Here is a 56,617-nt window from a genome sequence, read left to right as displayed (position 1 = left end):
CGCGCCCGGGAGCGAGCTGGCATCGGTCACCCCCGAAGCTCACCTGGCGCGCGCCGCCAAGGCGAAGGAGTTCCTGGAGCGGCTGACGGCGCTCGACGAGAGCGCCCTCAGTCCGTCGTCGCGCACCGACGCCGCAGTGTTCCGCACGCTGCTCGAAGGCGACCTCGGCGACGCGCGCTTCCGCGAATGGGAGATGCCGTTCGACAGCGACAGCAGTTTCTGGAGCTACCTCGCCCCGCGTACCGGCTTCACCACCATGGCAGAATACGAACGCTACATCGGTCGCATGCGCGACATTCCTCGCTATTTCGACGAGCACATCGCCAACGCCCGCGCCGGTCTGGAACGCGGGTTCAGCGTGCCGCGCGTGACGCTCGAGGGGCGGGATGCGTCGATCGCATCGAGCGTGGTCGAGGGTGTCGAGGACAGCCCGTTCTGGACCGCTTTCGCCGAGATGCCCCAACGCATCCCCGCCGCCGAAGCCGAGCGGCTCAAGGCGGCAGGCCGCGCGGCGATCGCCGAGAGCGTTACGCCGGCCTTTTCCAAGCTGCTCGACTTCTTCCGCAACGAATACCTGCCGCAGACGCGCACCACGCTCGCTGCCGAGGAAATGCCGGAGGGTGCCGCCTACTACCAACAGCAGATCGAGCAGTACACGACGCTCGACCTGACGGCGGAGGAGATTCACGAGATCGGCCTGGCCGAAGTCGCGCGGATCACCGCAGAGATGGAGAAGGTGAAGGCCGATGCCGGATTCGAAGGCACCTTGCCGGAATTCGTGCAATTCCTGCGCACCGACTCCCAGTTCGTCGCGGATACGCCGGACGAGCTGATGGGCGTCTCAGCCTACACCGCCAAGCGGGTCGACGGAGTGATTGCCGACTACTTCGGTTTCCTCCCGCGCCACCGCTTCACCATTCGTCCTGTGCCCGACGCGATCGCGCCGTTCTACACGGCAGGACGGGGAGGACTCGATGCGTGCATGATGAATACCTACGATCTTCCGTCGCGGCCCCTCTACAACATCCCGGCCCTGACGCTGCACGAGTGTATCCCCGGGCACAGCTTCCAGGCCGGTGTGGCGCTCGAACAGGCAGAGGCGCCGCCTTTCCGCAGGCAGACCTACTTCTCCGGCTTCGGCGAAGGCTGGGGGCTCTACGTCGAATATCTCGGCAACGAGATGGGCATCTACCGCACCCCTTATGAACGCTTCGGACAGCTCAGCTACGAAATGTGGCGCGCTGCGCGGCTGGTGATCGACACTGGCGTTCATCACTACGGTTGGAGCCGCGAGCAGGCGATCGACTATCTCGCGACCCGCACGGCGCTGTCTCGGCACGAGGTCGAGACGGAGGTCGACCGCTACATCAGCTGGCCCGGCCAGGCGCTGGCCTACAAGCTCGGCGAGATGACGATCCGGCGCGTGCGCGCGAAGGCGGAAGAGGCGCTCGGCGAGCGGTTCGACATACGCAAGTTCCATGATGTCGTGCTCTCGCTGGGCTCGGTCCCGCTGCCCGTGCTGGAAAAGCGGATCGACACCTTCATTGCGGACGGCGGACAGGGGCTCCCCGGCGTCGAATACGACTGACTCCGCTCTCGATTCACCGCATCGGCCGCTCCCGGACGGAACCTTCGTCTACGCAGCCCGTAGCACGCAGCACAGGGATGCAACGGAGAATCGCTATGAAAGCCACAATGCTGCTCGCCCCGGCCCTGCTCGTTTCGTCGCTCGGGCTGTCCGCCTGTGCGGAAAACTATGCGGTCGAAGGTGCGGGCCTCGGCGCGGCGGCCGGTGCGGCCGCGGCTGCAATCACTGGAGAAGACCTTGAAACCTATGCGATCGCCGGCGCGGCGATCGGCGGCCTGGCCGGCTATTTCAAGGACAAGGACAGCGATTGCGACGGCTGGTATGATCGCAACGGCCGCTACCTAGACGACGACTGCCGCAACGACGATCGCTATCGCGATTACTTCTGATCCGCTGGATCGAGTGGAAAGGGGCCGTCCCGCGGGGGCGGCCCTTTCTTGTTGCACCTTTCCCGCTGCGGGATGGTCTCGCGTTCAAGAGACGCCGGGAAACCTCACCAGGAGGTCGTACGCCGCTGCGTCAGGTGTGCCTGCGACTCTCACACCGTTGCGCAGCCAAAAGGCATGTTTCACGATTTCCGCTTGCTGCTCGATACCGTACCGTTCGAGCGGCCATCCGGGTTTGAGGCTATAGTCGTAGCGCGCCCACGGCATTCGGTTGAACACGAGCCACCAGCTTCCCTTCGTCTGCGCCTGCCAGACGTGGACCATCTCGTGGATGAAGAGACCCTGGCGGATGACCGAGACTTGCGCGAAATCGTCGCAGTACGCCTCGCCCAGAGGGTGGAAGTGCAGATGTCCACGCGGCGCCATGGTGATCTTGCGCGGCTGAAGGGGAAAGAACTTGCGGCGGCGAATGGTGACCTTCGAATAGTCGATCGCTTCGCCGAAGACGGAACGGGCGAGCGCGATCTCGCCCGGCGTGAGCGGCCGTTCGCCGCCGGCCGGGCATACCGGCACGGCGGCAGGAACGACCGCTTCGCTCAGCGCTCTTCCCCGGGGCCGCGGATCTCGGCCTCGAACGTGGTCTTGTCACCGCCGGAGACGGTGAGAGTCACTTCGGTCTTCCCGCCCGGCTGCAGCTCGGGCGCCACGCCCATCGCCATTACATGCTTGCCGCCCGGTTCGAAGGCGACCTTGTCGCCTTTCTTGAGAACCAGCGGCAACATCTCCTGCATCTGCACCTGCCGGTTCCACTCGCCGTATTCATGGAGAGAGGCGCTCTGCGCCCCTTCGACATGTGCCCGCGTGAGCGCGACATTGCGGTCGCCGTCGTAAGCGAGATCGAAATAAACTGCTGCCGGATTGCCCTCTACCGGTGCGAGCACCATCCTCGCGTTCGTGACGGTGAGCCCCGGCACACCTTCGGGCGCTTCGACTGCCTGCTCGGTGGCGCCATCCCCACAGGAAGCGAGGCCGAACGCGGCGGCGGACAGAACCGCAGCGGCTAGGATGGATGATTTCATGATCGTTTCTCCCCTCTGAACACCGTGCGAGGCTAGCTCTCAGCGTCCCTTGTGCCAACAGAAACCGAACCTATATCCCGCACGTAATCGAGCCGCCGAGCAGTCCTGCCGGTTTCCGGGGGGCATAGTGAGCGGCGTCCAACTATCGGAAGTGGAATAGGGAAACCATGGCGAAAGTAATCGGTATCGACCTCGGCACGACGAATAGCTGCGTTGCCGTGATGGATGGGGGCAAGCCCAAGGTTATCGAGAATTCCGAAGGCGCGCGCACGACGCCTTCGATCGTTGCGTTCACCAAGGATGGCGAGCGCCTCATCGGCCAACCCGCGAAGCGTCAGGCGGTCACGAACCCCGACAACACGCTGTTCGCGATCAAGCGCCTGATCGGCCGCCGTTACGACGATCCGACCACCAAGAAGGATCAGGAGCTCGTCCCCTACGATATCGTCAAGGGCAAGAACGGCGACGCCTGGGTCGAAGCCGGCGGTACCGAGTATTCGCCCTCGCAGATTTCCGCCTTCATCCTGCAGAAGATGAAGGAAACCGCCGAAAGCTATCTCGGCGAGACCGTTACGCAGGCGGTCATCACCGTTCCCGCATACTTCAACGACGCGCAGCGCCAGGCGACCAAGGACGCCGGCCAGATCGCGGGCCTCGAAGTGCTGCGCATCATCAACGAGCCGACCGCGGCCGCACTCGCCTATGGGCTGGAGAAGAACGACGGCAAGACCATCGCCGTTTATGACCTCGGCGGCGGTACGTTCGATATCTCGATCCTCGAGATCGGCGACGGCGTGTTCGAAGTGAAGTCGACCAACGGCGACACCTTCCTGGGCGGCGAGGACTTCGACAGCGCGCTGGTCGAATACCTGGCTGACGAGTTCAAGAAGAAGGAGAACATGGATCTCCGTTCGGATAAGCTTGCTCTTCAGCGCCTCAAGGAAGCGGCCGAGAAGGCCAAGATCGAACTTTCCTCGAGCCAGCAGACCGAGGTCAACCTGCCCTTTATCACCGCGCGCATGGAAGGCGGCAGCTCCACCCCGCTGCACCTGGTCGAGACGCTGACCCGCTCGAAGCTGGAGCAGCTCGTGGGCGATCTGATCAAGCGTACGCTCGAGCCCTGCAAGAAGGCGCTTGCCGATGCTGGCGTGGACAAGAGCGGCGTCGACGAAGTGATCCTCGTCGGCGGTATGACCCGCATGCCCAAGGTGCATGCGGTGGTCGAAGAATTCTTCGGCAAGAAGCCGCACACCGGCGTCAACCCGGATGAAGTCGTCGCCATGGGTGCGGCGATCCAGGCGGGCGTGCTGCAGGGCGACGTCAAGGACGTCCTGCTGCTCGACGTGACCCCGCTGTCGCTCGGCATCGAGACGCTCGGCGGCGTGTTCACCCGCATGATCGACCGCAACACCACGATCCCGACGAAGAAGACGCAGACCTACTCGACCGCCGAGGACAACCAGAACGCGGTGACCATCCGCGTCTTCCAGGGCGAGCGCGAGATGGCCGCGGACAACAAGATGCTCGGCCAGTTCGACCTGGTCGGCATCCCGCCTGCGCCGCGCGGCGTGCCGCAGATCGAGGTCACCTTCGACATCGACGCGAACGGCATCGTCAACGTCAGTGCCAAGGACAAGGGCACGGGCAAGGAACAGCAGATCCGCATCCAGGCCTCCGGCGGCCTCAACGAAAGCGACATCGAGCAGATGGTGCAGGACGCGGAGAAGTTTGCCGAAGAGGACAAGAAGCGCCGCGCAAGCGCCGAGGCTCGCAATCAGGCGGACAGCCTGGTCCACGCGACGCAGAAGCAACTCGAAGAGCATGGCGACAAGATCAGCGCCGATCTCAAGGGCCAGGTCGAAGCCGCGCTGGCCGAGGCGAAGACCGCGCTCGAAGGCGACGACGTCGACGCGATCAACGCGAAGGCTCAGGCGCTGACCGATCTCGCCATGAAGATGGGTCAGGAAATCTATAGCCAGGAGCAGGCCGCCGCGGCCGATGCTCCGGCCGACGGCGCCGCCGCCGGAAGCGAGGGCGGCTCGGAGGAGGACGTGGTCGACGCGGAGTTCTCCGAAGTCGACGAAGACGGCAACAACAAGGGCTGAGACGCCCGATGAAGATCCAGACCGCCGCCGGTGCAGCCCGCTCCGGCGGCGGCTAGGTCTTTAAGGGGCGGGGACACCATGCCGGCAACCGAAACCGATTTCTACGAGCTTCTCGAGGTCAGCCGCGATGCGGACAGCGCGACGATCAAGTCCGCCTACCGCAAGCTGGCGATGAAGTATCACCCGGACCGCAACCAAGGGTGCAAGGAGAACGAGGCCAAGTTCAAGGCGATCAGCGTCGCCTACGACTGCCTGAAGGACCCACAGAAGCGCGCGGCCTACGACCGCTTCGGTCATGCCGCTTTCCAGCAGGGCATGGGCGGTGGCCATCCGGGTGCGGACTTCGCCGATATCGGCGACATCTTCGAGACGATCTTCGGCAGCGCTTTCGGCGGCGGTGGCGGCCGAACGCAGCCGCGCCGCGGTGCCGACCTCCGCTATGACATGGAGATCGGCCTCGAAGAGGCGTTCCACGGCAAAGAGACCCAGATCGAGATCGAAGTCTCGCAGGCCTGCGAAACCTGTCACGGCTCGGGCGCGACGCCGGGCACGAGCACGCGCGGCTGCAATCTCTGCAACGGCTACGGCAAGGTCCGCGCCAAGCAGGGCTTCTTCGTGGTCGAACGCCCTTGTCCCAACTGTCACGGACGCGGTGAAGTGCTGGTGAGCCCGTGCCGCGACTGCCGCGGGGAAGGGTGCGTCGACCGCCCCCAGACAATCGAGGTGGAAATCCCGCCGGGTGTCGATACCGGCACGCGCATCCGCCTTACCGGCAAGGGCGAGGCCGGCCCGCGCGGAGCACCGCCGGGCGATCTCTACATCTTCGTGCATGTCCGCCCGCATCCGGTGTTCCAGCGCGAGGGGACGACGCTCCTTTCCCGCGTTCCGATCAGCTTCACGGCCGCTGCACTGGGCGGCAAGGTCGAGATCCCCGATCTCGGCGGCGAGACCAACATCGTGGACATTCCGGCCGGCATCCAGTCGGGCAAGCAGCTGCGCGTGCGCGGCGCCGGGATGCCCGTGCTTCAGGGTCGCGGGCGGGGCGACCTGGTGGTCGAGATCGCGGTCGAGACGCCGACGAAGCTCAGCAAGGAGCAAAAGGCGTTGCTCGAGCAGTTCCGCGAGACCGAGACGGGCGAGGAATGCCCGGAGTGCCGCGGCTTCTTCGAGCGGCTGAAGGACGCATTCGGCGCCTAGCTAGCGAGCCGGTCGCTCAGATCCGTTCGGTCGCCAGCACTTCACTGCGGATTCGCTCAAGCAATCCCGGATCGGCGCGGAGCCGTTCGCGCTCCTCGTCCAGGATCGCGAGAAAGACTTTGCGCTTGAACGCCGACGCATCGACTTTCGGCTCTCCCCCCTCGATCGTCGAGCAGACCAGGTCGATCATCCGTTCCGCCCCGTGGAGGCGACCCCAGAGATAGTCGTTCTCGCGGTAGGCACGGCTGAAGAACGCGCCGAAGTTGTAGAACTCGATCCCCCGCAAAGTGGCGCGCGTGCCGCCTTCGCGGATCGAGCGGGCATCGTCCGGGCTGATCCGGTCGACCTTGATCGGATCGAACTCGGTCAGCGCCTCGTCGCGCACCAGCGGCAAGGTCGCGACATCATAGAACGGGAATCCGAGATAGGTCAGCAGCGTCGGACGCCTGAGATTTTTCGGCATCTTCTCGAGCGCTTCGGCGAGCATCTCTTCCGCCAGATCGTCGACCTCGGGCAGCAGCCGACGGGCCGCGAGTGCATCGATCACGGCGGAAGGATCGTCGAGCACTTTGGCTGCGAGCAGAGGGAAGTCCTCGCCCAGATCGGTCGCCCCTTCGCGTGCGAAGTAGAGCGCAAGAATCCTGTAGATCGCGTCGCGCGCTTCCTCCACCGCCGCGTCCGGGATCTCCGGGTCGGCATCCCATTCGCGCGACAGCCGGCGGGCGAGCAGGCGGAGGCGGCGTACGCGAAAGCCGACGTCGTGCGCCCGGAAGAAGGTAATCGCCTCCGCGCTCGCGCCGCCCGAAGGTGCGGAGAGCCGGTCGAGCCCCCGTTCCGCAAGGGCGTTGCGCAGCACGGCGATGATCGGGCGGGAATCCGGCAGCTTGAGCTCCGGAGCGGCATCGAACACCAGTTCGGCGAGGCTCTCGACGATCCCGGTGAACTTCGCCTGCGCGTAGGACTGGAAGGCGTAGCCGGCCTGCTCGGCAGCGGCCTGCTGTGCCTTTGCGCGCCATGCGTTGAGCCGTCTTGGCGTTGGCCGATCGAGGAACAGCGTCAGCCCGAACAGACGCTCCACCGCCGCTTCGACGTCGGGCCGCAGGGCGGCGATCATGTGCTGCCGCCGTTCCGCTTCGTGCGACTGACGTTCCAGGACTTCCAGATTGTCGCGGATCGGCTGCTCGCGCGGGATCGTCGACAGCGATCCGAAGATCGCACCGAAGAAGCCGACTGGATCGTCGTTCCGCTCGCGGATCGAATGCGTGCGGTCGGGTCGCGGGTCGATATAAACGAAGCGGCGGTCGACTTCCCGCTGAGCCGGGCGACCGCGCAGCGCGCGCATCGCACCTTCGAACGGCTTGTTGACCAGCACCGAACCGTCGATCAGCGAGATTCCCTCGGCCGAACCTTGTCGCAAGTTCACGGGCATCACCCGCGCCAGGAACTCGTGCCGTTCGGTCCACTCGACCTTACGCTCACTCGCGAGGCGGTCGATCTCCTGAAGCTGGAGCGGCGGGAACGCGCCGGGAAAGCTCGCGGTGGCACGCGCGGCGAACGTGAGCTCCAGGGGGTCGGCGAGATCGTGCCCGCCTTCCGCGGGAATGCGGGCAGTGAAGCCGATCGGAAGGCGGTGCTCGCTTTCCTCCACCACAGGCGGGCTGTTGAGCCGCAGCAGCTCCAAATGTCCGCGGAAATCGGTGGTCGTCACCAGGAGGTCGATCGGATGCCTCGGCGGCAGCAGCGGCTTGCCGCAGGGCACCTTCGCCATCGCGTTCAGCGCCTCGAACAGAAGGTGCGAGAACCCGATGCCCGAGAACGGCGGCTCGAACCAGCGGCCGCGGATGAAGCTCGAGACTTTGCGCCGCACTTCCGCCTGCGTCTCGGGCGCCACGCTCTCGGACACCGCGTTGCCGGGGCGCTGAAGCACCCACCAGGCGAGCGGCTGCGCCCAATACTTGGCGAAGCGCCAGACGGGCTCCGCCTCGGGATCGACGAGACGCTCGACGTCGGCCGCCGAGAGCCAGAGTTCGGTCAGCGGTTCGAGCGATTGGCCGGAGTGAATCGCCTGGGCGAGGAACACCGCGTTGATCCCACCGGCGCTCGCGCCGCTGAGGATATCCGGCAGCACGCGCAGCTTGAGCCCGTGCTCCGCTTCGATCGCCTCTAGAAGTTCGCGGTAGACGCCTTGTACCCCATCGGCGGCCGGATCGGACGCATGGAACGCGCGGCTCGCGCTGGCGAGCTTCCAGATCTCCTTGGTGACGCCATGCATGTAGACCGCCAGGCTGACCCCGCCATAGCAGACCAGTGCGATCCTCAGTTCCTTCTGCCGCATTGGGCGCCTTGTGACGGCCAATTGCCGCGAAGGCAATTGCGTTCCACAAATGTTCCGTCTATCGCGCTGCCATGGCGAAGTCGAAGAAGCGCTATGTCTGCCAGGCCTGTGGCTCGGTTTCCCACCGCTGGCAGGGCCAGTGTCCCGATTGCGCGGAATGGAACACGCTGGTCGAAGAGGCACCGGCCACCGTTTTCTCGCAAAAGCATGATCTGTCGAGCGGGGGCAGGGCGATTGCGTTCGAGCCGCTTGACGCGCCGGGGGAGACGCTAACCCGGCGTACCACCGGTCTCGCGGAATTCGACCGCGCGCTGGGCGGCGGGCTCGTGCCCGGCTCGGCAATCCTGATGGGCGGTGACCCCGGCATCGGCAAGTCGACGCTGTTGCTCCAGGCCGGGGCGAAGATCGCCAAGGCCGGTAGCGAGACAGTCTATGTCAGCGGGGAGGAGGCAGCCGGCCAAGTGCGCTTGCGGGCCTCGCGCCTGGGACTCGCGGACGCTCCGATCCGTCTCGCAGCAGCGACGTCGGTGCGGGATATTCTCACCACCCTGAACGGCATGCCGCCTCCTGCGCTGTTGGTGATCGATTCGATCCAGACCATGCATTCGGACACGATCGAGGGTGCGCCGGGCACCGTCAGCCAGGTGCGCGGGTGCGCGTTCGAGCTGATCCGCTATGCCAAGGAGAACGGCGTCGCTCTCGTGCTTGTCGGCCACGTGACCAAGGACGGCACGATCGCCGGCCCGCGCGTGCTGGAGCACATGGTCGACGTGGTGATGAGCTTCGAAGGGGAGCGCAACCATCAGTACCGCATTCTGCGCAGCCTCAAGAACCGCTTCGGCCCCGTCGACGAGATCGGCGTCTTCGCCATGGCGGGGCAGGGGCTCGACGAAGTCGCCAATCCCTCGATGCTGTTCCTTTCGAGCCGCGACGAGCCGATGGCGGGCAGCGCCGTCTTTCCCGCGCTGGAAGGCACGCGGCCGGTACTGATCGAAGTTCAGGCCCTGATCGTGCGGTTGCAGAGCGGAGCGACGCCGCGCCGCGCGGTCGTGGGCTGGGACAACGGGCGCCTGGCGATGCTGCTAGCCGTGCTGGAAGCACGCTGCGGACTCAATTTCAGCTCGGCGGAAGTCTACCTCAACGTTGCGGGCGGATATCGGCTTACCGATCCGGCGGCCGACCTCGCGGTTGGGGCGGCACTGGTTTCTGCACTTGCCGACCGGCCGCTTCCGGCCAAGAGCGTGTGGTTCGGCGAGGTCTCGCTCGCCGGCGAAGTGCGTCCCGTCGCCCATTCCGCGCTGCGCCTGCGCGAATCGGCCAAGCTTGGCTTCGATTGCGGATTTGGGCCGGTCGAGGACAAGTCAGCCCCCGCGGGCTCGTCCGCCTTCCGCTATAGCGGTATTCGGCAACTCGCCAATCTCGTTGACCAGGTTATGGCCACCACCTAATTCAGCGGTGCTTATGGCGATCTTCGACATCATCGTGCTGATCATCGTTGCGGTGGCCGCGATCGGCGGCTTCATGCGCGGCTTCGTGCAGGAGGTGCTCTCGTTGGCGGCATGGATTCTCGCGCTGTTCGCAATCCGGGCGCTCCACACGCCGCTTTACACCTGGATCGAGCCTTACGTCGGCACGGAGACGGGCGCGGCCGTGCTGGCCTTCGCCCTGCTACTGCTGATTCCCTATGCGGCGATGAAACTGATCGCCGGTCGCGCCGGGAAAGCATCGCGCAATTCGATCCTTGGCCCGATCGACCGTGTGCTCGGCTTCGGCTTCGGCATGATCAAGGGTGCCGTGATCGTCGTGCTGGCGTTCTCGCTGCTCGTGCTTGGCTACGACACGATATGGGGCGTGGCCGGACGGCCCGACTGGATCACGACCGCACGTACCTATCCGGTGGTCAATGCCAGCGCCAACGAGCTGGTCGAGATCGTTCGTGAGCGCCGCGCGCAACTGCGCCGCGAAGCCGAGGCAGAAGCCGAAGCGACGACATGACCGCCGCCCCTGGGCCTCTCTACACGCCCGAGTTGCTCGCCCTCGCGGTCTCGCTCGCAGACATGCCGCTCAGCGACGATCTGCATTGGCGTGGTGAAGCGATCTCCCGCACATGCGGCAGCACGCTGACCGTCGGGCTGCGGTGCGACGATGCAGGGCGGATCGAGGGGGTCGGCATGCAAGTCTCCGCCTGCGCCGTCGGCCAGGCGTCCGCCGCGATCTTTGCCGATGGCGCCTACGGCGCGGCTGCCGACGATATTGCCGCCGCGGAAGACGCGATCGCGAGCTGGCTCGCCGGCGGCGACACGCCCGCATGGCCGGGGATCGAGAAGATCGCCGCCGCGCGCGCGCATCCGGGGCGGCATGGTGCCATCCTCCTTCCGTGGAGAGCTGCGCGCGCTGCGCTTTCCAAGGCGGTGGCGAAGGGCTAAATCGCCTCCAAAGGGAGAGGGGATAGCCGGATGAGTGAAAGCGCAGCGATGGCGCACCGGGAGCCGACCGACAAGGAAATCCGCCTGGTGATCGCAGCCTCATCGGCAGGCACGATCTTCGAGTGGTACGATTTCTTCATCTACGGAACGCTCGCCGGATTGATCGGTGCGGCGTTCTTCCCGAGCGGCAACGAGACGCTGCAACTGCTGCTCGTCTGGGCCGGGTTCGCAGTGGGGTTCGGGTTCCGGCCGCTGGGCGCAATTCTGTTCGGCTTCCTCGGCGACCGGCTCGGGCGCAAATACACCTTCCTCATCACGGTCACCCTGATGGGCATCGCGACGGCAGGCGTCGGCATGATCCCGAGCGCGGCCAGCATCGGGATCGCCGCGCCGATCATCGTGATCGGCTTCCGCATTCTCCAGGGGCTCGCTCTCGGGGGCGAATACGGGGGTGCTGCGATCTATGTCGCCGAGCATGCACCGCCCGAGAAACGCGGCTTCTACACCAGTTTCATCCAGGCAAGCGTGGTCGGCGGCTTCGTGCTGTCGATCGCGGTCGTGCTCACATGCCGGCTGCTCATTCCCGAGGATGATTTCGCCGCCTGGGGCTGGCGCATGCCGTTCCTGCTCTCGATCGTGCTGCTTGCAATCTCGCTGTGGATGCGTCTGAAGCTCAACGAAAGCCCCGTGTTCCAGGCGATGAAGGCGGAAGGGAAAACCGCCGCCAATCCCTTCGCCGAGAGCTTCCGCTATCCCGGCAACGGGAAGCGGATCTTCGTAGCGTTGTTCGGCATCACCGGGGTGCTGACGACGATCTGGTACACTGCGTTCTTCTCCAGCCTCTCATTCCTGCGCGGTCCCATGGGGATGGACGAGCAACTGGTCGAAATCGTGCTGTTCGTCGCGGGCCTGATCGCGATGTCGTTCTACCTCGTTGTCGGGCGCTGGTCCGACCGGATCGGACGCAAGAAGCCGATCATCATCGGTGCGCTGCTGGCGCTGGTGCTGCTGTTCCCGATGTTCTGGGGCATGGGCAAGCTCGCCAATCCCGGGCTCGCCGAAGCGGCCGAGGCGAACCCGGTGGTCATCACGGGCACACAGTGCTCGACCGATCCTTTCGCCGAATTGTTCGGACGCGCGCAGAGCGACTGCGGCAAAATGCTCGAAACGCTGACGGCAAACGGCGTCTCCTATTCCGTCGAGCCGTCGGATACTCTCGGGCTGACTGTCGGCGGAGAAGCGATCGCGCTCGATACGACGTGGTTCGAGGATGCCGGCGCGAGGCGCAGCGGATTGCTCGGAGCGCTCGAAGCGCGCGGGTTCGATTTCTCGCGCCAGTCGCCACCGGCGATCAATGTGCTCGGGATCGTCGCGCTTCTGCTCGGTCTGGGGATGCTCTCGGCCTTGACGTACGGTTCGGTGGCGGCGCTGCTCTCCGAGATGTTCCCGCCGCAGATCCGCTATTCGTCGATGTCGATCCCGTACCACATCGGTGCGGGCTATCTCGGCGGCTTCCTGCCGCTGATCTCGGGTATCATCGTCGCGCGGACGGGCGACGTCTACGCGGGACTCTGGTATACTTGGGCGGTGGTCGCGTTCGGTGCCGTTGTGGCCTGGTGGGGCCTTCCTGGTGGACCGCCGAGAGACTTCGAAGCCGATGCCTGATCTCCCGCCGCCAAGCTTGCGGCTGCGACTGGACGAAGAAGCGCTGGCGGCCAACTGGCGCGCGCTCGACACGATGTCGGGCACTGCGAGCGCAGGCGCGGCGGTAAAGGCCGACGCCTACGGGCTGGGTGCCGACAAAGTGACCCCCGTGCTGAGCGATGCGGGCGCTCGTGACTTCTTCGTCGCACACTGGAGCGAGGTCCCTCAGGTGCTGCATCATGTGCCTCCGGCGCAGGTCTCGGTGCTGCACGGACCGGTGCGTGGCGAGGATGCGATCTATGCGCGGGCGGTCGGGGTGAGGCCGGTCATCAACAGCATCGAACAAGCGAAGCGCTGGCTCGAAACGGGCGGTGGACCATGTCATCTCATGGTCGACACCGGGATCAACCGCCTCGGCGTGTCGCTTGCGGACATCGGAGATCCGATGATCGCGGCGCTCGAGATCGATTTACTGATGTCGCATCTCGCTTCGGCGGATGAGGACAGCGCGCTCAACGCGCGCCAGCTCGAGCGTTTTCGTACCGTCGGGGGATCGGTTTCCGCGCTGCGGTACAGTTTGGCCAACAGTGCCGGGATCGCGCTGGGCTCTGACTACGCCTTCGACCTCACGCGGCCGGGCATCGCTCTCTACGGCGGTATTCCGCGTGGCGAACTTGCAGGTACGATCCGGCAAGTCGCCCATCCCCAGGTCGCGGTGATCCAGGTGCGCAAACTCGCCCCCGGCGATAGCGTGGGCTACAACGCTGCGTTTACCGCCCACGAAGAGATGCGGGCGGGTGTCGTGTCACTCGGCTACGCCGACGGATTCCTGCGCTGCCGCGGGTCGGGCGTGTTGCGCTGCGGCGAGGCGCGCTTGCCGCTGCTCGGCAAAGTGTCGATGGATATGGTCGTGGTCGACCTCAGAGCCGCGCCGGCGATCCGCGAAGGCGACTGGCTGGACGTACCGTTCGACCTGCCGGCCATGGCCGAGGCTTCCGGGCTTTCGCAATACGAGCTTCTGACCACGCTGGGGCGCCGTTTCCGTAGGTGACAGACGGCGATGTTGCGCTGCACATACTGCACCTGCTAATGCAGCAGAAAGCGCAGCATCTCGGGAATTTCAATGGCCAGGAACCAGGGCGGGGCGGGTGATCCGATCACCATCAAAAAGTACGCCAACCGGCGCCTCTACAATACCGGTACCTCGAGCTACATAACGCTCGAGGACCTCGCGAAAATGACCCGGGAGGGCGTGCAGTTCCAGGTGGTCGATGCGAAAACGGGCGACGATATAACCCATTCGATCCTTACCCAGATCATCATGGAGGAAGAAGCGAGCGGCGAGCACATGTTGCCGGTCAGCTTCCTGCGCGATCTGATCTCGATGTACGGTAATTCGATGCAGGCCATGATGCCGAGCTATCTCGAAGCGAGCATGGCGAATTTTCGCGAGAACCAGGCCAAGCTGCAGGAAGCGTTCCAGGGCGGCATGGGCAACAATCCCTTCGCCCGGATCGCCGAAACCAACATGGCGATGATGAGGGCTGCGACCGAGGCCTTCATTCCTGGCGCTAAGAAGGACGAAGCGACGCGTCCCAGCAAGCCGGACGCGGAACTCGCCGCACTGCGCGAGCAGATGGCCGCGATGCAGAAAAAGCTGGACGAACTCGACAAGTAGCGCGAACGGCCGGCCTTCACCGACGACGAACTGCAGGAATTCACGTGTCCAAGATCCGCCATGCGCTCAACACCAGGCGCGCCGACGATTTCGCCCAGTGGTATCAGGAAGTGATCTCCGCCGCCGACATGGCCGAGGAGTCGGGCGTGCGCGGGTGCATGGTGATCAAGCCCTGGGGCTACGGCGTCTGGGAGCGCGTGCAGCGCCTGCTTGACGCCCGGATCAAGGCCACGGGGCACGACAACTGCTATTTCCCGATCTTCATCCCGCTCTCGAACTTCGAGCGCGAGGCGAGCCATGTCGAAGGTTTCGCCAAGGAGATGGCGGTCGTCACCCATCACCGCCTCATTGCCGACGGCGAGGGCGGACTGGTGCCCGATCCCGAAGCGAAGCTGGAAGAACCGCTGGTCGTCCGGCCCACTTCGGAAACGATCATCGGCGATGCGATGGCACGCTGGGTGCAGAGCTGGCGCGACCTGCCGTTGAAGCTCAACCAGTGGGCCAATGTCGTGCGCTGGGAAATGCGCACGCGTATGTTCCTGCGCACCAGCGAGTTCCTCTGGCAGGAAGGCCATACCGCGCACCAAAACGCGGAAGAAGCGAAGGAACACACTCTGCGTATGCTCGAGGTCTATCGCGCCTGTGCGGAGGAAGACATCGCAATGCCTGTGATCGCCGGCGAAAAGCCGGAGCACGAGCGTTTCCCTGGCGCTGTCGAAACCTGGTCGATCGAAGCGATGATGCAGGACGGCAAGGCGCTGCAGGCGGGCACCTCGCACTATCTCGGGACCAACTTCGCGGAAGCCGCAGGCATTCGCTATCAGGATCGTGAAGGCGGGCAGCAGCTCTGTCACACGACGAGTTGGGGGGTCTCGACCCGTCTCGTCGGGGGCATGATCATGGTTCACGGCGACGATGACGGATTGCGCGTGCCGCCCAAGCTCGCACCGTGGCAGGTCGTGATCCTGCCTCTGCTGCGCGACGACGAACGCGATGCTGCGCTGCTCGAATACTGCGAAGGCCTGCGCGCGGCGCTCGCCGGGGCATCAGCCTTCGGCGAACCCGTGCGCGTCCTGCTTGACGACAAGCCCGGTAAAGCCGCGGCGAAGCGCTGGGACTGGGTGCGCAAGGGCGCGCCGGTGATCGTCGAGGTCGGGGGGCGTGACATGGAGGACGGCGTCGTCTCGCTCCTCCGCCGCGACCGGCTGTGGGGCGAGAACGCCAAACCGGCCTTCGAGACACCGACCCGCGACGATGCAGCGCAGGGGATTCCCACGCTGCTCGAAGAAATCCAGCAGGCGCTGTTCGCGGAAGCGCGCGATCGGCGCGAAGCGAATATCACGCGCGGGATCGAGAGCATGGACGCGCTGAAGGACTTCTTCGCCTCCAATGGCCGCTATCCGGGCTGGGTCGAAGTGCAATGGGCGAAGCCCACGGGCGCGGCGCTGGAGAAGGTCGTGGAAGATCTCAAGGCGCTCAAGCTGACGGTGCGAAACGTGCCGATCGGTTCGGCGCCGGCCGATGGGGCATGTCTGTTTACCGGAGAACCGGCAGTCGAGCGGATTCTGGTCGGCAGGGCCTACTGACAATCCCACTGGGCGGGTCTTGTATTCGAGCGTTTTGACGGCAAGAGTGCGCGCCATGCACAAACTCCTGCCGCTTGCCGCTCTTCTCGTCGCCGCCCCTGCCGCCGCGCAGGGCCATCCCGCCGACGGCGTTTCGCAGGAGCGACTGCGATCCGACGTCGAAAGCCTGGTCGGCTTCGGCACGCGCCATACGCTTTCCGAGCAGGGTAGCGACACGCGTGGGATCGGCGCAGCGCGGCGCTGGGGCGAAGCGCAATTCCGCGCCGCGAGCGAAGCTTGCGGCGGTTGCCTGGAGATTGCGCTCCCCGAACGCATGATCCAGGGCAACCGAGTGCCGGAACCAACCCGTCTCGTGAACGTCGTCGCCATCCAGCGCGGGACCGAGCGGCCTAACGAGGTCGTGATCGTTCAGGGCCACATCGACAGCCGCGTCTCCGACGTGGCGGACTTCACTAGCGACGCTCCCGGCGCCAACGACGACGCTTCGGGCACCGCGCTGGTGATCGAAGCGGCACGCGTGCTCTCGCAGAACGAATACCCGACCACGATCGTTTACGCGTTGCTCTCGGGCGAGGAGCAGGGCCTCTATGGCGGACGGCTGCTGGCCGACTACGCCGAAGAACAGGGCTGGACCGTCAAGGCCGTGCTCAACAACGATATCGTCGGCGGCTCCTGCGGATCGGACGGCTACTGCGACGATACGCATGTGCGTGTATTCTCCGAAGGACCGCGTGCCGACCTGACCGAAGAAATCCGCGCCGCGCAGCGCCGCAACGGCGGGGAGAACGACAGCCCCGGTCGGAACATTTCACGCTGGCTCGACGAACTCGCCGAAGCCGATCCTGCGGGTCTCGATGTGCGGCAGATCTGGCGCACCGACCGGATGGGGCGGGGCGGCGACCAGATTCCGTTCCTGGAGAAGGGCTACCCGGCAGTGCGGATCTCGGTCGCGGTCGAGGACTACGAGCATCAGCATCAGGACCTGCGGGTCGAAAATGGCGTGACGTACGGCGACACCGTCGACGAAATGGATTTCCCTTACCTTGCCAAGGTGACGCGCTTCAATGTCCGCGCGCTGGACGCTTTGGCGCAGGCTCCCATGCCTCCCGCGCCGACTGCCGAGGCAGCGGTGCAGACCTTCACCGAAATCACCTGGGACAAGGTCCCCGGCGCCGCCGGCTACACGATCTGGCAGCGCCGGACCGACGAGCCTTACTGGCGCGAGAAGCCGGTGATCGAGAACGTGGTCGCCACCAGCGCGAAGCTCGAAGGCGTACGCGGCGACGATTGGATCTTCGGCGTCAGCGCGCGCACTGCGGACGGCATGCAAAGCCCGGTCGCGAGCGCCGTGCCCGCCGGCGGGTTCACGCCGATCTCCGAAACCCAACCCTGATCCCGTTCGTTCGAAACGGAGCTGCCATGCAGCACCGCTCGACACGAAGGGATTGGAGGAATAGGCCCGCGCCATGTCACGTACGACCCAAGGCTTGCCCTCGCGCGAGCAGATCCTCGAATTCATCCAGACTTCGGACACTCCTGCCGGCAAGCGTGAGATCGCCAAGGCCTTCGGTCTCAAGGGGCAGGAGAAAATCGCACTCAAGAAGCGCCTGAAGGACATGGCCGAGGAGGGCCTGATCGACGGCAAGAAGACCGCCTACCACAGGATGGGTGGGGTGCCGAAGGTCACCGTCCTGCGCGTGGTCGAGATCGATGACGGCGAAGCCTTCGCGATCCCTGATGCGTGGCAGCCCGATGACGGGAGCCCGCCGCCGCGGCTGCGGGTGATCGAAGGGAAGAAGGGCAAGTCGCGCCAGGCGGCGCTGAAAACCGGCGACCGGATTCTCGCGCGCACCGAAGAGACGGGGCGCGGGTGGAAAGCACACGTGATGAAGAAGCTCCCCGCCCGCACGGAAGGGCTGATGGGCGTGGTCGAGATCGACGCGAGCGGGAAGGGCTGGCTCGCGCCCGTCGACAAGCGGGTGCGCAATTCATCGCCGATCGCCGATCTCGGTGGGGCGGAGGAAGGGCAACTCGTCCTCGCCGAACCTGCGGGCCGGTCGCCACGTTCGGGAGTCAACGTGGTCGAGGTGCTGGGCGATCCGCTCGAGCCCCGAAGCTTCTCGCTCATCGCCATCGCCAAGCACGGCATTCCGCACATCTTTCCCGAAGCCGTGATCGAGGAGGCAGAGCGCGCAGCCGAGCTGCCGCTGAGCGAGGACAAACGCGAGGATTTGCGCCACTTGCCGATCGTCGCCATCGACCCGGCCGACGCGCGCGATCACGACGACGCGATCTGGGCCGAGCCGGACAGGGAGGGCGGCTACCGCGCGCTGGTCGCGATTGCCGATGTCAGTTTCTACGTGCGGCCCGGCGGTCAAATCGACCGCGAGGCGCGCAAGCGCGGCAATTCGGTCTATTTTCCCGACCGCGTCGTGCCGATGCTGCCGGAAGTGCTCAGTGCGGACGTCTGCTCGCTCAAGCAGGACGAGGACCGCGCGGCGATGGCCTGCCACTTGCACATCTCGCCCGAGGGCAAGGTGACCAAGTGGCGCTTCACGCGCGCCCTCGTGCGGATCGCCCACAACGTCGCCTACGAGGGTGCACAGAAGGCGATCGACGAGGGCAATGCGCCCGAACATCTGCAGCATCTCTGGGGCGCATGGAAGCTCCTGTTCGCCGCACGCAATGCGCGCGATCCGCTCGAGCTCGAACTGCCGGAGCGGCGCGTGGTGCTCGACGAGCAGGGCAAGATCGCCGAGATCGCGGTGCGCGAACGGCTCGACGCGCACCGGGTGGTCGAGGATTTCATGATCGCGGCGAACGTTGCTGCGGCCAAGGCGCTGGAGAGCAAGACCGCGCCCGTCGTCTACCGCGTCCACGAGCCTCCGAGCCGGGAGAAGCTGGTCGCGCTGAAGGACTATCTCGCCACGTTCGGGCGCACGCTCGCGTTGGGGCAGGTGATCACGCCGGGCCTGTTCAACCGCATGCTCAAGGACGTGACCGACGAGAGCGAGAAGGCGCAGGTGATGGAGGCGGTGCTGCGCACGCAGACGCAAGCCTACTACGGCCCGCAGAATGCCGGGCACTTCGGCCTCGCGCTCGGCTCTTACGCGCACTTCACGTCGCCAATCCGGCGCTACGCCGACTTGCTTGTCCACCGCGCGCTGGTGGATGCTTTCAGACTTGAGCAACCGGCGCCGACGGGTGGCGTCCTGCCGCCCACGACGGGCCTGTCCGACCGGGATCGCGACGATCTATCCAAGGTTTCGGACGCCATCAGCGCAGCCGAGCGCCGCGCGATGGAGGCCGAGCGCGACACGATCGATCGCTACGTCGCAGCCTGGCTTTCCGGCCGAGTGGGCGAGACGTTCGACACGCGTATCACGGGCGTGCAGCCGTTCGGTTTCTTCGCCACGATCATGGGACTTGGCGGCGACGGCCTCGTGCCGGTCTCGACCCTTGGTGCGGAGCATTTCTACTACGACGAGGCGGCGCAGGCGCTGGTCGGGTCAGACAGCGGCACGCGCTATGCGAGCGGGGACCGGCTCAAGCTGAAGCTCGGCGAAGCTAACCCGCTCACTGGCGCCCTCAAGTTCGAACCGCTCAATGCCGACGGCAGCGCGATCGAACCGCGCGGGGATCGCTCAACGCCGCGACGACGGAAAACGGGCAAGTTCGTCCAGGGCAAGCGTGGACGCCCGGCCAATATTCGCCATCAAGGACGCGGAAAGAAGCGCTAGCCGAGCGCGGCTTGAAGGCGCTCGCCGGTTTCGCGATCCGCGGGGAAGAATGCCTCGATCGCGAGCTCCGACAGCGTGATGTCGAGCGGGGAGCCGAACACCGTTGTGGTCGAGATGAACGACAGGCGCCCGTGCGGCGTGTCGAGCTGCAACGGCACTGCGATCGCGCCGCCGTCGGCCCGCGGCGGCGGGCCCGGCGAATGATAGGGAATTGCGCGCAGCTCGGTTTCGAGCCCTTCGAGCACCGGATCGCTCGTGGCCTCGATCTGGGCCGACAGCCGCGCGAGCAGATGTGCGCGCCACTCGGCAAAGTTCGCAATCTGTGGTGCGATCCCGCGCGGATCTAGCGCAACGCGCAGCACGTTGACCGGCGGCTCGAGCAGTTCCGGCGCGACCCCGGCGAGTAACAGAGGAAGGGCTTCGTTGGCTGCGACGAGGTTCCACGCCCGGTCGACGGCGAGGGCGGGGTAGGGTTCGTGGCCCGTAAGAACCTGCTCGACGATTGCTCGAGCATCGCGGAGCTGTGGATCATCGAGCGGTCTTTCGCGATGCGCCGGGGCATACCCGGCAGCGATTCGCATCGCATTATGCGCGCGCATCGGCATGTCGAGCTCACGCGCGAGGCGGTCGACGACCGACGTGCTCGGCGCGCTGCGGCCTGTCTCGATGAAACTGAGGTGCCGTGCGGAGATTTCGCTCGCGAGCGCCAACTCGAGCTGACTGACTTTCCGCCGCGCGCGCCATTCGCGCAGCAGCTCACCGAGAGGGGGTTGTTCCATGGGATGTGTTCTACCGTCCAAGCCGTGTGAGCACCATTACCTGTCAGGTAATCGACTTGCCTCGCCGCCGCTGCGACCAATGCGCTTGTCCAACCAACGGAGTACAGCACATGCGCAATATCACTCTTACCCAAGCCCTGGTGCTCGATGCGGCCAGTTGCGCGATCTTCTTCGCGTTCTGCGTGGGCGCCACCGCTACCATTGCGGCCCTCCTGGGCCTGCCAATGACGATCGTTGCCGCTGCCGGATGGATCTGCTTGCCGGTGACGGCTCTGCTGGCGTTCCTCGCGTATAAGCCCTCGCGCCCGCTGCTGGCGGCGGTGGTCGCAGGCAATACCGGATGGGTGCTCGCCAGCCTTGTCGTCTGGCTGCTCCATTTCAACGCACTGACGACGCTCGGTCACGCCGTGATCCTTGCGCAGGCCGTGGCGGTCGAACTGTTCGTGATTCTCGAATGGCGCGGGTTGAAGGCGCTGGGCGCGCAGCCCTCCGCCGCCTAGCTCAACTGATCGATATCCTCCGGGCTCAGCGAGCCGGGAATCACAAAGAGAGGGCAGGGCAACGAGCCGGCGTGCGCGGAGAAATGCGTCACGAGCGGCCCGGGCCCGCCCTCAGGCGCAGAGCCGAGGACGAGCGCGGCGACTTCAGGATGCTCGGCAAGGTAGTCCTTGATCACCGCCTGGCCTTCGCCGACTCGCACCGCGATAGTCGGCATCTTGCCACTTTCGGAATAGAGGTTGCCCGCCGCGCTGGTCGCCATGACTTCGGCGCGATCGCGCGCTTCCTGCTCGATGGTCGCCTGGACGCCGCCGAAAGCGTTGAAGCTCTGCGGTTGCACCAGTGCGAGGATGTGCACCGCGCCGCCCGTCGCAGTCGCTCGGCGCGCAGCGAACCGCAGCGCTTTGCGCGCTTCCTCGGTCTCGTCCATGATCACGAGATAGACCCGCATGCATTGCCCTCCGGGAGCGGGTATCCGATGAAATCGTATTCCGCGCAAGGACCTTGCCCGTGCGCGCCAAATTGGCCAGAGCAGGGCCGAAAAATTCGCGAGGACCCGACGTAAACATGCCCACGCCGATCAAGATGCCCGCCCTTTCGCCCACCATGGAGGAGGGCACGCTCGCCCGATGGCTCGTGAAAGAGGGCGATCAGGTCAGCGCCGGCGACGTGATGGCCGAGATCGAGACCGACAAGGCGACGATGGAATTCGAGGCGGTCGACGAAGGAACGATCGTCAAGATCGAGGTGCCGGAAGGCACCGAAGGCGTGAAAGTCGGCACCGTGATCGCTACGCTCGCCGGCGAGGATGAGGATCCGGAAGACGCGAAGGCTGCGGCGGAATCAAAGCCTGCCGAGAGCGAAGAGACTGGGAAGAAGGACCGGGCCCCAGCGAAGGCCGGGGCCTCCGGCGGCGAAGAAAAACCGTCCGACGAGCGGCCGAAATCCCCCACCTCCGCGGGGGCTCAGGAGAAGCCGAAAACCCCCGCTGCGCCCAAAGCCGATGGCGACCGTGTGATCGCCTCTCCGCTGGCCAAACGTATCGCCGAGCAGAAGGGGATCGATCTCGCGTCGGTTCAGGGAAGTGGGCCCAACGGGCGAATCGTGAAAGCGGATGTCGAGGGTGCGCCGACCGCCGCCGGGCAAGCGCAAGCCCCTTCCAAGGCCGCAGAGCCGGCAAAGACCGCAGCCCCTGCGGGCGCTCAGCAGAGCGAGTTCGGCGCGCCTTACGAGGCACAGAAGCTCAACAACGTGCGCAAGGTCATCGCGCGCAGGCTGACGGAAGCAAAGCAGACGATCCCGCATATCTATCTCACGGTGGACGTGCGGCTCGATGCGCTGTTGAAACTGCGCGGAGAGCTCAACGCCAGCCTCGAGGCGGACGGCGTCAAGCTCTCGGTCAACGACCTCCTGATCAAGGCTCTCGCACGGGCGCTGCAGCGTGTGCCGCAGTGCAACGTCAGCTTCCAGGGTGATGAGCTCCACCAGTACACGCGGCAGGACATTTCCGTCGCGGTTGCCGCGCCGAGCGGACTGATCACCCCGATCGTTGTCGATGCCGGACACAAAGGTCTGGCGCAGATCTCGACCGAAATGAAGGAACTCGCGGGCAAGGCGCGCGACGGCAAGCTGCAGCCGCACGAGTACCAGGGCGGCACGGCCTCGATCTCCAACCTCGGCATGTTCGGGACCAAGCAGTTCGACGCCGTGATCAATCCGCCGCAGGCGATGATCCTGGCGGTCGGCGCAGGCGAGAAGCGGCCTCACGTAATCGACGATGCGCTTGGCGTCGCCACGATGATGACCGCTACGGGCAGCTTCGACCACCGGGCGATCGACGGTGTCGATGGCGCCAAGCTGATGGAGGCCTTCAGGAACCTGGTCGAAAATCCGATGGGACTACTCGTCTGACGTGGGCCTGCTGCCCGCCATCCTGCTGACCGCGCAGGTCATAGGTCCGCCCGCGCCCCCGACTGCACCGGCGGGCGAAGTGCGTGTGCCGATGATCGGGCTGGAAGGACCGGGGGCGGATGCCTGCGGAGGGATCGCGCGCATCGCAACATACGACGAAGAGGAGCCGGTACGCGAGCGCCCCGATCCCGAGGCTCCCGAAAGCGAGAAACTTCCGCACAAGACGCTCGTCTGGCTGTGCGAGGCGTCGGGCGAGTGGCAGGGCATCGTCTATCCATCAGGCAAGTTCCAGGAACTCGGCGACTGCCGCGTCAGCAGCCCCGTGCCGGAGAAGCGCTTGTATGACGGGCCGTGCCGCCATGGTTGGGTCATCGCCGAAAACCTCGAACTGGTGGTGGGATGACGGACATGAGCGCTGCCCGCGTCCCTTCGATCCGCGTCACCGCCATGCCGGCGGACACCAACCCTTATGGTGGCGTGTTCGGGGGATGGCTGATGAGTCAGATGGCCCTCGCCGCAGGGTCGCTCGCGAGCCAGGTAGGGCGGGGCAAGGCGGTCGTGGTCTCCGCCACCGACTTCGCGTTTCCCGGCGCGATGACGGTGGGCGACGAACTCTCGGTTTACTGCGACATCGCCGCGACCGGCCGCACGTCGCTGACTGTCGCCGCCGAAGCGATAGCGCGTGAACGCAATGGCGAGGCGACCGTCAAGGTCGCGGCCGGAACTTTCAAATTCGTGCTGCTCGACGAAAACGATCGCCCGCGGGCGGTTGGCGAGGCGGCGACATCACTCCCCAAGGAAATGACGAATGGCTGACAAATACGACGTTATCGTGCTCGGTTCGGGCCCCGGCGGCTATGTCGCGGCGATCCGCTGCGCTCAGCTCGGTTTGAAGACCGCGATCGTCGAGCGCGAGAACCTGGGCGGTATCTGCCTCAACTGGGGCTGCATCCCGACCAAGGCGCTGCTGCGCTCGGCCGAGATATTCCACTACATGCAGCACGCGCAGGATTATGGCCTCAAAGCCAAGGAGATAGAGGCCGATCTCGAAGCGGTGGTGAAGCGCAGTCGGGGTGTCGCCAAGCAGCTCAACCAGGGCGTCACGCACCTGATGAAGAAGAACAAGATCACGGTCCACATGGGCGAAGGGACCATGACCGGCCCGACCTCGCTGACCGTCAAAGGAGACAAGGGCGAGGAGAAGCTGGAGGCCAAGCACGTGATCGTCGCGACCGGCGCGCGGGCGCGGGACCTTCCCTTCGCGAAGGCCGACGGAAAGCGCGTTTGGACCTATCGCCATGCGATGACCCCGCCCGAGATGCCGAAGAAGTTGCTTGTCATCGGCAGCGGCGCGATCGGAATCGAATTCGCAAGCTTCTACAACGATATGGGCGCCGAAGTTACAGTCGTGGAGATGCTCGACCGGATCGTGCCCGTGGAGGACAAGGACGTCTCCACCTTCCTCGAAAAGTCGCTCACCAAGCAGGGCATGACGATCATGACCGGAGCGGGCGTCGAGGACCTGAAGGTCGGTGCGAGCGGGGTGAAGGCGAAGATCAAGGCGAAGGACGGCAAGACCTCGGACACCGAGTTCAGCCACGTGATCGTCGCCGTCGGCATCCAGCCCAACACGGAAAATGTCGGCTTGGAGAAGCTGGTCGAAATGGACCGCGGTTTCATTCAGATCGATCCGTACGGCCGCACGAAGACGAAAGGCCTGTGGGCGATCGGTGATTGTACGCCTGGGCCTTGGCTGGCGCACAAGGCAAGCCATGAAGGCGTCACCGCGGCCGAGGCGATCGCGCAGGAACTGGGCAACAAGGATGTCCACCCACACCCGCTCGACCGCAACAACATCCCGGGCTGCACCTATTGCCATCCGCAGATCGCCAGCGTCGGCATGACCGAGGCGAAGGCCAAGGAAGCCGGTCACGAAGTGAAGGTCGGCAACTTCCCCTTCATCGGCAACGGTAAGGCGATCGCACTGGGTGAAGCGGAAGGCTTCATCAAGACCGTGTTCGACGCGAAGACCGGCGAACTGCTCGGCGCGCACATGATCGGCGCCGAAGTTACCGAGCTGATTCAGGGCTATACCGTCGGCAAGACGCTGGAGACGACTGAAGCCGAGCTGATGCAGACGGTCTTCCCTCATCCAACTCTTTCGGAGATGATGCACGAGAGTGTGCTCGGCGCTTACGGCCGCGCGCTGCATATCTAGGAGTTGCGAGGCCGGCCTAGGCTCGGGCCTTAGACGAAGGCGGAAAGACGTCCGGGAGCGGTCTGAGGTACCGGCGTGCGCCGGGACTCGCGAGTGGTAACCGAGCGAGGAGGGTGAGATGACCGAGTTCCTGATTCTCGCCTTCGTGATCATGATGGCGGGCGTGGTGGCCGTGCCGCTCGCCACCCGGTTCGGGTTGGGATCGGTGCTCGGCTATCTTCTCGCGGGGATGGCGATTTCACCATTGCTCGGCGCCCTTCGGGTCGACGTGGGTGCTCTGCAGGCCTTCGCCGAGTTCGGCGTGGTCATGATGCTGTTCATCGTCGGGCTGGAGCTCGAGCCGAAGAAGCTGTGGGAAATGCGCCGGCGCCTTGTCGGACTTGGGGGCGGGCAGGTCCTGCTGACCACGCTTGCGCTCGCCGGCGCGATGATGGCCGCGGGACAGGAGTGGCGCACCGCGCTCGCGATCGGGATGGTACTCGCCCTCTCGTCCACCGCAATCATCGTGCAGACGCTCACCGAAAAGGGGCTGCTGAAGAGCGAGGGCGGTGAAGCAAGCTTTTCAGTCCTGCTCTTTCAGGATGTGGCGGTCATTCCAATGCTCGCCATCTTGCCGTTTCTTGCCTTGCCCGAACTCGCTACGGCAGGGGCCGCAAGCGCGGAAGCCGCTCATGGCCACGGCGGCGGCTTCAACCTGACCGAAGGCATGCCGGTCTGGCTCTCCGGCTTGACGACGCTTGCCGCGGTCGGAGCGGTCGTGCTTATCGGCACCTATCTCACCCGGCCGGTCTTCCGCTTCATCGCTGCGGCGCACTTGCGCGAATTGTTCACCGCCACGGCGCTCGTCTTCGTGATCGGCATCGCGCTGCTGATGACGATCGTCGGCCTCTCGCCCGCGCTCGGCACTTTTCTGGCAGGGGTGGTACTGGCGAACAGCGAATACCGGCACGAGCTTGAAAGTGACATCGAGCCGTTCAAGGGCCTGCTGCTGGGCCTGTTCTTCATTACCGTCGGGGCGGGAATCGACTTCACACTGGCGATGGAGAACTGGAACACGGTTCTGTTCTGGGCAGCGGTCGTGATCGCGGTGAAGGCCGCGGTTCTGGCGTTGATCGCGCGCGTGGCCGGAATCCGGCGTCAGGCGTCTTGGCTCTTCTCTCTCAGCCTGGCGCAGGCGGGGGAATTCGCGTTCGTGTTGATCGGTTTTGCCGTGGCCAATTTCGTCCTCGACGGCGAAACCGCGGACATGCTGCTGCTGATCGTGGCGCTCACGATGCTCGCCACACCGCTGCTGTTCATCGCCTATAGCAGACTGATCGAGGCAGCCTATTGCCGCGGGGAAGAGCGCGAGGCGGACACGATCGAGGAGGAAAACCCGATCATCATCGCAGGCCGCGGCCGGGTCGGAGGGATCGTCGACCGAATGCTCGACGCCGCAGGACGCCGGGCGACGGTGATCGACTACGATTCAACGCATCTCGAGCATCTCAAGAAGTTCGGCGTGAAGAGCTATTTCGGTGACGCGACCCGGCCCGACTTGCTGGCTTCAGCCGGGATCGCGCGTGCGAAGCTGCTGATCGTGGCACTCGACGAGCGTGAGCAGATCGACAAGCTCGTGCAGTATGCGATCAAGAATTTCCCGCAGCTCCATGTCATCGCGCGCGCCATCGATCGTGACCATGTCTATCATTTGTGGGCGATGGGATGCCGCGACGTGATCCGCGAGACCTACGACGCTGCGATCCGCATGGGCCGCTCCGCCTATGAAGCGCTCGGCGCCGACCGGCAGGCGGCCCGCGCGATGGCGGATGCGTTCGAGGAAATGGACCGCACTTCGATGCGTGAAGTCGCGGACCTCTACCGGCTCGATATTCCCGCCTACGAGAACGAACCCCTGCTCGCCAAGATCAGGGAATTGCGCGCCGAATGGGATCCGAAGCTGCGCGAGATGATGGACGACATCGTCCAGAGAGGGCACTGAGCGAATGACGCGGGCACGCACCACTACGTTCCGGATGGGCGAAACGAGACTATTCTGATCGACGTGAACGGCGAGCATTTCCCGCGTGCCGAAGCGAAAGTCAGCGTGTTCGACAGCGGTTTCATGCTCGGCGATGGCGTGTGGGAAGGCATCAGGCTGCATCGCGGCCACCTTGCTTTCCTCGACCGGCATCTCGACCGCCTGTGGCGCGGCGCGAAGGCGATCCATATCTCGATCGCCTCGCGCGGGATGTCGCGGGAGGGCGCGGCCGTGACGATCCGCATCGCCATGTGGTCCGGCCCGCGCAACATCTCGACCGCGATGATGCGCAGCTTCTCCTCGCGAGCCGATTGCGCCGTCTCGGACGAACCGTTCTACGGAGCATTCCTCAAAGCGACGGGGGAGCCGCATCCGATGGCGGCGGAAACGATCGCCACGATGGACTGCGGAGGCTTGTCGGGCCGACTACGAAGCGCTCCGGCGCCACGCGATAACCGCCTGACAGCGGTTCGGCGAGAAAACGGGGCGCTCTGTCGACGGGGCCGCTTCCGCTTGGCTGGCCACGCGTTTCTCCATCGAAGGAGAGGTGCGATGGAATTCGAGATCGACGATGACCCGCAGGATCACGATGGCGACCGCTGCGAGGCGAACCGGACGGGCGGCGTGCGCGAAGATCATCTGCTGCACACGCGCAGCGAGCACAGACCCTCTAAGGCCAATCGGGCGGACCCTCCACCGCATTTCAGGCTGAAGGTGGCGGACAGGGTGGGATTCGAACCCACGGTGGGCGTTAACCCACGGCGGTTTTCAAGACCGCTGCCTTAAACCACTCGGCCACCTGTCCGCTGATTGCGCCCGCTAGCGCCTACGCGGGCGCTTGTCATCATCGGCGAGGCGGTTCGGCCTTCGCGACATCGTAAACATCGAAAATCATTTGCGGTTAAACTGGGCTCTGCCACAACGTTCGCATGATCAAGCGCGCCTTTCTGAATCTCGCCCTCTCCGCCGCGGTATTCACACCTGCGGTTCCTGCCACAGCGCAGGACATGCCTTTCGACACTTATCTGCAGCAGTTGGCGGCGCAGGCGCGGGCGGAAGGCGTCAGCGAAGCGACGATCGCGCGCATGACCCAGGGGCTTCAGCCCAATCACCGCGTAATCGAACTCGATCGCGGGCAGCCGGGATCGTCGTCGAGCGGTAGCGGGTACCCTCCGCTATCCTCCTACATCGATAGTCACGTTGACGCGGCCCGTATCAATGGCGGCCGGCGCGCCTATTCCTCCTCGCTCGGCACAATCCGGGCGATAGAGCGCGAGTATGGCGTGCCCGGCGAGGTCCTGGTCGCTATCTGGGGACATGAAACCGCCTATGGCGCGGTTACCGGAAGCTTCGACCTCGCCCAGGCGCTTGCCACCCTTGCCTGGGAAGGACGCCGCCGGGAGCTGTTCGCGGGCGAGTTCATCGACCTGCTCAAGGTCGCCGACAAGGGCTATCCTCGCTCGCAGCTCCGGGGAAGCTGGGCCGGCGCGTTCGGCAATCCGCAGTTCCTGCCGAGCGTCTATCTGCGCCTGGCTGCCGACGGCGACGGCGACGGACGGGCGAACATCTTCAACAACAGCGCCGATACGCTCGCGTCGATTGCCAACTATTTCCGCGATGCAGGCTGGCGGGCCGGGCAGCCCTGGGGCGTGCGCGCGTCGGTGCCGAGCGGGTTCAACTGGTCCGCCGTGCGCAGCAAGGTCGCCTCGCCCGTGTGCCCGCGCGTGCATGAACGGCATAGCCAGTGGCGGACCGTGGGCGAGTGGCGGGCGCTTGGCGTTCAGCCGCAGCGCCCGCTGGACGACAGCGTGATGGCCTCGCTCTTTCAGCCCGATGGGCCAGGGACTCCGGCCTGGCTCTTAACGGCAAATTATAGGGTTATCCTCGAATACAACTGCTCGAACTACTACGCGATGAGTGTGGGATTGCTTGCAGATGAGATTGCCCGATGATCTGTTTCGTGGAGCCGCCGCGCTCGCGCTGAGCGCTGTGCTGGCGGGGTGCGGCTCGGCGGGCGGAGGCGATCGTCCTGCTGCTGAAGCGGGATCGCCGCTCGCGGCGCAGCCGACCGGACCGGCGGCCGATTATCCCATGGTGCTCGGCGATCCGTTCACCATCGATGGGGTCGAATACGTTCCGACCGACGTGATGAACTACGATGAGGTCGGCTATCTTGCCGCCGACGATGCCGGCGCGGGCGTGACCGCGGCGCACAAGACCCTTCCGCTGCCGAGCTACGTCGAAGTCACCTCGCTTGAAACCGGGCGGACTATCCTCGCGCGGGTCGAACGGCGTGGGCCGATGTCGACCAAAAGGCTGGTCGCGTTATCGCCCGACGCGCTTACGCAGTTGGGGGCGAGCGAAGGCGCACCGGTGCGGGTCCGCCGGGTGAATCCGCCGGAAGTGCAGCGGGCCGACCTTCGCGCCGGCCGCACCGCGCCGCTGCGCATGGATACGCCGGAGACACTGCTCGGGGTCCTGCGCCGCAATCTGCCGAAGGAAGGGTCGGCCAGTCTTGCCGATGGGCACAAACCGCCCGTTCCTTCGGGCGTTCAGGTGGTGAGCGAGTCTGCTGCATCGAGGCTCACCGAACCCGTGGCGGCTCCGGTGGCGCAGTCCGGGGCGACCGCTCATCCGCTTCCGCCTCTGAACGAGGCGATCGCCGCGCAACCGGCAACACCTGCCGGTCGCTTCGTAGTCCAGGCCGCCGCCTTCTCGAGGAAGGAAAACGCCGATCGCGCGGCCGGCGCGCTGGGCGGGTTCGTCTCCAAGGCCGGGCGGTTCTACCGTGTCCGCATGGGGCCCTATACGACCCGTGGACAGGCCGAAGCCGCGCTCGCCAAGGTACGCGCTGCCGGTTATAGCGACGCGAGAGTGTCCACAGCAGGTTGATCCGCCGGCTTCCCGCCGGCGGCGGGAGCGCAATTGACCGGTCTTCTTCGATATTTCGCCGTGCTTCCCGTGCTGGCGCTTGCCAGTGCAGCGGGTAGCGCCGATCCCGAGCCGGGGACGGTGCAGCCGTTCCCCGGCGCGCCGATCGCGCTGCTCGTCGACCTCTCCTCCGGCCAGGTGCTGTTTTCGCGCGAGGCCGAGCGCCGTTTCATGCCCGCCTCGATCACCAAGGTGATGACGGCGTTTCTCGCCTTCGAGCTGATCGACGGCGGCAAACTCTCGCCCGGCCAGTCTTACATGATGAGCGAGAACGCCTACCGCGAATGGTACGGTAAGGGATCGCGCATGTTCCTGGACAGGAGCGAACCCGTCACGGTCGAAACTCTGCTGCTCGGCATCACGAGCGTCTCGGCGAACGATGCAGCGGTGGTGCTTGCCGAAGGCGCGGCAGGGTCGGTCGACAACTGGGTCGCGATGATGAACGCCAAGGCGCGCGAGATCGGGATGACCGACAGCCACTTTGGCACGCCCAATGGCTGGATGGACGAGGGGCGGACCTTCACGACCGCCAACGACCTGGCCGTTCTCGCGCGCGAGATGATCACTCGTCATCCCGACCTCTATCGCTTCTATTTCGGGCGGGAGGGCATGACGTATCGCGGGATCGCGCAGGCGAACCACGACCCGATCACCGGCCGGGTCAAAGGTGCAGACGGAATCAAGACCGGCTTCACCAATCAGGCGGGCTACGGCTTCCTCGGCAGCGCCGAACGGGATGGCCGGCGGCTGATAATGGTCGCGGCAACCGCACCGACCCCGCGCGACCGCAACGATGCCTCGGTCGCGATGATGGAATGGGGATTCGACGCTTTCGACACCCGCAAGCTCTACGCGCGCGGCGGTTATGTCGGCGAAGCCCTGGTGCAGGAAGGGGCCCGCAGCACAGTTCCACTGGTCGCGGCTGGGTCCATCCACGCGACCTTTCCCGAAGGGGTGAAGGCCACACCGCGCCTGACGATCCGCTATGAAGGTCCGCTCGAAGCACCACTGGAAGAGGGCGAGCGCGTGGCCGAGCTGGAAATTGCGGTCGAAGGCGCGCCGCCGTCGCGGGTGCCACTGCTGACGGGAGAGGCCGTCCCGCAGGCGAACACCTGGCAGCGGCTGGTGAACGGCGTCGTAGGCCTGTTTCGATGACCCGCGGCCGTTTCATTGCGTTCGAGGGCGGCGAGGGGACCGGCAAGTCCACCCAGGCGAAGATGCTCGCCGACACATTGGCCGCGCGCGGTATCGACGTTGAGTTGACGCGCGAGCCGGGCGGCACACCCGGCGCGGAGGCTATTCGCGGACTCTTGTTGGACCCGCCGGGGGAGGGATGGGGCGCACGCGCGGAAGCACTACTGTTCGCCGCGGCGCGTGCGGATCACGTCGCACGCCGCATCCGCCCTGCACTCGAGGAGGGCCGATGGGTCGTGTGCGACCGCTTCGTGGATTCGAGCAGAGCCTATCAGGGCAGCGCCGGCGGGCTCGGCGACGATGCCGTACGCGCGTTGCACGACATCGGCAGCGGTGGATTGCATCCGGACCTCGCCGTATTGATCAACGTCGCGCCCGATGTCGCAGCGACTCGCCTTGCTGCGCGCGACGCCGGACGGTCGGACGCGATCGGCGGGCGGGATGCCGCTTATCATGCGGAGGTGGCGGAGGCCTTCCGCCGTTTTGCGGATGCCGATCCTGCCGCTTTTGCCGTGGTGGAGGGCGCGGGAACGCCCCAAGAAGTCCATGCGCGCGTCCTCAAGATGGTCGAGCCGCTTTTGCGAAAGGCTGCGTGACGATGATGCTCGGTCACGATGAACCCTGGCGGCAATGGCGCGACGCCCTGCGGGGTGAGCGCATGCATCACGCCTGGCTCCTTGCGGGCAGACGTGGCCTCGGCAAGATGGGTTTCGCCGAGGCAGCCGCGCGCGAGCTTTGCGCCGAACCGGGCGTTCCCCAGCCCCAAGGCCCGCATCCCGACGTCCATATCCTCACGCGCCTGCCGAAGGACGAGAAGGAGGAGCGCAAGCGCGAGGAAGGCAAGCCCTACGAGGTCAAGCGCAACATCACCGTCGCACAGATCCGCGCGATGCAGCAGCGATTAACCACCCGGCCTACGTTGGGATCGCGGCGGGCCGTCATCATCGATCCCGCGGATGATCTTGAGAAGAGCGCGTCCAATGCGCTGCTCAAGAGCCTGGAGGAACCCCCGGCGGGCACCTTCTTCTTGCTCGTCGCACACAGGCCGGCCAAGCTCCTGCCGACGATCCGCTCGCGCTGTCGCGTAGTGCGGTTTCCAGCGCTCGCTGAGGCCGATCTGGCGGGCTGGCTTGCAGAGCAAGCGCCCGACATCGACGTCAAGACGCGCGAAGCCGCCGTGCGCGCCGCCAGCGGCTCTCCAGGGGCGGCGCTCGATTTCGTGGAGCGTGACCTGGCTCCGCTCGATGCGCTGATGACGCGGATCGTCCGGGAGGGCGACCAGAGCTTCGAACTGCGCGGACAGCTCGCGGAGGCGATCGGGGCGCGTCCGGACCGCGAGAGAATGGCCGCGATCCTCGATCTGGCCCGCTCGGTGCTCGCTGGCCAAATGGCCGGCGAGAGCAGAGTCGATTGGTCGAATCTGGTCGACGCGCATGCCGCGCTCGTCCGCCTCGCCGGGGAGGCTCCAACCTACAATTTCGATCCGGGTCTGCTGGTAATGGAGATCGGCACCTTGCTCGCCTCCGCCGCGCCCGCTAGCGAGCGCGCCGATGCCTGATCCTTTCTACATTACCACCGCAATCAATTATCCCAACGGCCGACCGCACATCGGCCATGCGTACGAAGCCGTTGCGGCGGATGTCGTCGCCCGGTTCCAGCGGGCCCTGGGGCGCGAAGTTCGCTTCCAGACCGGAACCGACGAGCACGGCCTCAAGATGGCGCGCAAGGCGGCCGAGCAGGGCAGGACCGCTCGCGAACTCGCCGACGAAATGGCTGGCTATTTCAAAGATATGGCGGACGTGCTTAACATCTCCTACGATCGCTTTATCCGCACCGTGGAAGAAGATCACCACCGCGCCAGTCAGGCAATCTGGCGGGCGATGGAGGCGAACGGCGACCTCTATCTCGACCGATACGAAGGCTGGTATTCCGTCCGCGACGAGGCCTACTACGATGAAAAAGAACTGGTCGAGGGCGAGGGCGGAGAGAGGCTCTCGCCGCAGGGTACGCCGGTGGAATGGACGGTCGAGGAAAGCTGGTTCTTCAGACTGTCCAAGTACCAGGAACCGCTGCTGGAACTGCTGCGGACGCCGGGCTTCGTCGAACCGGAGAGCCGCCGCAACGAGATGATCGCCTTCGTCTCGGGTGGTCTCAAGGATCTTTCGGTCAGCCGTACGAGCTTCGATTGGGGCGTGCCGGTGCCGGGCAGCGACGAGCACGTGATGTATGTCTGGGTCGATGCCCTGACCAACTACATCACCGGCCTCGGCTATCCCCACGACACCGAGCTTTGGCGCAAATTCTGGCCCGCCGATCTGCATCTAATCGGGAAGGACATCGTCCGCTTTCACACGGTTTACTGGCCGGCCTTCCTGATGAGTGCGGATCTGCCGCTGCCAAGGAAGGTTTTCGGGCACGGCTTCCTGCTCAACCGGGGCCAGAAAGAATCGAAATCGCTTGGCAACGTCACCGATCCGCTCGAACTGGCGGAGCGTTTCGGGGTCGACCCGCTGCGCTATTTCTTCCTGCGCGAGATCGCGTTCGGGCAAGACGGCAGCTATTCGCCCGAAGCGATCGTGACCCGCGCAAATGCCGAACTCGCAAACAGTTTCGGCAATCTGGCTCAACGTACTTTGTCCATGATTCACAAGAATATGGATGGCAAGCTTGCCACGTGCGAGTTGGACGCAGCGGACCTGGCGTTGATCGAGACGGTACGGACGGCCTGTTCCGAGGATCTGCCCCGTGAGTTCGAGCGGCTCAACTTCTCGGTCGGGCTGGAGGCTTGGATGCGGGCGGTCTTTGCCTGCAATCAGTATGTGGACGAGCAGGCCCCCTGGACGCTGCGCAAGACTAATCCCGCGCGGATGGCAGCGGTGCTGATGACGCTCTTCCGCTGCGTGCACGATCTGGCGATAGCGGTGCGACCCGTGGTGCCCAGCGCTGCCGACGCCTTGCTAGACCAAATGGGCGTCGCCCGGGACGCACGCGACTACGCCGCGATCGGGAACGACAGCTGGTTCGAAGCGCTCGTTGATCGCGGGTTCGCTCTCGACAAACCGGTCGGCGTGTTCCCGCGCCTCGAGTTGCCCGAGAACGAGACCGCCTGATGCTGATCGACAGCCACTGCCATCTCGAATACGAAGGACTGGCCGAAAACCAGCCCGACGTGCTCGCGCGTGCCCGAGCAGCCGGGGTAGTGGGCTTTCTCAACATCTCCACCCGCCGCAGTGAGTGGGAGAGGGTGGTCGGCACCGCGGAACGCGAGAGCGACGTCTGGGCGAGCGTCGGCATCCATCCGCACGAAGCCGATGCGCACGAGGATCTTGGCGCCGCGGAATTGCTTGCAGCAACGAAAAATCCGCGTGTGATCGGAATAGGCGAGACCGGGCTCGACTATTATTACGACAAGTCGGACCGCGTCGTGCAGCAGGCGCTCTTTCGCACACACATCGGCGTCGCGCGGGAAACCGGCTTGCCGGTGATTATCCACACGCGCGACGCAGAGGACGATACCGCCGCGATCCTCGCCGACGAAATGGAGAAGGGCGCTTTTCCGGCGCTGATCCACTGTTTCACCGCTTCGGCAGAGTTCGCGCGCAAGGTTCTGGATCTCGGCCTGACTATTTCTCTTTCAGGCATAGTGACTTTCAAGAACGCGTCCGAACTGCAGGAAATCGCGACCGAATTGCCGGCCGACCGCCTGCTGATCGAAACCGACAGTCCGTTCCTCGCGCCCGTGCCTCATCGCGGCAAGAAGTGCGAGCCGGCGTTCGTGCGCGACACGGCGCAGTTCGTCGCCGACCTGCGCGACGAGCCGATGGAGCAGCTTGCAGAGACGACCACACGCAACTTCTATCGCCTCTTTTCGAAGGCTAGCGCGTGAAGTGCATCCTGCTCGGCTCCGGCACGTCCACCGGCGTTCCGCGGATCGGCGACGACTGGGGCGACTGCGATCCAAATGAGCCGAAGAACCGGCGCACGCGTGTGTCGATACTGCTCGAGAGCGATGAAGGCCGCCGGATCCTGGTCGACACCTCGACCGACCTCCGCCAGCAGCTTCTCGCGAACCAGGTCGATGCGATCGACGCCGTGTTCTGGACCCACGATCATGCCGATCATTGCCACGGCATCGATGATCTGCGGGTGCTTCGCTATGGACGCGGCGGCCCCATTCCGGGCTACGCCGCCGCCACGACGGCCGACCGGCTGCGGCGGAGGTTCGACTACGTCTTTGCCGGGCAGCACGGCTATCCTACGATCGTGTCGTTGGAAGCGCTCGATCGGCTGAGACTGTGCGCCGGCTTCTCGATCGCATGGTGCCAGATGCCCCACGGGCCAGCGCAATCGACAGGTTTCCGCTTTGAAATCGACGGAAAATCCGTAGCTTATGCGACGGATTTCAGCGAAATACGCAGCGAGATGGTCGATACCTTTATGAATGTCGATCTGCTCGTCACCGATTGCCTGCGCCGCGAGCCGCATCCGACGCACGCACATCTTGCGATGGCGCTCGAACTTGCTGAGCGCTGCAACGCGCGCCAGACCGTCCTGACGCATCTCGACAAGAGTATGGATTACCGGGCTTTGTCTGAAGAAGTGCCGAAAGGCGTCTCGGTCGGCTACGACGGCATGGAGGTCGCGCTATGACAGATCTCGCTGCGCTTCAGATGGTCTCGTTGATCGGATGGCTCGTGGTCGCGGTCGCTGCGTACGCGTCCTTCCGGTTGGACTGGAAGAAGAGCGTGCGCATGGCGTTGTTGTGGATCGTGATCTTTGTCGGGGTCGCATTCCTGTTCTCGCTGATCGGCGGATAGGGCGCCTGGCTCCGCCGTCCTTTATTTTACATAATATATATTATCATTCCAGTATGACTGACCAACTGACCCGCCTCCTCCAGATCATGGCGACCCTCCGCGACCCCGAGCATGGCTGTGAGTGGGACCGCGCGCAGCGCTTTGAGACGATCGTGCCGCACACCATCGAAGAAGCGTACGAGGTGGCCGACGCCGTCGCACGCGGCGACGTGGCCGACATCCGCGATGAACTCGGCGATCTGCTATTCCAGGTCGTGTTCCAGGCACGGATCGCCGAGGAAGCCGGCCATTTCGAGTTCGACGACGTCGCGCGATCCATCGCCGACAAGCTCGAGGCTCGCCATCCGCATATCTTCGGCGATACCGACATGCCCGGCGGAATGCGCGAGGAACGCTGGGAAGCGCTCAAGGCGCAGGAACGCGCGGCCAAGGGCGCAGAAAGCGCGCTCGACGGCGTCGCGGCTGCGCTTCCCGCGCTCATGCGTGCAGAGAAACTCCAGAAGCGTGCCGCGCGCGCCGGCTTCGACTGGCCCGATCCGGGCGGGCCTCGCGCGAAAGTAATCGAGGAGATGGAGGAACTCGCCGACGCTGCTCCCGACGAGCAAGCCGCCGAAGCGGGCGATCTGCTGTTTGCCGCGGTCAACCTCGTGCGCGCTTACGGCGTTCCAGCCGAGGAAGCGCTGCGCGCCGCCAACGACAAGTTCGAACGCCGCTTCCGTGCCATGGAAGCTCTGGCGGCCGGCGCATTTCCGGATCTCTCGCTCGACGAGCAAGAGGCGCTTTGGCAGCAGGTCAAACGAAGCGAGCGTTAGCGCAGGCTGGCAAAGCGCCCGAATTCCTTCGGTGTCAGGCGCACCTGGAGCCGATGGACGGGGCCGCCCTCGCCCTCCTCCGCGCGGTCGCCAAGCACTTGCCCGTGTGCGTGGAGCCAGGCGATCTTCTGCCCCTCACCCGCCGGCAGCACGATCTCGTGCACTTTCGCACCCGCCGTCAGCAGGGCGTCGAGCCGAGTGAGTAGCTCTTCCACACCCTCGCCCGTTTCAGCAGAGATCGGGACGATATTCGGCTCACCGTCCGCGACCGCAAGCAGTTCCTCGAACGGCTCCTCAGGCAGCAGGTCGATCTTGTTCCAGGCTTCGACGATGGGAATGGTGCTTTCGCCCCCCTCCCCCTCGACGACGCCCAGGTCGGCGAGCACCTGAAGGACCTGCGTCTTCTGAGCACCGGCCGAAGGGTTCGCCATGTCGCGCACGTGGACGATCACGTCGGCACCCGTGACTTCCTCCAGAGTGGCACGAAAGGCCGCGACGAGCTGGGTCGGAAGATCGGAGATGAAGCCGACGGTGTCGGACAGGATCGCCTTCTCCACGCCCGGCAGGCGGATGGCGCGCATCGTCGGATCGAGAGTGGCAAAAAGGAGATCTTCCGCCATGACAGATTCGCCCGTTAGACGATTGAAAAGCGTAGATTTCCCGGCGTTAGTGTAACCAACCAATGCAATCACCGGCCAGGGTGCCCTGCCGCGTCTCTCACGGTGCAGCGTACGCGTCTTGCGTACTTGCTCCAGTTCCTTGCGCAGCCGCCCCATGCGCTGGCGGATCATCCGCCGGTCGGCCTCGATCTGCGTCTCGCCCGGGCCTCCGAGGAACCCGAAGCCGCCGCGCTGGCGCTCGAGGTGGGTCCACGACCGGACGAGACGGCTCTGCTGGTAATCGAGATGCGCGAGTTCGACTTGCAAACGGCCTTCGGCAGTCGCAGCACGTTCGCCGAATATCTCGAGGATCAGACCGGTGCGGTCGATCACTTTACGCTTCAGCGCCTCTTCCAGGTTGCGCTGCTGGATTGGCGACAGCGCGCCATCGACCACGACCAGCTCGGCCTCGTTCTGCTCACAGGCGACCGCGATATTCTCGACCTGACCCGCACCGAAGAGCGTGCCCGGTCGCACCTGGCGCACAGGCAGCACGAAGGCTTCGGCCACCACAATCCCGATAGCGAGCGCAAGCCCGCTTGCTTCGGCAAGACGTGCCTCGGCCTCGAGATCGTGGTGCTGCCCGCGAATATCCGGACACACGACCAGCGCCCGCGCGCCGCGCGAAACCTCACCGAGAAGGTTGTCGTCGAAGCTCAGTCGTCCTCGCCTTCGAAGTCGTCATCGTCGGTCAGATCGACGGGCGTTGCGGGCTGGATCGTCGAGATGGCATGCTTGTAGGCGAGCTGGACGTATCCGTCGCGCTCCAGCAGCATGCAAAAAAGATCGTAAGCCGCAATCGCGCCCTGCAGCATGACGCCGTTGACGAGGAACATCGTTACTTGCGCTTCCGCATCGCGCACGCGCGAAAGGAATACGTCCTGCAGCAAGCGCTGCTTCTTGCTCGAATCCTGGCTCGCAAACTGCGAGGCGTCCATCGGCTGCGCGGGCATGATCGTCGAGATCGCGTGCTTGTAGACCAGCTGTGACTGGCCGTCACGACGAAGCAGGATCGAGAAGTTGTCGAACCAGGTGACGATGCCCTGCAGCTTGACGCCCTTCACCAGGAACATGGTCACCGGCGTCTTGTTCTTGCGCAGAATGTTCAGAAACGCGTCCTGCAGATTTGCCTGACGGCCCTGCTGCTTCGCTTCTTCGGCCGGCTTTGACTCAGGCTTGGATCGGGGACGCGCGGAAAGCGTCTGTCCGGTAGGCATGGCTGCTTCCTTCTTCTTGGCGGCCGCCCTTGCGGTCCGCATTCTGGCCACGGCCCGAAAGCCGCCGCCGCATTAGATAACCGATTATGCCGCGATTGGTGCCCGCGAGCAAATCGTTATTGTGTGTGCTGCAATCCGATGCCGTTCAAACCTTCCGATCCGATGCATGCCGCTCGCCCATTCCGAGCAGCTTCAGTTTGCGGTGCAGTGCCGAGCGTTCCATCCCGATGAAGCTCGCCGTCTTCGAAATATTGCCCGAAAAACGCCGGATCTGGATGCTCAGATACTCGCGCTCGAACGTTTCGCGCGCCTCACGCAGGGGGACCCCCATCAGCGTGGAAAGGCCATTTGCGCCCCCCAGCTTGCCGCCCGTAACCTCGCTCGGCAGCATCTCGGCCTCGATCACTTCCAGGTTCTCGCGCGGGGAGAGAATCACTGTCCGCTCGACCACATTCCTCAACTGGCGGACGTTGCCGGGCCAATCGTAAGCCTGCAGCGCAGCCATCGCCTCCTCCGAAATGTCGGGAGCGGGTACGCCCTGCTCGGCGGCGTAGCGCGCAAAGAAATGCTGCGCGAGCGCCGGAATGTCGTCGCGGCGCTCGGCGAGCGAAGGAATGGCGACGGGCACCACGTTGAGGCGGTAGAACAGGTCCTCGCGAAAGCGCTTGTTCTCCATCTCCTCGGTCAGATCGCGCGAGGTCGAAGAGACGACCCGCACGTCAACGCCGATCTGCCGGTTGCCGCCCACACGGACGAAGGATTGTTCGGTCAGCACGCGCAGGATTCGCGCCTGGGTCGAAAGCGGCATGTCCGCCACTTCGTCGAGGTAGAGCGTTCCGCCGTCGGCAAGCTCGAGGAGACCGGGGCGGACGAGCTGACCGTCGGCCTCCTCGCCGAACAGTTCCTGCTCGAATCGTTCGGGCGTGATCCGCGCCGAATTGACGATGACGAAGGCGGAATCCGCACGCGCGCTCCAGCTATGCAGCAGCCGCGCCGCGACTTCCTTGCCCGCCCCCGCAGGCCCGCTGATGAGCACGCGGCTTCCCGTATTAGCGACCCGCTTCAGCGTCGCACGAACCTGGTTGATGGCCGGCGAATTACCGGTGAATTCCTCTCCATGCGAGAAACCCTGCCGCAGACGGGTGTTCTCCCGCCGCAGCCGCTCGGTCTCGGTCGCACGGCCGACGAGATGGAGCAGGCGCTCGGCTTCGAAGGGCTTCTCGATAAAATCCATCGCCCCGCGGCCGACCGCCGACACCGCAGTGTCGATATTGCCGTGGCCGGAGAAGATGATCACCGGCAGCTCGGGTTCGCGCTTCTTGATCTCATCGAGCACTTCGAGCCCGTCCATCGGGCTGCCGTGGAGCCATACGTCGAGCAGCACCAGGCTCGGACGGCGCTCGTCGATCGCGGCGAGCGCTCCGTTGCTGTCACCTGCCGTGCGGCATTCGTAGCCCTCGTCGCACAGGACGCCGGAGACGAGCTCGCGAATATCGCGTTCATCGTCGACGACGAGGATGTCTAGGGCCATAGGGCGAACTCCTTGTCATGCATCATTCTGCGGCTTCGCTCCCTTGCACCGCAGGTTCGCGCGTAAACCGCAGTGTTACGCGAGTGCCCCCACCCTCGGCGGTTGCGAAGATCATTTCCCCCCCGTGTTCCTCGACGATCTTGTTGACGATGGCGAGGCCGAGCCCCGTGCCCTTTTCGCGGGTCGTCACGTAGGGTTCGACGATGCGATCGCGATCCTGCGGCAGGCCGACGCCGTTGTCCTCGACCGTAACCGTCACATCGTCTTCGCCAGGGATGACGGCGACCGCGATCTGTCCGCGGAAATCCGGCTCTGCCTCGCGCACGCGTGCGTCCACAGCCTCGACGGCATTCTTGAGAACATTGGTAAGCGCCTGACCGACCTGGTGCCGATCACACGCGAGCGGGATCGGGCCGTCGCCTTCGTAGCTGAAACGGAAGTCGATCTCGGGATGGGCGACTTCCTGCAGGAAAAGCGCCTGCCGGACGAGATCGAGCGCGTCTTCCTTGCGGAAGACCGGCTTGGGAAGGCGCGCGAAGGATGAGAATTCGTCGACCATTTTCCGCAGGGCGCCCACCTGACGCACGATGGTGCTGGTCAGCTCGTCAAACAGCTCGCCGTCGCTGTCGATCTGCTTGCGATAGCGGCGCTTGAGACGCTCGGTGGCGAGCTGGATAGGCGTGAGGGGATTCTTGATCTCATGCGCGATCCGCCGCGCCACATCCGACCAGGCTGCCTGCCGCTGGTCGAGGAGCTGGCGCGTGATATCCTCGAACGTGATCACCTTGCCTTCGGAGAAGTCGGCGACCTTGACCGCCAGCGTCAGCAGCTCTCCGCCGACGGTCTGGTTTACGATCCCCCGATCAACGCCCCCGAGCACGAGTGTCGAGATCTGCGGGCTGAGCTGTTCGAGCGTGAGCCCGATGGGCGGCGGCGACGATTCTTCGATCAGCAACGCCTGCGCCGAGCTGTTCATCAGCAGGACCTGCCCATCCTGATCGACCGAGATCACCCCTGCGGTGACCGATTCGAGCACGGTTTCCATGAACGCACGGCGGTTTTCCAACTGGCGGTTGGCGCTGACGAGAGCGTCCGTCTGCTTCTCGATCTGCGCCGTCATCCGATTGAACGCGCGGTTGAGTAGGCCGATCTCGTCGGGCCCGGTTCGCCCCTCTACGCGTAGCGCGAAGTTGCCCGCGCCAACCTGACGCGCCGCGCCGACGAGGTCGGTGAGCGGCTCGACCTGCCGGTCTGCAAAGCGCAGGGCGAACCACACCGAAAGCGCAAGCAGCGCGAGCGACACGAAGAACAGCGCCAGATTGAAACGCAGCTGCAAGGCCCGAGCACGCTGCGTGAGCAGGTCGTATTTGGTGGAAATCGCGTTGGCGCGGTCCCACAGATCGAAGGCGAACGCTTGCGAATTTCGCGCGTTATAGAGGAATATTCCGCTTTCCTCATCGATCGCCGCGACGCCCTCGATGCGCTCCGAGCTGCCCTGCACGACAACCTGTTCGTCGCCCGCCACCCGGTCGAACAATGCGGGATCAAGCTCGGTCGGATCGTTGTCACTGACCAAGCCGAGCAGCGCCGCGGTGCGCAAGCTTCCGTCTGCCACGCGTTGGAGAATGGCCGATTCGTTGATCCCCCTCCCCTCCGCCTGATAGCGATAATAATCTTCGAACCCACCGTCGGTAAGAGAGCCACGCTGGAGATAGAATCGCAGGTCTGCAGCCATGGCTATGGTCTGGTTGGCGACCTCGAGCTGATTCTGCTCGTAATAGCCCTGTGCGAGCTCGTTGGCGTTGCGCATCAAGCCGCGTGAATCGTCGGAAAACCAGAAGTCTACGCCCGACTGAAACAGCACCGCCGCAAATGCTGCGACCAGCAACGTCGGGATTGCCGCGACAAGCGAGAAGAAGAACACGAGACGCACATGAAGCCGGGCCGTACTTCCAGCCGCGCGGCGGAGCGCGAGCCGTCGGCCGAAGAGCACGACCAGCGCCATCGCAGGCAGCAGCGTGCCGATCAGCAAGCTCGCTACTTGACCCGCAGGCACGAGTTGGCCATCCGGCGGCGCGCTTTCGAATGTAACCCAGGTCGTCGCCACCATGGCCGCCAGCGCGAGTGCGGCAGCAATCTCGAGCAGGAGGAAGAAATTCGACCGGCGCGAAGCGACCACGACGCGGCGCCATAATCGCGGCGCTCGCCTGGTCAACGGGAGTGTCGGTGCTGCCACAGTTGCAGGCTTACAACGCTCCTGTTGCAGTTTTGCAAGCTCAATTTCGCCCAGACGAAAGTTGGTGCCGACGAACGGTCATGCAATGCGAACAAAGCTCTCCGCCTGGATCGCCAAATCCGAAAGCTTCTTGCGCAGCGTGTTCCGGTTGATGCCCAGGAGCTTCGCGGCTCGCAACTGATTGCCACCGGTCTGCGCCAGCGCGTGTTCGAACAGCGGCCGTTCGAACGCGGCAAGTGCGCGGTGATAGACCGTGCCCGGCGCCGGCGCGGTACCGGCGATCCAACCTTCCAGCGCACTGCGCAGGCTGTCGTCATTGTCCGGCCGAGCCGGATACGCCGAGTCCTCGCCCAGGACCGCCGTGACAGTCTGGGCGTCGATGACCTCGTCGCGCGCCATCAGCGACAGGCGATAGATCGCGTTCCGCAGTTCGCGCACGTTGCCGCGCCAGGGCTGCTGTTCGAGCAGCGCGATAGCGGCACGGTCGATCCGGCGTTCGGGCAGGCCCTCCCGCGCGGCATGGCCGAGGAAATGCTTGGCCAGCGCCTCGATATCCTCCGCACGGTCGCGCAGCGGCGGCAACTGGACCGGCACGACGTTGAGGCGATAGAACAGATCCTCGCGGAACCTGCCGCTGGCGATCATCGGCTTGAGATCGCGGTTCGTGGCGGCGACGATACGCACGTCCACCCCGATCTCCTGCCGCCCGCCGACGCGCCGGATGCGCCCGGACTGCAGCGCGCGAAGCAACCGCGTCTGCGCCTCCATGGGCATGTCCCCGATCTCGTCGAGGAACAGCGTACCCCCGTTGGCCTGTTCGAACTTGCCGATCGCCTGGGCGATAGCGCCGGTGAAGGCCCCCTTTTCATGACCGAACAGCTCGCTTTCGATCAGGTCCGACGGGATTGCCGCTGCGTTGACTGCTACGAACGGCCCGGATTTGCGATGGCCAAGCTGATGGATCGCCTCCGCCACCAGCTCCTTGCCGGTCCCGGATTCGCCCAAAATCAGCACCGTCAGATCGTTGCGCAGGACACGGGTTATCATGCGGTACACGGCCTGCATGGCCTGACTACGGCCGACGAGAGGCAGGCCGTCGCCCACTTTCGCTTCCTCTCCGCGCTGCGCGCCCGAACCGGCAGCCTGCGCCACCGCGCGCACCAGATCCTCCAGATCGAACGGTTTGGGGAAGTACTCGAACGCGCCGGTATCGCTCGCACGCACGGCCGTATCGAGCGTATTCTGTGCCGACAGCACGATCAGCGGCATGGAAGGGCACGCAGCGCGGACGCTATCGATCGTCGCAATGCCGTCACCATCGGCAAGCATGACATCGGTCAGCATCACGTCGTACTTGCCCGAAGCGAGCAGCCTGTCGCGTGCCGCGATACTGTCGCAGCGATCGACCGCGAAACCTTCGTCTTCCAGTGCCGATCGAATGACGGTGGCGATCGAAGCGTCGTCCTCGACCAGCAGGATCTTGCCGCTCATGCCTGTTCCCCTTCGTTCTTCGCCAGCGGCAAATGGATGCGGAAATGTGTCAGGCCCGCGCGCTCGTCGCGCTGATGTCCGATCCGCCCGTCCATATCGCGGACCAGCTTGCGCACGAGGGCGAGGCCGAGCCCCTGCCCGCTCGCCTTCGACGTCACGAACGGCTCGAACACGTGATCGCACAATGCTGGCTCGATTCCCGGACCGTTGTCGCTGACGGTGATTTCGATCGGCAGGCGCACCGCCCGCCCCAGCTTCAGGTTGGAGACGAGCCCGCTGGCGAAACGCGTGCGAATGGTGACGCGCGGCGAAGCTGCACCGGCGCAGGCGTCGCGAGCGTTCGATATCAGGTTGATCAGCACCTGCTCCAGCGCGTCGCGACTGGCGAGCACCGGCGGCAGCGAGGGATCGAACTCCTCGACCAATTCCACGTCGCTGTCGCCCGCCGTGCGCACCGTTGCGATCGCGCTGCGTACCGCGACGTGAAGATTGACCGGTGCCACCGGATCGGCACGCTCGCTTCCCAGGCGTTGCATGCGGTCGACCAAGCGAGCGATGCGGTCGACTTCGTCCGAGATCATCGCGGCGAGCGGCCGGTCCTTCTCTTCCAGCTTGCGCGCGACCAGTTGGCCGGCACCGCGGATCGCAGCGAGCGGATTCTTGATCTCGTGCGCGAGGATCGCCGGTGCGCGAAGCGTGGTTTCCTCGCCGGGAAGCTCGGCCATCTCCCCCTGCCCGACCTCGGAGATCGTCATCACCCGCCAGCCCGGGTGCGACGCAAGAGGAGAGACGGTCAGGTTCACCTGCGTCGCACGTGCGCCGCAGCGCAGCGTCATGCCGCGCACTGTGAGGCGGGCGTCCGCTTCCCTCAGACGCATCGCTACGCGCGCATCGTCGAGTTCAAGAACGTCGAGCAACTTGGCGCCCACGAGCCGCTTGGCGCTGCGATGGAGAAGGTCTTCGGCCGCCGGATTTGCCTCGCGGACCACCAGATCGGGATCGAGCAGCAGGACGGCGAAGATCAGTCCGGCGATCTGCGCACCCGGCCCGGGCCGCTGGTCCTCCATCGTCACGCAGCGCGGCGGCGCATGAATGGCTCATAGAACCGTTCCAGCTCGCCGAGCACCTGATCCGGGTCGTCGATGAAGTTTACACGGTTGCGGAACTCGGCCGACCCGTGCATCCCCTTGGTGTACCAGCCCAGATGCTTGCGCGCGACTTTGGCGCCGACATCGCGGCCGTAGTGCTCCAGCATGCCGCGGTAGTGCTCGACGAGCACATCGTACTGCTCGTCGAAGCTTGGGTTGCCGAGGGTCTGCCCGGTGCGCCACCAGTGCATCACCTGGCCGAGCAGCCACGGTTTGCCGTAGGCGCCGCGGCCGATCATCACGCCGTCGGCGCCCGATTGTTCGAGCGCCTTGGCGGCATCTTCGACCCCGCAGATGTCGCCGTTGACGATCACAGGGATGGAAACCGCATCCTTCACCTTGCGTATGAAGGCCCAGTCGGCGCTCCCCTTGTACATCTGGTTGCGCGTACGGCCGTGAACGGTGATCATCTTCACGCCCAGATCCTCCGCGATCCGCGCGAGCTCCGGCGCATTGAGGCTACCATGATCCCAGCCCATGCGCATCTTGACCGTCACCGGCACCGAAACGGCCTTCACGGTCTCCTCCATCAGCCTGGTCGCCAGCGGAACCTCCCGCATCAGCGCGGAGCCGGCCATGCCGTTGGTGACCTTGCGCACCGGACAGCCGAAGTTGATGTCGATGATCTCGGCGCCGCGGTCCTCATTGAGTTTGGCCGCTTCCCCCATCGACTCTGGATCGCATCCGACGAGCTGCATCGAAACCGGTTCTTCGGTTGGGTCCCAAGCAGCTTTCTGGACCGACTGGCGCGTCTCGCGGATAGCAGCCTGGCTCGCGATCATCTCGGTGACGTTGAGGCCGGAGCCGTAGCGCCGGACGAGCGTGCGAAACGGCATATCGGTGACGCCGGTCATCGGCGCGAGGATCACCGGACAGTCGATCGTCACCGGGCCGACGTGGATCGGCTTCAGAGCCGGAGGGGTGGGAAGCGAAGTCATATACGAGGGTGTGCCTAAAATTTGGGCAGCGCATAGTGGATTGCCCGGCTTCGCGCAAGCGGCTAGCCGCGGCGGCGATGCCGGACAGCTCGCCCCTGCCCCCATTCGCCGCGGTCGTCGTCGCCGCAGGCAAAGGGCTGCGCGCGGGACAGCCGGTACCCAAGCAGTTCGCGCGCTGGCGCGGCAAGCCGGTGGTGCGCCACTCGGTAGAGGCCATGATCGAGGCTGGAGCACGACGGGTGGTCGTCGCCATTCCGGAAGGGGCCGAGAATGTCGCCGGAGAAGCGCTGACAGGCCTCGCGCGAGTGGAACTCGTCACCGGCGGCGCGACCCGGCAAATGTCGGTGCACCGCGCCCTCGAAGCGCTGACAACCAGCGCGCCGGAGCTCGTACTGATCCACGATGCTGCTCGCCCCGCTCTCACCCGCCCCGTGATTGCGCGGCTACTGGCGGCACTTGCCAGCTATCCGGGCGCCATTCCCGTCCTTCCGGTCATCGATAGCCTTGCGATCGCCGATGGCGGCACGATGGGTGGTTCCGCCCAGCGCGAAGCGCTGCGCCGTGTCCAGACCCCGCAGGCGTTCCGTTTCGCCGATATTCTCACCGCGCATCGGGCCTGGCTTGGCGACGCGACAGCCGGCGACGACGCGCAGGTCCTGCGTGCGGCCGGCCAAACTGTCGCGCTCGTCGAAGGCGATGAAGCGCTCAGAAAACTGACATTCGCGGAGGATTTCATGCCCCAGCCTGCCTCGGTCCGCACCGGCATGGGCTTCGACGTGCACCGCCTCGCCGCGGGCGAGGAACTGTGGCTCGGCGGCGTGCTTGTGCCACATGACAAGGGTCTGGCCGGGCACAGCGATGCGGACGTGGCGCTTCACGCGCTGGTCGACGCGCTGCTCGGCGCTGTCGGCGAGGGCGATATCGGCAGCCACTTCCCCCCCAGCGATCCACAGTGGAGGGGTGCATCGTCGGGACGCTTCGTGGAGCACGCGGCTGCGCTCGTCGACACTGCCGGTTATCGGATCGTCAACGTGGATCTTACGATCATTTGCGAGGCGCCGAAGATCGGCCCACATCGGGACGCGATGCGGGCACGCGTCGCAGAACTCTTGGAGATCGACGTATGCGGGGTTAGCGTGAAGGCTACCACGACCGAGGGACTCGGGCTTACGGGTCGCGGTGAAGGCATTGCCGCCCAGGCGGTGGCGACGCTGGTCGGAAAGGATTGAACGGATCCCATGAAAGCCCCCCTGACGTGTACCGCTCTCGCGCCGCTGGCGCTGGCGTTCTTTGCCCTCCCCGCGAATGCGCAGGCCGCGCCAAGCGGCCCTGAGATCGAAAGCGCAGTTCGGTTCGGCTTGCCCGCGCTGTTCAACGGATTTCAAGCGACCTGTTCCGCCCAGCTCGCGCCCGACGGGTATGTCGCGCGGAACGCCGATCGGCTCGTAGCCAAGTTCGCCGAAGGCGCAGACGCACACTGGCCCGCGGCAAAGGCGGCGCTCTCCACCATGGGTAACGATCAGGGCGTGGATAGCGCGATGCTGGCCGAGATGCCCGATGACGCGCTGAAGCCCTTCGTCACCGCCCTGCTGCAACAGATGGCTGCTTCGGAGATCAAGCCGACGCAATGTGTCGACGTGGAGCGGGGGCTTGAACTGATCGATCCGCTACCCGCCGACAATATTGCAGGCCTGATCGGCTTTATGGTCGAAATGGCAGAGCGGGATGGAAACAGTGCCGACGCCGCTGGCGTGGCTGGCGAATAGCATGGCCGGCGCGCTCCTCTCGGACGACATCGAAGAACTCGCGCGCCGCTGCGTGGAGGAAAATCTCGCGGCGTGCCGCCGCGTCGCGCTGGCCGAGAGCTGCACCGGCGGCCTCGTCACCGCCGCGTTGACCGAAATTCCCGGTTCCTCGAAGGTCCTCGATCGCGGCTTCGTTACCTATTCGAACGAGGCGAAATTCGAGATGCTGGGCGTGTCGAACGAGATCATGGATACGTTCGGCGCGGTTTCGATCGCCTGCGTATGGGCCATGGCGCAGGGAGCGCTCGAGCGTAGTCAGGCCGATGTTGCCGTCGCCATCAGCGGGGTGGCGGGACCGGATGGCGGCTCCGATCTCAAGCCGGTGGGCACAGTCGTGTTCGCCCGCGTCACCCGCGGCGAAGTCGGCGATCCCGAAGGCGAGTTGAGGAACTTCGGCAACGTCGGGCGGGCCGAAGTGCGCCGTCAGGCGACGCTTTGCGCGCTCGAGTTGCTATTGCCGTAAAGCTCTTCCGCGCGGGCTTCGAAGGCCGCGACCATCTTGCGAAAAGCACGATCGAAGTACTGACCCGCCAGGGCTTCGAACACGCGGTTCTTGAACGTGAACTCAACCGCGAAGTCGACCCGGCATCCACCCTCGGGCAGATTGGTGAAGTGCCATTCGTTATCGAGGTCGCGCAGCGGGCCATCGACATAGATCACGTCGATCATCTCCGGCCGGCGCTTGGTCACCTTGGAAGTGAAACTCTCGCGAAAGCTCTTGAACCCCACCACCATGTCGGCGACCATCTCGGTTTCGCTGTCAGAGCGGACCCGGGTCGCGATCACCCAGGGCAGAAATTCCTTGTAGCGCCCCACGTCGGCCACGAGATCGAACATCTGCTCGGCGCTGTAGGGAACGTGTCTGGTCTCGCGTATTCCGGGCATGCTCGTCTTCTAGGCAATCGTTAATTCCGGGCACTTGTCGCCAACCCCCGCCCGCCGGCTGAGCGGACTTTGGGGTAGGGGCAGACTTATGCCCGCGCCGAGGCTTTCGCCAGTTTCGCCTCGCGCGCAGCCTTCATCTCGGCGAAATCGTCGCCTGCGTGATAGCTCGACCGCGTGAGCGGGCTTGCGGCAACCTGCAGGAAGCCCTTGGCGCGCGCTATCGAGCCGTAGGCGGCGAAAGCCTTGGGCGTTACGAAATCCTCGACCTTGGCATGGCGCGGGGTCGGCTGAAGATACTGGCCCATGGTGATGAAATCGACATCCGCGCTGCGCATGTCGTCCATCACCTGGTGAACCTCGAGCCGTTGCTCGCCCAGCCCCAGCATGATGCCGGACTTGGTGAAGATCAGCGGATCGTGCGCCTTGACCTCTTCGAGCAACCGCAGCGACGCGTAGTAGCGCGCTCCAGGGCGGATCGTCGGATAAAGCCGCGGCACCGTCTCTAGATTGTGATTGAACACATCCGGCCCGGCTTCGCAAATCGCCTCGATCGCGGGACGCATCTTGCCGCGGAAATCCGGGGTAAGGATCTCGATCGTTGTCTCGGGCGTCTCGCGCCGAAGCGCCTTGATGACCTTGACGAACTGCCCCGCCCCGCCATCCGGCAAATCGTCACGGTCGACGCTGGTGATCACGATGTGCTGCAGGCCCATCTTGCCCGCCGCGATGGCGACGTTCTCCGGCTCCATCGGATCGACCATGCGCGGCATGCCGGTCTTTACGTTGCAGAACGCGCAGGCGCGCGTGCACACGTCGCCCAGAATCATCACGGTCGCGTGCTTCTTCGTCCAGCACTCGCCGATATTGGGACAGGCTGCTTCCTCGCACACCGTGTTGAGATTGAGCTCGCGCATGAGCTGGCGCGTTTCGTGGTAGCCCTTGCTTACGGGGGCCTTGACGCGGATCCAGTCGGGCTTGCGCTGCCGTTCGGGGCGCGGGCTCTCGGGTACGGGTGCGCTGGAGAGATCGTTCATGGGGCCCATCTAATGGCGGCGTTGCAGTCTTGCCAGCCCTTTCCCTGCGAGGCATGGGAGCGAGCATGAAGAGCTTCGCAGAACTGATCGACGGCTACCGCAACTTCCGCAAGAACGCCTGGGCTGCGCAGCGCGAACGGTGGAGCGAACTTGCCGAGGGGCAATCGCCGCAGGTCATGGTCATCGCCTGCTCCGACAGTCGGGCTGATCCGATGCAGATCTTCGACGCTGCCCCAGGCGAGATCTTCGTCGTACGCAATGTGGCCGCGATGGTACCGCCGTTCGAAACCACCCCGGGCAACCACGGCGTCTCCGCGGCCCTGGAATTCGCAATCCAGTTCCTCAACGTTCGCGAAGTTGTTGTCATGGGACATGGCTTCTGCGGCGGCTGCAAGGCGGCGCTGACACAAGATCTGCACGGTACCCGGCCCGGCGAGGGTGGTTTCATCGCCAATTGGGTGGCCATGCTCGACGAGGTACGCGATCCGATCGTCGCCGAGCTCGGGACCGAAGGCCGCGAAGCGGAGCGCGCGCTGGAACATGCCGCCGTCAAAGTCAGCCTAAAGAACCTGCGGACCTTTCCATGCGTGCAGGCGAAGGAGGGCAAAGGTTCCCTCAAGCTCTATGGTGCGTTCTTCGCTATTTCGGACGGCGTGCTCCACCTGCTTGACGAGCAGACGGGCGAATTCAATCCCGCCGACTAGCGCTTGTCACGCCTCGCTCGGCCCGGCATGTAGCCGCACATGGCCGAAGAGCTGCAACGCAACATCGCCCTCCTGATCGACTCAGACAACGCGAGCCCTGCCGGCATCGATCCGGTGCTGACCGTTCTGGCGGAGCTCGGCCAGGTCAACATCCGGCGCGCTTACGGCAACTGGCGCAAGCCTGCGCTCAAGAGCTGGGCCGACCTTGTTCATCGCTACGGCATCGAACCGCAGCAGCAGTTCGATCTCACGCGCGGCAAGAATGCGACCGACATGAAGATGACCATCGACGCGATGGATCTGATGTATCGTGGCCGCGTGCACGGTTTCGGCATCATGAGCTCGGACAGCGACTTCATGCCGCTCGCGATGCGCATTCGGCAGGACGGATATCCCGTCTACGGCTTCGGCAGCCCCAAGACGCCGGAGGCTTTCCGCCAGGCCTGCACGCGCTTCATCGACGTCGACGCACTGATCCGTGCCGAGAAGGAGGAGCGCGCCAACGGCAAGGACGGCAAGCTCGACCAGGAGCTGCTGCAGCTCCTTTTCGACGCCTACAATGCGAGCAAGCGTGACGAGAAAGGCTTCGCCAAACTCTCCGAAGTCGGCCAACTCGCCGGCAACCGTTCCAGCTTCGACACGCGCAATTACGGCTTTACGCGGCTGATCGACATGATCGAGACCATCCCCAACTTCGCCACCGAACGGCGTGACGGCGGGCAGATCTGGATCAAGCGGCTGCGCTGACGGCGCGCAAAGAAAAAGGCGCGGACCGAAGCCCGCGCCTTCTGCATTCGCGATCCAGGATTACTGGGCGGGCGTCTGAGCCGCCGGTGCTGGCGAAGCACCACCGGAAGCCTGCGCCTGAGCGTAAAGCGCCCATAGGTCGGCGATCGGTGCACGGGTCCCCTCGACTTTGTCGAAGGTCGCCTTGGCTTCCGCGAACTTGCCTTGGTCGGCCTGCGCAATGCCGAGACGAGTCAAAGCGCGGGCGGTATCGACATCGGGCCGCGTCAGGGCGAGCTGGTACATCTCCTCCGCCTTCGCCGGCTGCTCGAAGTTCAGGTACATGTCGCCGGCTGCGGTGGCGAGAAGCGCGTTGGCGCCGGAGGCGCGCGCATCGCTCTCGAGCTCGGGCAGATCGGCACGCGCCGAAGCGGTCTGTGCCTGCGTCGTCGCCTTCGCTTCGGTCACGAGGACGTCGCCCTGCTTCAGCATGTTTGCCGCCAGCCCCGCGTCGATCACACGGCCGACCTCGGCCGGCAGACGGCGGGGATCGGCCGCCGCAATGTAGTCGACATAGTCACGCTCGCTCCGCAGGCTGTCCGTGCGTTCGGCGAGCCGCATCAGGTCCAGCAGCGCCTGATCGTCGTAGTCGTAGAAGCTGCGCTGCACCGCGATCGCGTCGCCCCAGACGTCGCTCGACGGATAGTGCGTGACGTAGAGCCTGCTGAACGTCGTTGCCTGCTCGGGAAGCTGGTTGTTGTAAGCGATGGCGAAGCCGCGCTGAATCCAGTTCTCATCGATCGGCTGCCCGGCCTCTTCCTGCGCGGTGATCGCCTGCATGAGGAAATCGAGGCCCGCGGCGTGGTTGCCTTCGGAGAAATAGGTTTCGGCGATCAACCCTTGAGCGTTCGCCGTTTCGAAACCGCCGGCAATGGCCTGTTCGAAGCGAGCACGCGCAGCCGTCCAATCTTCGGCCTGATAGGCAAGTTGCCCGGCCGCGAATGCCATGCGGCCCTGATCCGCCGCGGAAACCTTGCCGCTTTCGAGCATCATTTCGACACCCTGACGCTGCAAAGCCGTGTCCTCGCTACGGGCACCGATGGTATAAATCGCCTGACCGGCGACCAGCTTGTCGTCCGCGGTCTGGGCAGCCCCAAGCAGGGTGGGAATCTCGGCCTTCAGCGCCGCCGGATCCTCCTGGGCTTCGAGGCGCTTGGCGAACGGCTGATAGACCTCGATGAAGCCCTTGGAATAATCTGCCTTCGCCTCCTTCTTTTCCTTGTCCTTCTGAGCCTGCGCCGGTGCTTCCAGTGCGACGGTGGCGACCGCCCCGCCCGAGATGAGCGCGATGGCGAGGGCGAGGTGTGAACCGAAACGCTTGGTGCGGGCTTTCGGATTGCGGGCGAATGACTGCATCTGGGTATCTCCCATTGACGAATTAAATACCATGTAGGCTGAAAAGCACATGAGGCAGGCGCTAGTGCCGCCTCGTGCCGCGTATTGCAATCTCTTGTAGGGGAAGCGTGCTGAACGGGCTTTGAATGCCTCGTTCGGGCTCTCGTGGTGCACAAGTCACCGGAAGTGTGGAAAAAGCGGGCCCGAATGCCCATCTGGGGCCTGTTCAGGTGGCGATTTCCAGTCACCTGGCCTAGGCATAACGCTGCATTCCCAAGCAACAGAACGAAAAGAAAAGAAGTCCGTTGAGCGACGATACCGAGACTCTTGCACCGCCCGTTCCAGCGGGCGATTTCGATCGGGTCGACATTGTCGACGAAATGAAGACGAGTTACCTCGATTACGCGATGAGCGTGATCGTGAGCCGCGCGCTGCCCGACGTGCGCGACGGCCTGAAACCCGTCCATCGCCGGATTCTCTTCGCCAGCCAGGAAGGCGGCTTCGTCGCCGGGCGCCCCTACCGCAAGAGTGCCAAGATCGTCGGCGACGTGATGGGTAACTACCACCCGCACGGCGACGCCGCGATCTACGATGCGCTCGCCCGCATGACGCAGCCGTGGTCGATGCGCGTGCCGCTGGTCGATGGCCAGGGCAACTTCGGCTCCATGGACCCGGATCCGCCGGCCTCGATGCGATATACCGAGGCACGCTTGGCGAAAGTCGCCAACAGCCTCCTCGACGATCTCGACAAGGATACGGTCGATTTCGCCGACAACTACGATGGTTCGCGACAGGAGCCGACCGTCCTCCCCGCCCGCTTCCCCAACCTGTTGGTCAATGGCGCCGGCGGCATCGCCGTCGGCATGGCGACGAACATCCCGCCGCATAATCTCGGCGAAGTGATCGACGGCTGCCTTGCTTTCATCGACAACCCAGGAATCAGCAGCGAGGAACTGGTCGAGATCATTCCCGGCCCGGATTTCCCCACCGCACCGCTTATCCTCGGCCAGTCGGGCGCCAAGGCCGCCTACACGACGGGCCGCGGCTCGATCCTGATGCGCTGCCGCCATTTGATCGAGACATCGCGCGGCGATCGGCAGTCGATCGTGTTCACGTCGATTCCCTATCAAGTCGGCAAGTCCGGCCTGGTCGAGAAGATCGCCGATGCTGCCAAGGAAAAGCGGATCGAGGGCATCGCGGACATCCGCGACGAATCGAGTCGCGAGGGTGTGCGCGTGGTCATCGACCTCAAGCGGGATGCAACCGCCGAAGTCGTGCTTAACCAGATCTGGCGTCATACGCCGGCCCAGGCAAGCTTCCCGGCGAACATGCTCGCGATCCGCGGCGGGCGACCGGAAGTCCTGACGCTACGCGACTTCATCCAGGCCTTCATTGCCTTCCGCGAACAGGTCATTACCCGCCGCACCAAGTTCGAGCTGAACAAAGCGCGCGAGCGGGCGCATATCTTGCTCGGTCTGGTGGTCGCGGTCTCGAACCTCGACGAAGTAGTCGCGATGATCCGTGGGTCGTCCAATCCGGCCGATGCGCGTGCCAAGCTGCTCGCCAAGGAGTGGCCGATCGGCGATATCGCGCAGTATATCCGCCTGGTCGAGGCGATCGAGCCCGACGCGGAGCAGCAGGGCGGCACTTATCGCCTGTCCGAGCGGCAGGTGAAGGCGATCCTCGACCTGCGGCTTCACCGTCTCACCGCGCTCGGCCGCGACGAGATCGGTGGCGAACTCAAGGAGCTGTCGATCGCGATCGAGGAGTATCTCTCGATCCTGGCGGATCGGGTGAAGCTCTATCGCGTCATGCGCGACGAGCTGACCGAGATCCGCGAACTCTACGCCACCCCGCGCATGTCCGAGATCGCGCCCGCATGGGACGGCATAGACGATGAAGACCTGATCGAACGCGACGAAATGGTCGTGACGGTCACGCTCGACGGCTACATCAAGCGCACGCCTCTCTCCACCTTCCGCGCGCAGAACCGTGGCGGCAAGGGTCGCGCCGGCATGGCAACGAAGGAAGAGGACGCGGTGATGGAGATGTTCGTCACCTCCACTCACAATCCGGTGCTGTTCTTCTCCACGGCGGGTAAAGTCTATCGCCTCAAGGTCTGGAAGCTGCCCGAAGGTGGCCCGGCCACTCGCGGCCGGCCGATCGTCAATCTGCTTCCGGCGCTCGACGAGGGCGAAACGATCCGCACCGTGCTTCCTCTGCCGGAGGATGAGAGCGGTTGGGGCGCACTCTCCGTCGTATTCGCGACCGCCAAGGGCAATGTCCGCCGCAACTCGATGGATGCGTTTGCCAACATTCCTTCCAACGGCAAATACGCGATGAAGTTCGAAGAGGGCAGCGACGACCGTCTGATCGGCGTTGCCCTGCTCGACGCGCACGACGACGTGCTGCTTGCGAGCCGCAACGGCAAAGCGATCCGCTTCGCCGGCGACGATGTGCGCGAGTTCACGAGCCGCACCTCCACCGGTGTTCGCGGGATGAATCTCAAGGATGGCGATGAAGTCGTCTCCCTCTCCATCCTGCACCGCGTGGGCACCGAATCCGAAGAGCGCGATCAGTACCTCAGATACGCTCCTTGGAAGGGCGAGAGAGACGGCGAGACCGAGCTTGCTCCCGAACGGTTCGAGGAACTGGCCGAGAAGGAGCAGTTCATTCTCACCGTCTGCGCCAACGGTTATGGCAAGCTTTCCTCGGCTTACGAGTATCGCCGCATCGGGCGCGGCGGCCAGGGCATTCTCAACATCGACAATGTCGAACGCAACGGGCCCGTCGTGGCGAGTTTCAACGCCACGCAGCGCGATCAGCTCATGTTGGTGACCGACCAGGCCAAGCTCATCCGCATCGGGCTCGACAGCCTGCGCGTGATCGGTCGCGGTTCCGCCGGGGTGCGCCTGTTCAAGGTCGCGGAAGGCGAACAGATCGTCAGTGCCGTGCGCCTGGACGAAGAGCCCGATCCCGAAAATGAGGCCGAGGAGGCGATCGTCGAGGAAATGGCCGTCCGCGGCAGCGTCGAAACTGTACCCGAGACGACTCCGCAATCGGATGAGGATATCGAAGGCGAGCCCGGCGGCGAGTGACCTCGCCGGGCGCCCGCCGTTAGACGTTACGGCGCAGCGTCTGGATCACGCCGGTGGCGATCAGGAAGTGGCCGGCGAAATAGGCCGGCCAGACCAGCAGCCCCGGTAGCGCACTCGATGCGAGCGGCCCCATGCGCGCGAAGATCAGCCAGTCCGAGATGACGAACAGGAGTGCGCCGAATCCAACCCGGTAGCGCGGGAAACGGCTCATCCACGCACAGGCGGCCATGCCACCGAGCGCCAGGGCGTAGAGCGCGATCCCCTCGTCGCGCGTGAACAGCCACGAGATCAGCGGCGTGCCGATCAGCAAGGCAACAGCGAGCGCCTTCTGGCTGGGCGCAGGTGCCTCGCGGCCGTTGCGCAGGTAGAGACTCATCGCAGCGAGGTGCGACGCGAAGAAGGCCGCCCCGCCCCAGACGAAGTCGAGCTCCAGAAGCATGTCGCCGAGAGCCGATAGCGCCATGACGAGTGCGAGAAGCCTGCCGTCGGCGCTCGCGTGGCGCTGCCAGGCGTAGATCGCGAGGAAGCCGACCCCCGCTCCTTTGAGCAGGATCAGCCACAACTCACCGATCGGCCATTCGCGGACGAAGAAATAGACCGTCGCCGCAGCGATCGCGGCGAGCAGCCAAGGCCGGTGCTCAAGCAGTGCGCGTTTCGGCATCGTTCTCTTCCCCCTCGAACGCGCGTACTTGGACTTGAACCCTGTGGCGGGCAAGCACGAACGGTTCCGCTCCCGTAGCGCGCCCTCCCTCCCCGGCCATTGCAGGTTATCGATCCGAACCCTAGGTGCGCGCGCATGACCCATG

53 protein-coding genes, 1 tRNA gene and 1 pseudogene (2 of these 55 cut by a window edge) are annotated in these 56,617 nt (G+C 64.9%); 37 read left to right on the top strand and 18 right to left on the bottom strand.

The genetic code is table 11. The features are described from left to right. Together D2V04_RS05210 and D2V04_RS05205 are read left to right on the top strand one after the other, a co-directional pair. On the top strand, nt 1-1,588 hold the 3' portion of the coding sequence (locus D2V04_RS05210; RefSeq protein WP_119512222.1) for a DUF885 domain-containing protein. 161 nt of this gene lie to the left of the window's left edge; only the last 1,588 of its 1,749 coding nucleotides appear in the window; the start codon falls outside the window, past its left edge; it ends in the stop codon at nt 1,586-1,588. Between the two features lie 95 nt (nt 1,589-1,683). After that, nucleotides 1,684-1,977, top strand: a complete 294-nt coding sequence (locus tag D2V04_RS05205) for a glycine zipper domain-containing protein (protein WP_119512221.1) — start codon at nt 1,684-1,686, stop codon at nt 1,975-1,977. Nucleotides 1,978-2,061: 84 nt separating this feature from the next. On the opposite strand, the gene D2V04_RS05200 is transcribed toward D2V04_RS05205, so the two are convergent. Both D2V04_RS05200 and D2V04_RS05195 read right to left on the bottom strand, forming a co-directional pair. Further along, complete coding sequence (locus D2V04_RS05200; protein WP_119512220.1) at nt 2,062-2,547, bottom strand: vgr related protein; 486 nt, start codon at nt 2,545-2,547, stop codon at nt 2,062-2,064. Nucleotides 2,548-2,570: 23 nt separating this feature from the next. After that, a complete protein-coding gene (locus D2V04_RS05195) occupies nt 2,571-3,053 on the bottom strand; it encodes a copper chaperone PCu(A)C (RefSeq protein ID WP_119512219.1) in 483 nt (160 codons plus the stop codon). Between the two features lie 167 nt (nt 3,054-3,220). On the opposite strand from D2V04_RS05195, the gene dnaK reads away from it, so the two are divergent. Beyond that, the gene (gene dnaK, locus D2V04_RS05190) at nt 3,221-5,158 is read left to right on the top strand and encodes a molecular chaperone DnaK (RefSeq protein WP_119512218.1); all 1,938 of its coding nucleotides are present in this window, start codon (nt 3,221-3,223) and stop codon (nt 5,156-5,158) included. Nucleotides 5,159-5,236: 78 nt separating this feature from the next. After that, on the top strand, nt 5,237-6,355 hold the full coding sequence (gene dnaJ, locus D2V04_RS05185) for a molecular chaperone DnaJ (RefSeq protein ID WP_119512217.1): 1,119 nt from the start codon (nt 5,237-5,239) through the stop codon (nt 6,353-6,355). Between the two features lie 16 nt (nt 6,356-6,371). Here the strand turns inward: dnaJ and D2V04_RS05180 are convergent, their stop codons facing one another. Continuing rightward, nucleotides 6,372-8,690, bottom strand: a complete 2,319-nt coding sequence (locus D2V04_RS05180; protein ID WP_119512216.1) for a patatin-like protein — start codon at nt 8,688-8,690, stop codon at nt 6,372-6,374. A 71-nt stretch (nt 8,691-8,761) separates the two neighbouring features. Here D2V04_RS05180 and radA point away from each other — a divergent pair, with 71 nt between their 5' ends. The 9 genes from radA (at nt 8,762) to rnr (ending at nt 19,764) form a co-directional block, all read left to right on the top strand. Then, on the top strand, nt 8,762-10,138 hold the full coding sequence (gene radA / locus D2V04_RS05175; protein WP_119512215.1) for a DNA repair protein RadA: 1,377 nt from the start codon (nt 8,762-8,764) through the stop codon (nt 10,136-10,138). A gap of 13 nt (nt 10,139-10,151) precedes the next feature. Next, nucleotides 10,152-10,685 (top strand): CvpA family protein, encoded by a 534-nt coding sequence (locus D2V04_RS05170; protein WP_119512214.1) that lies wholly within the window; start codon nt 10,152-10,154, stop codon nt 10,683-10,685. Continuing rightward, the gene (locus D2V04_RS05165) at nt 10,682-11,116 is read left to right on the top strand and encodes an iron-sulfur cluster assembly scaffold protein (RefSeq protein WP_182849669.1); all 435 of its coding nucleotides are present in this window, start codon (nt 10,682-10,684) and stop codon (nt 11,114-11,116) included. The genes D2V04_RS05170 and D2V04_RS05165 overlap by 4 nt, the downstream gene beginning before the upstream one ends. A gap of 30 nt (nt 11,117-11,146) precedes the next feature. Beyond that, the gene (locus D2V04_RS05160) at nt 11,147-12,781 is read left to right on the top strand and encodes an MFS transporter (RefSeq protein WP_119512213.1); all 1,635 of its coding nucleotides are present in this window, start codon (nt 11,147-11,149) and stop codon (nt 12,779-12,781) included. Further along, on the top strand, nt 12,774-13,811 hold the full coding sequence (locus D2V04_RS05155) for an alanine racemase (RefSeq protein ID WP_119512212.1): 1,038 nt from the start codon (nt 12,774-12,776) through the stop codon (nt 13,809-13,811). The genes D2V04_RS05160 and D2V04_RS05155 overlap by 8 nt, the downstream gene beginning before the upstream one ends. Nucleotides 13,812-13,883: 72 nt before the next feature. Next, nucleotides 13,884-14,438: a polyhydroxyalkanoate synthesis repressor PhaR gene (gene phaR / locus D2V04_RS05150; RefSeq protein ID WP_119512211.1), complete on the top strand. Its 555-nt coding sequence runs from the start codon at nt 13,884-13,886 to the stop codon at nt 14,436-14,438. 44 nt (nt 14,439-14,482) lie between these two features. Next, nucleotides 14,483-16,024: an aminoacyl--tRNA ligase-related protein gene (locus D2V04_RS05145; RefSeq protein WP_119512210.1), complete on the top strand. Its 1,542-nt coding sequence runs from the start codon at nt 14,483-14,485 to the stop codon at nt 16,022-16,024. A 55-nt stretch (nt 16,025-16,079) separates the two neighbouring features. Further along, nucleotides 16,080-17,417 carry a M28 family peptidase gene (locus D2V04_RS05140; RefSeq protein WP_119512209.1) on the top strand — a complete coding sequence of 446 codons (1,338 nt, stop codon included), beginning with the start codon at nt 16,080-16,082 and terminating at the stop codon, nt 17,415-17,417. Nucleotides 17,418-17,490: 73 nt separating this feature from the next. After that, a complete protein-coding gene (gene rnr, locus D2V04_RS05135; protein WP_119512208.1) occupies nt 17,491-19,764 on the top strand; it encodes a ribonuclease R in 2,274 nt (757 codons plus the stop codon). Here the strand turns inward: rnr and D2V04_RS05130 are convergent. Continuing rightward, nucleotides 19,761-20,543, bottom strand: coding sequence for a helix-turn-helix domain-containing protein (locus tag D2V04_RS05130; protein WP_119512207.1), 783 nt, complete (start codon nt 20,541-20,543; stop codon nt 19,761-19,763). The two genes, rnr and D2V04_RS05130, sit on opposite strands and share 4 nt — an antisense overlap. Nucleotides 20,544-20,653: 110 nt before the next feature. Between D2V04_RS05130 and D2V04_RS05125 the strand changes: the two genes are divergently transcribed. Further along, nucleotides 20,654-21,043, top strand: coding sequence for a hypothetical protein (locus D2V04_RS05125; RefSeq protein WP_119512206.1), 390 nt, complete (start codon nt 20,654-20,656; stop codon nt 21,041-21,043). Here D2V04_RS05125 and D2V04_RS05120 read toward each other — a convergent pair. Continuing rightward, complete coding sequence (locus tag D2V04_RS05120) at nt 21,040-21,492, bottom strand: universal stress protein (protein ID WP_119512205.1); 453 nt, start codon at nt 21,490-21,492, stop codon at nt 21,040-21,042. The genes D2V04_RS05125 and D2V04_RS05120 overlap by 4 nt on opposite strands. A gap of 116 nt (nt 21,493-21,608) precedes the next feature. Here D2V04_RS05120 and D2V04_RS05115 point away from each other — a divergent pair, with 116 nt between their 5' ends. The 6 genes and pseudogenes from D2V04_RS05115 to D2V04_RS18345 form a co-directional block, all read left to right on the top strand. Then, complete coding sequence (locus tag D2V04_RS05115; protein WP_119512204.1) at nt 21,609-22,952, top strand: pyruvate dehydrogenase complex dihydrolipoamide acetyltransferase; 1,344 nt, start codon at nt 21,609-21,611, stop codon at nt 22,950-22,952. 1 nt (nt 22,953) lies between these two features. Beyond that, entirely contained in the window at nt 22,954-23,355 is a 402-nt protein-coding gene (locus tag D2V04_RS05110) for a hypothetical protein (RefSeq protein ID WP_119512203.1), read from the top strand. 5 nt (nt 23,356-23,360) lie between these two features. After that, a complete protein-coding gene (locus D2V04_RS05105) occupies nt 23,361-23,768 on the top strand; it encodes an acyl-CoA thioesterase (RefSeq protein WP_407672045.1) in 408 nt (135 codons plus the stop codon). Next, the gene (gene lpdA, locus D2V04_RS05100) at nt 23,761-25,170 is read left to right on the top strand and encodes a dihydrolipoyl dehydrogenase (RefSeq protein ID WP_119512201.1); all 1,410 of its coding nucleotides are present in this window, start codon (nt 23,761-23,763) and stop codon (nt 25,168-25,170) included. Before D2V04_RS05105 ends, lpdA begins: the two co-directional genes overlap by 8 nt. Nucleotides 25,171-25,288: 118 nt before the next feature. Then, nucleotides 25,289-27,151, top strand: coding sequence for a cation:proton antiporter domain-containing protein (locus D2V04_RS05095; protein WP_119512200.1), 1,863 nt, complete (start codon nt 25,289-25,291; stop codon nt 27,149-27,151). A gap of 123 nt (nt 27,152-27,274) precedes the next feature. After that, nucleotides 27,275-27,577, top strand: a pseudogene (locus D2V04_RS18345) (sulfotransferase-like domain-containing protein); the annotation flags it as partial. Nucleotides 27,578-27,616: 39 nt separating this feature from the next. On the opposite strand, the gene D2V04_RS05080 reads toward D2V04_RS18345, so the two are convergent. Then, nucleotides 27,617-27,838, bottom strand: coding sequence for a hypothetical protein (locus D2V04_RS05080; RefSeq protein WP_147391772.1), 222 nt, complete (start codon nt 27,836-27,838; stop codon nt 27,617-27,619). A 67-nt stretch (nt 27,839-27,905) separates the two neighbouring features. Next, nucleotides 27,906-27,995: transfer RNA gene (locus D2V04_RS05075), tRNA-Ser, on the bottom strand. 124 nt (nt 27,996-28,119) lie between these two features. Between D2V04_RS05075 and D2V04_RS05070 the strand changes: the two genes are divergently transcribed. Genes D2V04_RS05070 through mazG form a run of 10 tightly spaced genes read left to right on the top strand, consistent with a single transcriptional unit; the run spans nt 28,120 to nt 36,944 of the window. After that, nucleotides 28,120-29,142 (top strand): lytic murein transglycosylase, encoded by a 1,023-nt coding sequence (locus D2V04_RS05070; RefSeq protein WP_119512198.1) that lies wholly within the window; start codon nt 28,120-28,122, stop codon nt 29,140-29,142. After that, nucleotides 29,126-30,082 carry an SPOR domain-containing protein gene (locus D2V04_RS05065; RefSeq protein WP_119512197.1) on the top strand — a complete coding sequence of 319 codons (957 nt, stop codon included), beginning with the start codon at nt 29,126-29,128 and terminating at the stop codon, nt 30,080-30,082. Before D2V04_RS05070 ends, D2V04_RS05065 begins: the two co-directional genes overlap by 17 nt. A gap of 33 nt (nt 30,083-30,115) precedes the next feature. Continuing rightward, nucleotides 30,116-31,276 carry a D-alanyl-D-alanine carboxypeptidase family protein gene (locus D2V04_RS05060; RefSeq protein ID WP_228766271.1) on the top strand — a complete coding sequence of 387 codons (1,161 nt, stop codon included), beginning with the start codon at nt 30,116-30,118 and terminating at the stop codon, nt 31,274-31,276. Next, a complete protein-coding gene (gene tmk, locus D2V04_RS05055; RefSeq protein WP_119512196.1) occupies nt 31,273-31,911 on the top strand; it encodes a dTMP kinase in 639 nt (212 codons plus the stop codon). Before D2V04_RS05060 ends, tmk begins: the two co-directional genes overlap by 4 nt. 2 nt (nt 31,912-31,913) lie before the next feature. Further along, complete coding sequence (locus D2V04_RS05050) at nt 31,914-32,873, top strand: DNA polymerase III subunit delta' (RefSeq protein WP_119512195.1); 960 nt, start codon at nt 31,914-31,916, stop codon at nt 32,871-32,873. Next, nucleotides 32,866-34,425, top strand: coding sequence for a methionine--tRNA ligase (gene metG, locus D2V04_RS05045; RefSeq protein WP_119512194.1), 1,560 nt, complete (start codon nt 32,866-32,868; stop codon nt 34,423-34,425). Before D2V04_RS05050 ends, metG begins: the two co-directional genes overlap by 8 nt. Further along, entirely contained in the window at nt 34,425-35,201 is a 777-nt protein-coding gene (locus D2V04_RS05040) for a TatD family hydrolase (protein ID WP_119512193.1), read from the top strand. The genes metG and D2V04_RS05040 overlap by 1 nt, the downstream gene beginning before the upstream one ends. Beyond that, complete coding sequence (locus D2V04_RS05035) at nt 35,198-35,965, top strand: MBL fold metallo-hydrolase (RefSeq protein ID WP_119512192.1); 768 nt, start codon at nt 35,198-35,200, stop codon at nt 35,963-35,965. Before D2V04_RS05040 ends, D2V04_RS05035 begins: the two co-directional genes overlap by 4 nt. Beyond that, nucleotides 35,962-36,132: a hypothetical protein gene (locus D2V04_RS17880; RefSeq protein ID WP_182849668.1), complete on the top strand. Its 171-nt coding sequence runs from the start codon at nt 35,962-35,964 to the stop codon at nt 36,130-36,132. The genes D2V04_RS05035 and D2V04_RS17880 overlap by 4 nt, the downstream gene beginning before the upstream one ends. Nucleotides 36,133-36,185: 53 nt before the next feature. Beyond that, nucleotides 36,186-36,944 (top strand): nucleoside triphosphate pyrophosphohydrolase, encoded by a 759-nt coding sequence (mazG, locus tag D2V04_RS05030; RefSeq protein WP_119512191.1) that lies wholly within the window; start codon nt 36,186-36,188, stop codon nt 36,942-36,944. Here mazG and hflX read toward each other — a convergent pair. From hflX to dusB, 7 genes are all read right to left on the bottom strand, one after another. Then, nucleotides 36,941-38,206 (bottom strand): GTPase HflX, encoded by a 1,266-nt coding sequence (gene hflX, locus D2V04_RS05025; RefSeq protein WP_449015108.1) that lies wholly within the window; start codon nt 38,204-38,206, stop codon nt 36,941-36,943. The two genes, mazG and hflX, sit on opposite strands and share 4 nt — an antisense overlap. Nucleotides 38,207-38,259: 53 nt before the next feature. After that, a complete protein-coding gene (gene hfq / locus D2V04_RS05020) occupies nt 38,260-38,820 on the bottom strand; it encodes an RNA chaperone Hfq (RefSeq protein WP_119512598.1) in 561 nt (186 codons plus the stop codon). Between the two features lie 145 nt (nt 38,821-38,965). Continuing rightward, nucleotides 38,966-40,351, bottom strand: coding sequence for a nitrogen assimilation response regulator NtrX (ntrX, locus tag D2V04_RS05015; RefSeq protein WP_119512189.1), 1,386 nt, complete (start codon nt 40,349-40,351; stop codon nt 38,966-38,968). Nucleotides 40,352-40,373: 22 nt separating this feature from the next. Further along, the gene (locus D2V04_RS05010) at nt 40,374-42,530 is read right to left on the bottom strand and encodes a sensor histidine kinase (protein ID WP_228766270.1); all 2,157 of its coding nucleotides are present in this window, start codon (nt 42,528-42,530) and stop codon (nt 40,374-40,376) included. Between the two features lie 135 nt (nt 42,531-42,665). Beyond that, nucleotides 42,666-44,078: a nitrogen regulation protein NR(I) gene (gene ntrC / locus D2V04_RS05005; protein ID WP_119512187.1), complete on the bottom strand. Its 1,413-nt coding sequence runs from the start codon at nt 44,076-44,078 to the stop codon at nt 42,666-42,668. After that, entirely contained in the window at nt 44,075-45,145 is a 1,071-nt protein-coding gene (locus D2V04_RS05000; RefSeq protein WP_119512186.1) for a two-component system sensor histidine kinase NtrB, read from the bottom strand. The genes ntrC and D2V04_RS05000 overlap by 4 nt, the downstream gene beginning before the upstream one ends. 2 nt (nt 45,146-45,147) lie before the next feature. Further along, complete coding sequence (gene dusB / locus D2V04_RS04995) at nt 45,148-46,164, bottom strand: tRNA dihydrouridine synthase DusB (protein WP_119512185.1); 1,017 nt, start codon at nt 46,162-46,164, stop codon at nt 45,148-45,150. Nucleotides 46,165-46,241: 77 nt separating this feature from the next. Between dusB and D2V04_RS04990 the strand changes: the two genes are divergently transcribed. Genes D2V04_RS04990 through D2V04_RS04980 form a run of 3 tightly spaced genes read left to right on the top strand, consistent with a single transcriptional unit; the run spans nt 46,242 to nt 48,432 of the window. Beyond that, nucleotides 46,242-47,393 (top strand): bifunctional 2-C-methyl-D-erythritol 4-phosphate cytidylyltransferase/2-C-methyl-D-erythritol 2,4-cyclodiphosphate synthase, encoded by a 1,152-nt coding sequence (locus D2V04_RS04990; RefSeq protein WP_119512184.1) that lies wholly within the window; start codon nt 46,242-46,244, stop codon nt 47,391-47,393. Between the two features lie 9 nt (nt 47,394-47,402). Continuing rightward, the gene (locus tag D2V04_RS04985) at nt 47,403-47,930 is read left to right on the top strand and encodes a hypothetical protein (protein ID WP_119512183.1); all 528 of its coding nucleotides are present in this window, start codon (nt 47,403-47,405) and stop codon (nt 47,928-47,930) included. A 1-nt stretch (nt 47,931) separates the two neighbouring features. After that, nucleotides 47,932-48,432: a CinA family protein gene (locus D2V04_RS04980; protein WP_119512597.1), complete on the top strand. Its 501-nt coding sequence runs from the start codon at nt 47,932-47,934 to the stop codon at nt 48,430-48,432. Here D2V04_RS04980 and D2V04_RS04975 read toward each other — a convergent pair. Together D2V04_RS04975 and lipA are read right to left on the bottom strand one after the other, a co-directional pair. After that, nucleotides 48,393-48,854, bottom strand: a complete 462-nt coding sequence (locus D2V04_RS04975; RefSeq protein ID WP_119512182.1) for a type II toxin-antitoxin system RatA family toxin — start codon at nt 48,852-48,854, stop codon at nt 48,393-48,395. The genes D2V04_RS04980 and D2V04_RS04975 overlap by 40 nt on opposite strands. An 86-nt stretch (nt 48,855-48,940) precedes the next feature. Further along, nucleotides 48,941-49,888: a lipoyl synthase gene (lipA, locus tag D2V04_RS04970; protein ID WP_119512181.1), complete on the bottom strand. Its 948-nt coding sequence runs from the start codon at nt 49,886-49,888 to the stop codon at nt 48,941-48,943. Between the two features lie 65 nt (nt 49,889-49,953). Here lipA and D2V04_RS04965 point away from each other — a divergent pair, with 65 nt between their 5' ends. Both D2V04_RS04965 and D2V04_RS04960 read left to right on the top strand, forming a co-directional pair. Beyond that, nucleotides 49,954-50,592, top strand: coding sequence for a carbonic anhydrase (locus D2V04_RS04965; RefSeq protein ID WP_119512180.1), 639 nt, complete (start codon nt 49,954-49,956; stop codon nt 50,590-50,592). Between the two features lie 39 nt (nt 50,593-50,631). Further along, nucleotides 50,632-51,339, top strand: coding sequence for an NYN domain-containing protein (locus D2V04_RS04960; RefSeq protein WP_119512179.1), 708 nt, complete (start codon nt 50,632-50,634; stop codon nt 51,337-51,339). 60 nt (nt 51,340-51,399) lie between these two features. Here the strand turns inward: D2V04_RS04960 and D2V04_RS04955 are convergent, their stop codons facing one another. Continuing rightward, complete coding sequence (locus D2V04_RS04955; RefSeq protein WP_147391771.1) at nt 51,400-52,734, bottom strand: tetratricopeptide repeat protein; 1,335 nt, start codon at nt 52,732-52,734, stop codon at nt 51,400-51,402. A 284-nt stretch (nt 52,735-53,018) separates the two neighbouring features. Here D2V04_RS04955 and gyrA point away from each other — a divergent pair, with 284 nt between their 5' ends. Then, on the top strand, nt 53,019-55,811 hold the full coding sequence (gene gyrA / locus D2V04_RS04950; RefSeq protein ID WP_119512177.1) for a DNA gyrase subunit A: 2,793 nt from the start codon (nt 53,019-53,021) through the stop codon (nt 55,809-55,811). A gap of 19 nt (nt 55,812-55,830) precedes the next feature. Here gyrA and D2V04_RS04945 read toward each other — a convergent pair whose 3' ends face one another. Beyond that, on the bottom strand, nt 55,831-56,472 hold the full coding sequence (locus D2V04_RS04945; RefSeq protein ID WP_119512176.1) for a lysoplasmalogenase family protein: 642 nt from the start codon (nt 56,470-56,472) through the stop codon (nt 55,831-55,833). Between the two features lie 135 nt (nt 56,473-56,607). On the opposite strand from D2V04_RS04945, the gene trmFO reads away from it, so the two are divergent. Then, a protein-coding gene (gene trmFO / locus D2V04_RS04940; RefSeq protein ID WP_119512175.1) for a methylenetetrahydrofolate--tRNA-(uracil(54)-C(5))-methyltransferase (FADH(2)-oxidizing) TrmFO crosses the window boundary here: on the top strand, nt 56,608-56,617 show its 5' end (the start). The gene runs 1,343 nt beyond the window's last position; 10 of the gene's 1,353 nt are visible here — the first part of the coding sequence; it begins with the start codon at nt 56,608-56,610; its stop codon lies beyond the right edge, outside the window.

The sequence above is a fragment of the Pelagerythrobacter aerophilus genome (genome assembly GCF_003581645.1).
GTDB lineage: Bacteria > Pseudomonadota > Alphaproteobacteria > Sphingomonadales > Sphingomonadaceae > Pelagerythrobacter > Pelagerythrobacter aerophilus.
This window is presented reverse-complemented; position numbering and strand designations above follow the sequence as displayed.

Coding starts and splice junctions, on each gene's coding strand:
- D2V04_RS05205 (WP_119512221.1), top strand. CDS start 1,684: ATGAAAGCCACAATGCTGCTCGCCCCGGCCCTGCTCGTTTCGTCGCTC.
- D2V04_RS05195 (WP_119512219.1), bottom strand. CDS start 3,053: ATGAAATCATCCATCCTAGCCGCTGCGGTTCTGTCCGCCGCCGCGTTC.
- dnaK (WP_119512218.1), top strand. CDS start 3,221: ATGGCGAAAGTAATCGGTATCGACCTCGGCACGACGAATAGCTGCGTT.
- dnaJ (WP_119512217.1), top strand. CDS start 5,237: ATGCCGGCAACCGAAACCGATTTCTACGAGCTTCTCGAGGTCAGCCGC.
- D2V04_RS05180 (WP_119512216.1), bottom strand. CDS start 8,690: ATGCGGCAGAAGGAACTGAGGATCGCACTGGTCTGCTATGGCGGGGTC.
- radA (WP_119512215.1), top strand. CDS start 8,762: ATGGCGAAGTCGAAGAAGCGCTATGTCTGCCAGGCCTGTGGCTCGGTT.
- D2V04_RS05170 (WP_119512214.1), top strand. CDS start 10,152: ATGGCGATCTTCGACATCATCGTGCTGATCATCGTTGCGGTGGCCGCG.
- D2V04_RS05165 (WP_182849669.1), top strand. CDS start 10,682: ATGACCGCCGCCCCTGGGCCTCTCTACACGCCCGAGTTGCTCGCCCTC.
- D2V04_RS05160 (WP_119512213.1), top strand. CDS start 11,147: ATGAGTGAAAGCGCAGCGATGGCGCACCGGGAGCCGACCGACAAGGAA.
- D2V04_RS05155 (WP_119512212.1), top strand. CDS start 12,774: ATGCCTGATCTCCCGCCGCCAAGCTTGCGGCTGCGACTGGACGAAGAA.
- phaR (WP_119512211.1), top strand. CDS start 13,884: ATGGCCAGGAACCAGGGCGGGGCGGGTGATCCGATCACCATCAAAAAG.
- D2V04_RS05140 (WP_119512209.1), top strand. CDS start 16,080: ATGCACAAACTCCTGCCGCTTGCCGCTCTTCTCGTCGCCGCCCCTGCC.
- rnr (WP_119512208.1), top strand. CDS start 17,491: ATGTCACGTACGACCCAAGGCTTGCCCTCGCGCGAGCAGATCCTCGAA.
- D2V04_RS05130 (WP_119512207.1), bottom strand. CDS start 20,543: ATGGAACAACCCCCTCTCGGTGAGCTGCTGCGCGAATGGCGCGCGCGG.
- D2V04_RS05125 (WP_119512206.1), top strand. CDS start 20,654: ATGCGCAATATCACTCTTACCCAAGCCCTGGTGCTCGATGCGGCCAGT.
- D2V04_RS05120 (WP_119512205.1), bottom strand. CDS start 21,492: ATGCGGGTCTATCTCGTGATCATGGACGAGACCGAGGAAGCGCGCAAA.
- D2V04_RS05115 (WP_119512204.1), top strand. CDS start 21,609: ATGCCCACGCCGATCAAGATGCCCGCCCTTTCGCCCACCATGGAGGAG.
- D2V04_RS05105 (WP_407672045.1), top strand. CDS start 23,361: ATGAGCGCTGCCCGCGTCCCTTCGATCCGCGTCACCGCCATGCCGGCG.
- lpdA (WP_119512201.1), top strand. CDS start 23,761: ATGGCTGACAAATACGACGTTATCGTGCTCGGTTCGGGCCCCGGCGGC.
- D2V04_RS05095 (WP_119512200.1), top strand. CDS start 25,289: ATGACCGAGTTCCTGATTCTCGCCTTCGTGATCATGATGGCGGGCGTG.
- D2V04_RS05070 (WP_119512198.1), top strand. CDS start 28,120: ATGATCAAGCGCGCCTTTCTGAATCTCGCCCTCTCCGCCGCGGTATTC.
- D2V04_RS05065 (WP_119512197.1), top strand. CDS start 29,126: ATGAGATTGCCCGATGATCTGTTTCGTGGAGCCGCCGCGCTCGCGCTG.
- tmk (WP_119512196.1), top strand. CDS start 31,273: ATGACCCGCGGCCGTTTCATTGCGTTCGAGGGCGGCGAGGGGACCGGC.
- D2V04_RS05050 (WP_119512195.1), top strand. CDS start 31,914: ATGATGCTCGGTCACGATGAACCCTGGCGGCAATGGCGCGACGCCCTG.
- metG (WP_119512194.1), top strand. CDS start 32,866: ATGCCTGATCCTTTCTACATTACCACCGCAATCAATTATCCCAACGGC.
- D2V04_RS05040 (WP_119512193.1), top strand. CDS start 34,425: ATGCTGATCGACAGCCACTGCCATCTCGAATACGAAGGACTGGCCGAA.
- D2V04_RS17880 (WP_182849668.1), top strand. CDS start 35,962: ATGACAGATCTCGCTGCGCTTCAGATGGTCTCGTTGATCGGATGGCTC.
- mazG (WP_119512191.1), top strand. CDS start 36,186: ATGACTGACCAACTGACCCGCCTCCTCCAGATCATGGCGACCCTCCGC.
- hfq (WP_119512598.1), bottom strand. CDS start 38,820: ATGCCTACCGGACAGACGCTTTCCGCGCGTCCCCGATCCAAGCCTGAG.
- ntrX (WP_119512189.1), bottom strand. CDS start 40,351: ATGGCCCTAGACATCCTCGTCGTCGACGATGAACGCGATATTCGCGAG.
- ntrC (WP_119512187.1), bottom strand. CDS start 44,078: ATGAGCGGCAAGATCCTGCTGGTCGAGGACGACGCTTCGATCGCCACC.
- D2V04_RS05000 (WP_119512186.1), bottom strand. CDS start 45,145: ATGGAGGACCAGCGGCCCGGGCCGGGTGCGCAGATCGCCGGACTGATC.
- dusB (WP_119512185.1), bottom strand. CDS start 46,164: ATGACTTCGCTTCCCACCCCTCCGGCTCTGAAGCCGATCCACGTCGGC.
- D2V04_RS04990 (WP_119512184.1), top strand. CDS start 46,242: ATGCCGGACAGCTCGCCCCTGCCCCCATTCGCCGCGGTCGTCGTCGCC.
- D2V04_RS04985 (WP_119512183.1), top strand. CDS start 47,403: ATGAAAGCCCCCCTGACGTGTACCGCTCTCGCGCCGCTGGCGCTGGCG.
- D2V04_RS04980 (WP_119512597.1), top strand. CDS start 47,932: ATGGCCGGCGCGCTCCTCTCGGACGACATCGAAGAACTCGCGCGCCGC.
- D2V04_RS04975 (WP_119512182.1), bottom strand. CDS start 48,854: ATGCCCGGAATACGCGAGACCAGACACGTTCCCTACAGCGCCGAGCAG.
- lipA (WP_119512181.1), bottom strand. CDS start 49,888: ATGAACGATCTCTCCAGCGCACCCGTACCCGAGAGCCCGCGCCCCGAA.
- D2V04_RS04965 (WP_119512180.1), top strand. CDS start 49,954: ATGAAGAGCTTCGCAGAACTGATCGACGGCTACCGCAACTTCCGCAAG.
- D2V04_RS04960 (WP_119512179.1), top strand. CDS start 50,632: ATGGCCGAAGAGCTGCAACGCAACATCGCCCTCCTGATCGACTCAGAC.
- D2V04_RS04955 (WP_147391771.1), bottom strand. CDS start 52,734: ATGCAGTCATTCGCCCGCAATCCGAAAGCCCGCACCAAGCGTTTCGGT.
- D2V04_RS04945 (WP_119512176.1), bottom strand. CDS start 56,472: ATGCCGAAACGCGCACTGCTTGAGCACCGGCCTTGGCTGCTCGCCGCG.